The organism is Methylobacter sp. BBA5.1, from assembly GCF_000746145.1.
Lineage (GTDB): Bacteria > Pseudomonadota > Gammaproteobacteria > Methylococcales > Methylomonadaceae > Methylobacter > Methylobacter marinus.
The window spans coordinates 1-57,671 of record NZ_JQKS01000020.1 but is presented as its reverse complement, the minus strand read 5'-3'; the positions used below and the strand labels follow the sequence as shown (position 1 = coordinate 57,671).

Below are 57,671 nucleotides of genomic sequence, written 5' to 3'. Positions count from 1 at the left end.
CAAGCAAAAAACCGCCGAGAAAGTGCTCGAACTGTTGCGCTGATATTCTTGGAACCAAGACCCATTTTGGGCAAAAAGGCCGGTTTATCCGGCCTTTTTTTTCTGGCGCCGGCCAGGCGCGATGTAAAGTCAATTATGCCGCCCGTGGCGCTGCCTGCGGACGGAACCTCGTTCGCTCATCAATATCGAGCCAATTAACTGATTGATTCACAATGCAATAACAAAAAGGGATGGCTTTTTGTTCTCTTTTTGTTCTCTTTTTTGCTGTCAGTTCAGGCCGATTTTGCTAAGCTTGCAAAAAAATAACTTCTCAGGAACGGCTATGAATGCATTAACCCGGCGGCAGCGGGAAATCCTCGATTTTCTGCGTGACAATCAGGAGAAATTTCCATACCCGCCCACGCTGGATGAACTCTGCGCGGCGCTGGGCATGTCCTCGCGGGGTTCACTGCACAAGCACATCTCGGCCTTGATTGACGCGGAACTGGTGCAGCCGTTCGATGGCAACAAACAAGGCGGTATCCGTCTGACCGATCAGGCGCGGCGCGGCGAGGACACTGGTGAGCAAGGCCTGCCGTTTGTCGGCAGGATCGCCGCCGGCAAGCCGATCGAGGCTATCGAGAATATCCATTACATGGCCGTGCCCGAAGTCCTGAAAAGCGATAAGCCCTGCTATGTGTTGCAGGTCAAGGGCGAATCGATGATCGAGGCCGGCATTTTCGACGGCGACTGGGTGGTCATCGAGCAACGCAATTATGCGCAGAACGGCGAGATCGTCGTGGCGCTGGTCGACAAATCGGAAGCGACCCTGAAATACATCGAGCAGACGCCGGATAAGGTGCTGCTGATCCCGGCCAATGCCAGCATGGTCGCCATGGCCTACCTTCCGGAGCAGGTAGAGATCCAGGGTGTGCTGGTGGGGCAGATGCGCAGTTATCGTTCGCTATTAAATAAATAAAAAGGGGAATCATCATGCCAAGAAGAATTCACATGCAGGACCAGGTCGGAGCCAACAAAATCGAGGAGATTATGCGCCACGACTACGGGCAGTGCTCTCTGGAATTGTGGGTGGCGAAGTTTGCCGTGGTGGGCGCATTTATGCTGCTGGGGGTGTATTGGTAAGGGAAAGCGAGGCGTTTTCCCCGGTGAAGGCGTCGTGACTGTTTCCGCTTCCGGGTGGTTTGTCATGACGCCGCTCTGTCGAAGGAGGCTCCCAGCATACGGGCCGACGCGCGGATGTGATGCCTTGCCTGCACGCGCTCGCGGGCACGCCGGCCCAAGGCCAGTAATTGCGCTTCCGATGCTGCGAGGCACTCCTGGATCGCGTCGGCCAGAGCCACCGGATCGTGGGGCGGCACGAGCCAGCCGGTGATTCCGGTTTCGACCAGTTCGCGCACCGCGCCCACATCTGGAGCGATGGCGGGCCGGCCGATCGCGTATGACTCCATGATCGCTACAGGCAAGCCTTCATCGTGGCTCGACAGCACCAGCGCACGGCATGCCTGCAGGTGCTGCGCGACCTGTTGTTGAGTGCTCCAGCCGCGCAGCAGCACGGACGATTCAAGCCCGTGCCGGGTGATTTGGCGTTCGACTTCCGCGCGTAGCGCGCCATCACCCAGCAACGTCAACTCGAAGGTAACGCCGCGCGCAGCCAGCAGTACGGCCGCTTCGACCAGCAGCAGTGGATTCTTTTGCGCGTCGAGCCGGGCGACACACACGAGCCGGGGTGCCTGCGTCACCGGAAACGCAGGCCGCGTGAACCATGCCGGATCGAGACCACAGCGCACAGTGACCAGTTTGTGCCCGGATTCGGAATGACAAGCGCGCATTGCGCGGCGGCCGGTATCGGAGATGACGGCAATGAACGAGGCGTCTGCGATTTTGCCGGCGAGATTCAGCCGATCGGGCGTTTCGTATTCATGCGGTCCATGAAAAGTCACACTGTAGGTCAGGTTGCACAAGGTGCGGCACAAACGCGCGACATCGGCCGGGTTGGTGCCGAAGTGCACATGAAGGTGAGGGTAGCCAAGCTGCTGCAGCCGCCGTGAAAGTACGCAGGCCAGGGCGAAGTAGCCCAGGTGGGCAATGGCCGGGCGTTGGCTGGTTCGGGCGTCGGCCAGGCTGCGCCGGAGCGTGAGCAGCGTGCGCCGGGGATGCCTGATCAGCCAGTAGGCGCCCGCCGCCAGGAATGTATTCAGACCGGAATCCAGCAGCACGCAAGTGCGTTGCGCTTCGTCGCGGTCGAGAGGGTCGATCAGCGGTGCCTGGCTGCGCCGGTGCGTGAACCGATGGACCGTCCAACCCTCCGCTTCGAGAGCATGAATCTCACGACGGATGAAAGAGTGGCTGGGTGCCGGGTACTGATTGACCAGGTAGGCGACTTCGCGTCTTCTGTTTTCTGGCGGTTTTGACCCTTCCATCAGGCAGTCACATCACGCCTTCGAATTCGCGGGCGCGCGGTGAAAGCTCTCGGCTGTTGATGCGGTGCACAGCTGCCAGCAGGTGCATGACGGCTTTACGATGCGACGCGGTTTCGAGCTCACCGTAGTGATGTTCAACCTGCGCTGTGCGCGGGTTGGTGCTGACGATGCTGAAGTTCGCAGGTTGCTGTCCGGGTTTTTGTATGGCGTTGCGATGCAGCGTCGTGCCCATGATGACCTGGAGCCGGTTTAGCGATACTCTTTCGATGACATCGACGTGCCGCTCGAGAAATTCCGCGCTGGCGCGCACATCGGCGGCCGTCTCGCCCGGGTAGCCGAGAATCATCGTGCAGCGGCAGGAGATGCCGGCGGCCGAGGCATTATGCAGAAAGGCGCTGATTGCATCGAGCTGCGTTCCTTTTTTCATCAGATCGATGAGGCGCTGGCTTCCGGATTCGAGACCGGTGCTCAGCCTGACACAGCCGCTCGCGGCGGCGGCCCGCAGGTCGGATTCCGTGAGTCCGGTATCTGCCTCGCTGCCCATATGCACGGCGGCGATCCATTGCGCGCCCGGCACGACGTCCTGCATGCCGGCGATGAGCGAGCGCCACATGTTGACGTTACTGTTAAGTTTCAGGTCAGTGAACACGAATCGGGACGCCCGATATCGCTGATAATGGCTGGCAAGTTCGTTCAATACGTTTTCGGGACTGCGGCTGCGGTAGGTGCGTCCCGCAGTGCTGGAGACGTCGCTGCAGAAGGTGCATGCTCCCCAACCGCAGCCACGGCCGGTTATAACCGGAATGATGCGGTTCGGGTAAGCTGACCAGGGGAAGTCGCTGAAATCGGGGTAGGGCACCGCATCTAGCGCCTTTTCCGGCGCGGCAATTCTGCCTCTGATCTCGCCTTGCGGACCCATTGTCATCATGCCTTGATGCAAAGTCACATCGCCGCCGGCCAGCAGCGTTTTCAGTATGGCGGGCAGCCGCAGTTCGACCTCGCCGGCGGCAAGTGCGGACAATCCGGGGATAGCGCTCCAGTCCTTGATGACCTCGGGCTGCGCGAAATACGGACCGCCGATCACAACCGGAATCCCCTGATCATGACAGATGGCACAGATCCGTTCGCAGACGTTGCGGTACATCAGGTATGTCGAAATCATCACGGCTTGTGGACGGGCGCGCTCCAGTTCGGCCTGGAATTCTTTAATCAAGTGTTCCTCATGCGCGGTGACTTCGGACAGCCGGCTAGAGGCGAGCCGACTGCGCCATTGCCGGATTTTGGCGCTGCCGGACGTTGCGGCGCGGTGGTTCAATTTGGCAGCCAGCAAGCTGAATCTGTGGGGCCGTGCTTCTCGCGTGACACCATGAACGCCAATCATGAGCGGCGCGAACACACTGACGCGCACGTTCGAAGCGCGCAGGATCGAGGCAAGGTAGCCAATGGGCAAAGTCGGGTAACGGGAGAAATTGTTCAGATCGACGAGCAACACAGTAATTTGATCGTCTGCCAATCCTGCCTTGAGACGTGGGCTGATATTCGGCAGGATGGATGTTTTTTCATAATTTATACGCCGCATTTCAAAGTTGCTTTTCCAGAGGCTTTTCTTTGTTTTCTTTTTGACTTCTTCCATTGCGTGTTCCTTTAAATAACCATAATCAGCCCACCTAACCGCTTCCGGCCCTCGCAAGTATGAATCCGCATGCCGGCAATGTTTCATAGTCAGGCAAAGCCAGCATATCGAAACGTTACGAGTCATTCTCCGCAGCCGCGTAGCATGTGTTTTTTGATCTATTGTTAATAAGTATTGCTCCAGTGAGGGTACGTCGATTAGTAGCTTCGCGAAGACATGGATTCTGGGTTTTGCGGGTTAATGATAGTGTCGTTCCACGGCCTGAGCGTTACGGCAACGCTAATTATTTTTTATATATTGCCCTTTCCGGGTTTACGTACAGGACTGCTTCCAACACTGGAACTCTGTTGATCCCCAATCTGTGTATCTGAATCCGCTTAAACGGCAATTCGCTGCGCGGGCGGATCGGTCACCACCGAGGATTCACGTCCGCGGCCAATGACAGTATCGGGAATGCTACCATAGTTGCGGGCAGCTTACATCAGCGCCTTGCGCTTCGGGCCGGTTAAGGGTTTTGTTGTTTTATTAAGGCTGTGATGTTTAATACAGGCGGAATTCGCAAGAGAAGCAAATACCGTAAGTGGAGTTGAAGCCGTCTATCGCCAGATGCTATTAATCATTGCTGATCAATAGCATCTGTACGGTGTTTAGAGCGTTTATTCATTAGTCGGAAACATTACCTTCAGACATGCGTCGCCATGAAAAACAAGCCATTCACTGACCGATAGGGCATATCCTCGTTCCCACGCGGGAGAGACTGTGAAAGTATTCAATTTAAAGGGTTTAACCACGAAGGACACGAACGCCTCCAAGGATGGAGGCGGTAGAATTGCGTCTGGAACAGCAATCGAGAGCACGAAGTTTTAAGCCTTTGATTAACTTAATTTTTTCTTCGTGTCCTCGGCAACTGCTCCTGCGTTGCTCTACCTCCTGCATCCCTGCAGTCGTTCGTGATCTTCGTGGTGAATAAGGCTTTTTATGACGTTTTTCACTAATTCTTTCACAGCCTCGGGAGCATGGGAACCAGGGAAATAGTATCTGTACGGTGTTTAGCTGTGGCTGATTTCGCCTTATATCAAGGTTTTCATATATTCCACCAGTGCCCAGCGTTCTTCATCGGTGTAATCCCGATAAGTGCCGTCCTCTTTTTTGGTCTGGGTATAGCCAGGGCCGCTATGTCCGGTATTCCAGTTACCTGTTAACGTTGTATCGAATTCAAATCCTTTCTTGCCATCGGTTTTGTAACCGACCTGCACGGGGTCGAATTCATTCGTCCCGACAAAGAATTTTTTCACGCGTTGATCTTCAGGCAGCAGGAGCTGATACAGATTAGGCACTGAGCCATTATGCAAAAATGGCGCTGTCGCCCAGATGCCATTAAGCGGTCGGGCCTTATAAGTTGACACAAGCGATAACGGCGCATCCACCAGAGGAGGGGTGCGCATTCCGCTCAACCGGAATGCCAATTCCTGCAACTCTTTTTCCGGCAGGCCGGTTTCGGCCAGTTTGCGTTGTATCGCTCCTTTGACTGCCGCTTTCAGGATCAATACCCTGGAAACTTCTTCCTGGGCTTGTACTTCCTTAGGCTCCAGATAATCCCTAAGCGCTCCCGGATTGGCTTTGTAGGCAAGAATATTCTGTATCATCTGCGGGTCGGTACCGATTTCCTGCAATGTTTTGGCGGATACCGTGGTAACGAATTGCTTGCCGAATTGGTTTTTTGGCGTCATCGGGAAATTGCCGGCCGCATCGCGTATATGGTGGCACTGCACGCAATCCTGGGCATAAAGCTGCTTGCCCATCTCCGCTTTAACCGGATCAATTTTGCCTAGGTGCTCAGCGGGCCAGGCCGGTGCCTGCAGCTTTTCGACATAGCCTTCCAGGCGGTCGAGGTTCTGAATATTGACTGTCGAGGTAAATTGGCCGGTGGCCGGAGTACCCGTCAGTTTGAGGTGAGAATAGACGCCCATGACTTCGCCGACATTCCTGGCCAATGGATTGCCCGCGGAGCTATTGTATTGAACCCAGTCCAGTTGCGGAGTGGTCCATAGAAACGGGTAACTGACCGGCGCGTCGGAAGGGCGCTTATTGCCGGGAATGTCTAAATTGGTCGCGCAGATACGGTTTAAAATCGCGCCGAACGCATCCAGTCTGCCATGGCCATAAGGCACGCTGCCTTTGTTCAGTTTGACAAGGTCGTCTAAAACCTGGGTATAGGCTATCACACGCTCTTTAAGCGCATCCTGCTCGCCCTGATTCCAGTTGGGGTCAAGCACCCTGCGGGCGAAACGGGACATTTTATCGGGATTTGACGTGGTGGCCTTCAGGGATTCCACCAGCTGGGTCAGAAAACCTTCATGATCGGCGTGCGAGGAGCCGCCGTCGATACGAATGAGGTGGCCGTTATAATTAATCTGTGACGTGTGGCAGTTGGAGCAGGTCTGTCCGAGCCAGGTGTCGGTTACGGGATATTTGTCCTGGTTATAAGACGCGCCCAGGAATTCTTTTTTGATATTGAACGAAATGGCGGCCGGATTCTCGTTTTTGACAAAACCGATGGGCAAGCCGTCAGGATTGAGGTTTTTATCGGCCTTTTGAGGGATATACCCCAGTTTTTTCATGTTTTCATCCGAGCGAAACAGCCCGTCATTATCACTTTGCTCCAGAGCGAGAAACCAGTGATAGGGTAATAATTCAGAACCTTGAGATAAATAATAGAAAGCCTGCCGATCGTCATCGGTCCAGCCCTGGTCGAGAAAAACCACGTCCGCCTTATTATCAGGTCGATTTATACCGCCATTTTTAAAAGGATGGGTGCCATCGCAACCTGTGGTTGTGGCCAGCAAGGTTGGAATCAACAGGGTTATAAGTCGACTATTAAATGACATATAGAACTCCAGAATATTTTTATTATTTTTAATCAAAATCCGGATTATTTAGATTCCCCCCGTCTAGCCTTCCCCATCAGGAGAGGGAAGAATAGCGCCGGATTTTGAAGCGTGATGAGTATAGTTAAGACAGTTCCGAAAAAAATCGGAACTGAGTCAAGTATAGTCGACAGAACTAGATTCATTAAGTTGTTTTGTATTTCTTTTTTAGATAATTATTCGATCCCGGTTTTCTTGATTATGAATAATTAACAGGTATTTTATAAGGTATTTGCATTTACTTTTGCTGGTATGAGTATAGTGCGAATGAATTAGCACTTACGGAAGGCATGATTTATCGGCGGGCCGCCGAGAACGGTAAACGGGGATAAAAATCGCTCAACATCGCTCGGTAATTGTCTTTTTAGCACTATTGTTTAAAGTCAGTGGATTATATTTATCAGTGCCCGTTGAATAAATGATGTTACTACGGACAGATAGTCATGCCGCCCGGTGGTGGGAGCGATGCCCACATCGCGACTTGCCGGGCGGTTTAAATCGCGATGTAGGCATCGCTCCCACGGGACGGTATCCGCCCCTATCCTAATCTTCCGCATCGGGCTGATTTTCAGGCGCGGCATTCTGGAACGCGGACTGCTGCATGCAGTTTTCATAAATGCGGCTGATCAAAGGAAATTCGTGCATCTCGCAGTTAAAGCGCAAGGCGTTATAAACCTGCGGAATCAGAAACACATCAGCCATGCCGGGGCGGTCGCCCAGGCAATACAGGCCATTGCAGTCATGCTGTTCCAGCAACAGCTCCAGCGCGGACAAACCGTTCTGAACCCAATGGCAGTACCAGGCGTGCCGCGCGTCGTCATAATTCAGCGTGTCCTTGAGATATTGCAGTACGCGCAGGTTGTTAAGCGGATGAATGTCGCAGGCAATCAGTTGCGCCAGGGAACGCATATAGGCCCGGTCAACGGCCGATTCCGGCAGCAATGCGGGGCTGGGATACATCTCTTCCAGGTATTCGATAATCGCCGAGGATTGAGTCAGCACGGTACCGCCGTCGATCAGGGTCGGCACCAGGCCCTGGGGATTAAGCCTCAGGTAATCCTCCCGATGTTGTTCGCCGCCGCTTCTCAGCAGATGGATGGGGCGGATCTGATAATCGATTCGTTTGATGTTCAGCGCGATCCGCACCCGGAACGAGGCGGAGCTTCTGTAATAACTGTACAAGATTATGGACATGGCTTGACGACCTGCTCGATGGCACCGAAGATGGACTGTCCCTGTGACGTTAACATTTCTATCCTGACCCGGTCCCCATAATACATGAAGGGTGTCATGGCCGCACCGGATTCCACGATTTCAACGACGCGTTGCTCGACAATGCACGAACAGCCGGCCGCCCGATCATAATTGCTGACCGTGCCCGAGCCGATAATCGTGCCGGCACCCAGGCTGCGCGTTTTGGCGGCGTGCTGGATCAGACGCGCAAAATCAAATTGCATGTCGGTGCCGGCATCGGCCTGGCCAAATAATTGATCATTCCAATGCACGGTCAGCGGCCGGTGCAGTTTATTGTCCCGCCAGGCGTCAGCCAGTTCATCAAGCGTCACGGCGACAGGCGAGAAGGCGCTGGCAGGCTTGCCGTGCAGAAAGCCGAAACCCTTGGCCAGTTCACCGGGAATCAGGTGGCGCAAGGACACGTCATTGACCAGCATGACCAGTTGGATATGGGCGGCGGCGTCAGCCGCCGAAACGCCCAGGGGAACGTCATCGGTAATCACAGCGACTTCGGCTTCGAAATCGATGCCGTAGTCTTCACTGGCGGCAACGATGGCGTCACAGGCGCCGAGCAAGATATCGGAGCCGCCCTGATACATCAGCGGGTCCTCGAGCAAAGCGGGCGGTAATTCAGCGCCTCTGGCCTTGCGCACGCGCTCGACATGGCTCAGATAAGCGCTGCCGTCCAGCCATTGATAAGCCCTGGGCAGCGGCGCGGCCATCTGCTCCGGCCTGAACGGCTTCGATTCGCAGACACCGTTGTTCAGCGCCCGATAGATGTCCTCCAGCAGGGGGCGGACGTTCCGCCAGTCGTCCAGGGCCGCTTGCAGGGTCGGCGCAATGTCGGGCGCCGCGACACAATGCCTCAGTTGCCTGTCGACCACGACCAGTTCGCCGTCCCGGTGCCTTGTTTTAAGTGTGCCGAGTTTCATTTCCAGGAATCCACATAGTCCGGCCATTCGATAGCCGTGGCCTGTTCGCAGACGGCCAGGGCATCGCGGGTATCCACCATGACGGCCACCTCATCGGTCATGCCGCTGCGCTTGCTGTCGGCATTTTTCAGCGCCTTCGGATGCGGGCCGTGCGGAATGCCGCTCGGATGCAGCGTCATCATGCCCGGATAGATATGATCGCGGGAAAAAAACTGGCCGTAGTGGTAAAAAATCAGCTCGTCGTAATCGTCATTGCTGTGGAAAAACGGCACATTCAGAACATGGGGGTCGGATTCAAACGGCCGCGGCACAAACGTGCAGACGACGAAACGGCTGGCGACAAACGTGCTGTGCGCCGACGGCGGCACATGATAGCGATGGCTCATCAACGGCCTGATATCGCGCCAGTTCAGGCGCACCGGCATCAAGGTGCCGTGCCAGCCGACCGCATCCAGCGGATTGAACGGATAGGTGATGGTGCTCAATTGATCGCGGCGCTTGGCGATGACGCGCCATTCCGCCTCATCCTGCTGGGCAATAAAGTCCTCATCAATGGCCGGCATATCCAGCACCGCCGGATCGAAAATCGCCTGCTGGCTGACCAGGCCTTTGTCCGGCAACCGGTAGCTGTCATTGCTGGCCTCGATCAACAGCGCCTGGACCGGTTCCGTCACATTCATGCGCCACTGCGTGCCGCGCGGCAGCATCAGGTAATCGCCTTCATTGAAGCCTAAGTGGCCGTAATCGCAGAACAAATCGCCGGAGCCCTGATGGATAAAAATCAGCTCATCGCCGTCGGCATTGCGCACCAAGTGGTCCATGTGCTCTTGCAATGTCATAAAACGGATCTGCACATTGGCGTTGTTGAACAGCAAGCTCGCGTGCCAGGGGCAATTGCTGGTCGCGGACAGTTTTTTCGCATCGAAGGCGCGCGGCCTTAACGGTCCATCGACCGATTGCCAGCCTGTGGGCGGGTGACGATGATGCATCTGCGTCGCCGGCCCGTAAAAGCCTTCCCTGCCCAGTTCGCGCTCGAAAGTGCCGGCCGGCAGGTCGGCATGTGCCTGACGTGACGCTTGTCCTTCCACTTTGGGTATGCGTATCCAGCTCATCAGATGACTCCGCGTTTGATCTGATCGAATTCGATCGCTTCGAAGAGTGCCTGAAAATTGCCTTCGCCAAAGCCTTCGTTGCCTTTTCTCTGGATGATTTCAAAGAAAATCGGTCCGATCACGGTGTTGGTGAAAATCTGCAGCAACAGGCCGACGTCCCGCCCCGGTGCGCCATCGATCAGTATGTGGTCGCGGCGCAGCCGCTCCAGGTCTTCCGCATGACCGGGCACGCGCTGATTGACGGCATCATAGTAGGTATCGGGCACATCCATAAAGACGATGCCGTTGGCGCGTAATTGCTCCACGGTGGCATAGATGTCATGGGTATGCAGGGCGATATGTTGAATGCCTTCGCCATGATAGGCGTCGAGGTATTCCTGAATCTGGGATTTGGGGTCGGTCGGTTCATTGATCGGGATGCGTATTTTGCCGCAAGGACTGACCATGGCCCGCGATTTTAAGCCGGTGGCTTTGCCGTGAATGTCAAAATAACGGATTTCGCGGAAATTGAACAGGCGCCGGTAAAACTCGGCCCACTTGTCCATGCCGCCATGGTAAACATTATGGGTCAGATGGTCGATGTCGGTCAGTCCGAGACCTGCGGGCTTTAAATTCACATTATCGATCGGCACGAAATCGACATCATAAATGGAATGGTCGCCGTAACGGTCGATCAGGTAGATCAGGCTGCGGCCAATGCCCCGAATAGCCGGAATATTGAGTTCCATGGGGCCGATATCGTTACGCTGGGGTTCAGCGCCGAGGCTAAGCACTCTATCGAAGCATTCGGCGGCATTTTTAACGCGGATACCAAACGCACAAATGGAGGGGCCGTGCACCTTGGCAAAGGCCTGGGCAAAACTGCTGGGTTCATGATTGATAATAAAATTGATATTACCCTGGCGGTATAGCACGACATCCTTGGAACGATGCCGGGCGACTGCCGTAAAGCCCATGCGGATAAACAGGTTTTCCAACTCCCGGGTATCCGGCGCCGTGTATTCGACAAATTCAAAGCCATCTGTGCCGACTGGATTTGATGGATTATTCATCGTATTGCCTTCTTCTTAAGCTATAACCCATAAGATCAACTTGGAAGGCATTAGTTTCAAAACGCTCGCGGCGGGTCTTTCGGCAAAGCCTCCGGTCTCGCCTGGCCGGAGGTCAGGACGAAGGGTTGGATCTTGGCTTGATGGCGGTGTCCAGGTCGGTGCCTGCTCATGAGTTGGGCACTATCTGGCCGAATTTCAGTCTTAATTGAAAGTTATTTTGAATTTAGAGGCGCATCATGAGAGACGATCTCTATAAATCATTGAAAAACCTTGCACAACAACATCATATCGAAGGATTAAGTCTACCTTCCCTGACGGCTCTTAACGCACATCAAGACGGATATACCATCGATAAGGCCCGGCAGTTTCTGCAGTTTCAGCATCGCATCGACAGGGAACTGCTCGAGCATCGAGTGATAACCTGTAATCCTTATGCGCTATGGTTTGAACAAGGCAACCAGAACCTGAACCAGATTAAAGCTTTTATCATTCAGTTCTCAGTATTTTCCAACCAGTTCCTGATCGCCCAGCTTAATAAAATGATCCATGCCGACACCCTGGAAACCATGCGGGCATCAAAAGAAATCCTGGCTAATGAATTGGGCGTCAGCTTCAAGCCTCCGGGAAAAAAAATCGATGCCCATGGCCTGGGTTCCACCGAAGGCAGCGTGGAGGGCAGCATATTTCATTTCTCCGCCGGCCATTTTGAATGGCTGTATACCATCGCTAAAAAATTGGGCCTGGATTTTGCCGACATAGGCCAACCCAAACATGGGACCGAATCCACGCTGTTTTTTTGTGATGAATTGATCCGATTGTACGGTGGCGAAAATTACCAGATTTCCCAGGCGGCCAGTTATGCGGTGGAAAACTGGGCAGCGGCCGGATTCTGGGGGCAGTTGATCGAAGGCTTCAGGCGCTTCAATGAGCGTACCGGCCTTAAGCTGCCATTGGGATTTTTTATCTGGCACGATAAGCTGGAGGCGCAGCACGCTTCGCATACGCAGGAAGAGCTTGAAGAGCTTTATTTCACCCGGCAACTGGATGAAGATCAGTTCATTCATTATGGATGTGAAATGCTTGATGGCGTTGCGGCCTTTTGGGATGGTCTGGATGAGCAGCGCCGTGAACTGGCGGCTGTTCACTGAAGTGGACACAATTCGAGGTATAGCAGCTCCGCCAGCGCGACGGTTATTTTGAATCCATAGGGTTGAATTGGCTTGTGTCCCGGAGGGGGCGGGCGCTGCCTGTTAGTATCGGCACCACTCTGGCGTTTGTCTTGGGTCGAATATCCTGAAAGGCACAAGTACCCATAGGGCATAAATGATTCGGCCCTGCTGATTTATCCACTGACGTCCGGCAAGTCGCGATGTAGGCATCGCTCCCACGGGGATGGCCTTGATATTTTTCGCCGAACCTTTAGGCGCCTGAGCCAATTGTCTGCACATTAGCGATTAAGACGGCTCACCCAAGCAATGGCAAAAACTGCCTAAACTGTTCGAGAGCTTCGGGATTGGCCAGCGTCTGCTGATTTCTGACCGGTCGGCTGTGAATGATATCGCGCACCGCAAGCTCGACAATTTTGCCGTTTTTGGTACGCGGGATATCGGTCACTTGCAGGATGAGTGCCGGCACATGGCGAGGCGAGGCATTCTGCCTGATGTGTTGCTTGATGGCGGCTATTAACTGATCGCTTAATTGTAGGCCAGGGCGTAACACCACAAACAAAATAAGCCGGCAATCACCGTCGTGATCCTGCCCGACGACCAGGCTTTCCAACACTTCATCGATTTGCTCTACCTGACGGTATATCTCCGCCGTTCCTATTCTGACACCTCCCGGGTTCAAAACGGCATCGGATCGGCCGTACATGATCATGCCGCCCTGACCGGTTAGGGCCACATAATCGCCATGATTCCAGGCGCCGGGAAATTTCTCGAAATAAGCGGCATGATATTGGCGCTGCCGCGGATCATTCCAGAATCCAACCGGCATGGAGGGAAACGGCGCCGTACAAACTAATTCGCCTTTTTCGCCTGTTACTGACCGCGCTTTATCATCGTAGACTTCGACTTTCATGCCCAGTCCCCGGCACTGAATCTCGCCACGCCTGACCGGCAGAATCGGGCAACCCAGGACAAAACAGGAAATGATGTCGGTACCGCCTGAAATAGAGGATAAACAGACATCGGATTTTATCGACTCATAAACGAAATCAAAGCTATCCGGCGCCAACGGCGATCCGGTGGACAAAATCGTACTGAGCGAGGCCAGGCTATGCGTATCCTTAGGCGTAATAGCGGCTTTTTTCAGCGCATGGATATACTTCGCGGAAACGCCGAAGACATTAATCCGGTAGGCATCGATCAAATCAAACAGGGAATCAGCCGAAGGATAAAGGGGCGAGCCGTCATAAATCACCAGTGTCGCACCCGATGCCAGGCCGGAAACCAGCCAGTTCCACATCATCCAGCCGCAGGTGGTGTAATAAAATAAACAGTCGCCGGCATGAATATCGGTATGCAGCCTGTGCTCTTTCAGGTGCTGGATTAGCGTACCGCCTACGCCATGGACAATGCATTTGGGAGGGCCTGTCGTGCCCGATGAATAAAGAATAAACAGCGGCGCATCAAATGGCATCTGCGCAAATGCAATGGGTCGGTTATCAGGGAAATCGGCGATATAATCCTGCCAAAGCGTCACCTGATTTTCATTTGTCCCGTCAAAGCTGTTGATTACGGGAATCAGCACGAGTCTTTCAATGGATGGCATGGCTTGTAGCAGCGGCGCTATCTGGCTGGTGCGATCAAAAGTTTTGCCGTTGAAAAAATAACCGTCGCCGACCAATAATACCTTGGGGGTAATCTGGCTGAAGCGATCCACAATGCCGGCCACACCAAAATCAGGCGAACAGCTGCTCCATATCGCTCCCAGGCTGGTTGTCGCCAGCATCGCGATAATGCTTTCAGGCCGATTCGGCAAAATGCCGGCAACCCGATCGCCCGGTATAACGCCATCGTTGCGCAGCGCTTGCGCAAGTTGCGAAACATGGCGGTACAACTCGCCATAAGATATGTGTTGGCTTTCGCAGTTTTCGCCGCGGAAAATAATGGCGCACTGGTTTTTATGGCCTTTAAGCAACAGATTTTCCGCGTAATTAAGCCGCGCCTCTGGAAACCACTTGGTGCCGGGCATTTTGTCGGCATCCGCTACAATTTGTGTCCCTTTGCAAGTAGCGATAATGCCGGCAAACTGCCACATCAGATCCCAAAATGCCGCCGGTTCAGTTATGGACCAGCGGTATAGCTCTTCATAATCTGTGACATTGATACCGCGGCATTCGCGTACTTTCTCCATAAAACGGCTAATATTGGCCTTTTCTTGTCGTTTGACTGATGGTCGCCAAATAACCGGATTCAAATTGCCCTCCTTATTACTCAATGTTCACGAGCGACAAAACCGTACTTACGCATTTCCTGTATGACAAACTGGTTAAACTGCTTTTTTTCTATGTTATCGGTTACTTTATCCATGCTCCATAAGGAGGCGGCTTCGACGCCGTACTCGGCTAAAAGCCTGACATACTCTTGAGCGATACTTCGAATTTTATAATTTTGAAAATCCACAACCACAACAGATTCCGCAGGTACAACATTACCTTTGTTCATTTGACACCTCCAATATCTCCTGCCGATATTAATCCATGAAAGATTAATAGGTTCCAGAAGCGATAGGGCAGAGCATTTCTCCTGCCTTATAAAGAAAAATGTACAGCATTTCGATATCACATTGCGCCATTTGTACCCGTAAGGATTTCGTCATTACATTTAGGCCTTAACCGTTTGAACCCTCCGGCTTAACTTCATGGCAGTGACCGATAGGGACAAATGGGATCGATGTTTAGCCTCCAGCCATCCAATGAAGGCGACTGGAGGCGCTGCAGGTCATAACGGTCGCCTAGCACTCAGTCAATTTAAATGGCGGTTAAATTGCAGGTGCGAATTCATTTATGCCCTATGGGTACTTTTGCCCTTCATGGTATTCGCACTATTCGCGTGCCATGAATACTCTGCAAATTTTACTCGTCAGAACAAGACTGACTAAGGAACACGCATTAAATAACTTCCTCAAGTGTGCGAATACCCTCAGGGGGCACAAGTGAATTCGCACCTACAATTCTCCAATTTATTCCATGCTCATTGCTAAGTACTGGTTTTCACTGTTTTCCGAGAATGCAATGACGGGTTACGCCATCCATTTCCCCCATAACCAAAGCAAGCTTCCAGTGAAACGCACTCCCTGTGGAAACAACATCTTTCGCTTTCTTATAGAGCAGTTAATTAAGCGATAATTCCCAAATCTATAGTGGCAATACTTGGTTGAATCGCATTAATGTAAGGCAATGATGAGTAAGGTATTTATCTAAATTTTTTAATAGGAGAGTGAAGTGCGCTTCATTTTGGAACTTTTGATTCGCTTGAGCAGGTTGATCGTTTAGCTCTATAAGTTGCTGTGGTTAGGCATCAATTGAATGTTATTGCCGCTTATTTTAGGCCCTAGAAAGTGGTATTAAAAATACAAGTTATTGAAAATCAGATTATGAGATAACAATTAATAGCCCGATAAATTTATCGGAATAACTTGATTTATAAAGAGTCAATCGACTCAATGTGAAATAAAAATTGAAAAACTGGAATTAAATTCGTGGCTTAGATTTATTAGGAGGATCATGACACTTAGGTTACTATCTTGTAGCGATATCTGAAATGCCTTAGAATCATTGATACTTAACGGTTCAATTTAATCACACAATAATCTTCAATAAAGTTTAGAAATATTTTTCAAAGTGAACAGAGCTCAAAAGTTCGGCATAATTCGCCCTCACACTAATAAATTAATTACCTTGATCAGGTTGCTGGATGTTATCGTTATCGGATTGACGTTGTGGGCGATTCTTGAGCTCCATGCTATTGAATGGGATCGTAAGTATACCTGGTGGCTTCTGATTTCAGTTGTCTCCTTCGGAATTTTTGCAGAGTTCAATGAGCTATACCGGCACAGTCGAGGCCTATCCATTCAGGCTGAAATAAAACGTATTCTTATTTCATGGTTTTGGGTATTAATTGTAATAATTTGTGCCGATCAAGCTTATCCCTTGGTAGATCCTGTTTTTAGGCAGTATTTTTGGATGTGGATAGGAATGGTGCCTGTAGAGATAGTATCCTGGCACATTATTATCAGTACCGTTGCAGCTATTATAAGAAAAAATGGCAGAAATACCCGTCGCGTTGCGATTGTCGGGGCAACGCGATTAGGGGGCGAATTAAAAAGGATATTTATCGAAGATGAATCAATGGGGCTGCATTTTGTCGGCTTTTACGATGACCGGCAGAAAATAGAGGACGGCAGGGGCGTCCTGGCTGAAAATAAATTGGAAGGAAACTTGCAGCAACTGATCAAAAATGCCAAGGAGGGCGCCATTGATATTGTTTATATTACACTTCCCTTGCGGGCCGAGCATCGAATTAAGGATTTGATTGAACAGTTATCGGATTCAACTGTTTCTGTTTATTATGTGCCTGATTTATTTGTATTTGATCTGCTAAGATCCAGCCTGCATCATATAAAAGGTATTCCTGTCATCAGTATTCTTGATACCCCGTTCTATGGGGTTGACGGCATTATAAAAAGAGTTTTCGATATACTGTTAAGTCTGATTATTTTAATAATCATTGCAATACCATTTGTAATCATCAGTATAAGTGTTAGAATGAGCTCGCCTGGCGCCGTGATCTTTAAACAAAGACGATACGGTATCGGGGGCGAAAAAATAGTCGTCTGGAAATTCAGAACGATGACCGTCAGTGAAGATGGCGATAAGGTTAAACAAGCAAAAAAGAATGACCCCAGGGTAACGAAATTGGGTGCTTTTTTAAGACGTACATCATTGGATGAATTGCCTCAATTTATTAACGTATTACAAGGAAGAATGTCAATCGTTGGCCCCAGGCCTCATGCGGTAGCGCATAACGAATGGTATCGTGGACAAATAAAAGGCTACATGCTCAGGCATAAGGTAAAGCCGGGTATAACCGGATATGCGCAAATCAATGGATATCGAGGCGAAACGGATACCTTGGATAAAATGGAAGGAAGAATAGAATATGATCTGGCCTATATAAGAAACTGGTCTCTATGGCTAGATATGAAGATCATATTTTTGACCATATTTAAAGGTTTTTTGGGAGCGAAGGCCTACTAGCGAATTTGAATATTGTACTTTAGTACAATATTCAAATAGAAAAAAACAATTATAATCGCAACTGTGCTGGATTTTTGAAGTTCAGGAAGAATGAAATAACTGTAGTTTTACCATGTTTTATGAGGGGCGGATCGTAGGGGTAAAGGGTTTGCTGATTTTTGTGCAAACTTATCAAAAATTCCTTCAGCCTAAGTATTTTGGCTATTTGCTTTTCCAAAATAATGTGAAAGTTCTAAATATTAATATGGCATAAAGTAGTGTTTCCGGCGTGTTGAAACTAACGGCTGAATGCCATTAATAAATATTAGGAGTGGTGGGTTGTATGGTGCGTGACCAATCGGGTGGTTGGCATGTTTCACGGATGATTAAGGCCAAACCTGTTGTGAAGCAGGGGCGGAAAACCACGAGTCTTGATAAATGGTTTTGTCAAGATAGTCGGGTTGCAAATTATGATAGTTTATAATTTGTTGCAGGTATTTTTTATGAAAAAAGTTTTTTTAAGTTTTGTATTTTTATCCGTGCTTTCTTTTGGCGCAAACGCGGCTACTTTAACGCTAACAAAAGAGGATCCTGATGCGACTGATTTGGCCAATATGGCGGTTAATTTTGGTGGCACCGGTCAATTGGTTTCCGGCTCTGGTCAAATTAATGGTAGCCCAATCGACCATATCTGGGGTATTGAATCTAATCCAGAGGCTTCATATGTCTCATCTTTCTCAATTACAACGCCACAAGCCACTGCAATTATAGATGGGGTTAACCTTTATGCGGACAGTTCTTTAACTACATTACTTGTAGCTGCTACTCAGGTTGGTCCTGAGTGGAAATTCAGTTATTTGTTGGCAGCAAATACTCAGTATTTCATAAATGTACTAGCTCATGGAACTGGTAGCTATACGCTTAATGTTCAAACACCAATTCCAGCTGCCGTTTGGTTATTCGGCTCAGCTTTGATGGGATTGGTCGGCTTTTCACGTCGTAAAGGCAATTCAGCACAATCTGTTGCATAAGGAAATTAATTTTTCCGTTATACTAAAGGGGCGTTCTGCCCCTTTTTTAATTTTTATAAAACAGAAATAAAAAATTATGTCGTTTCTTATCAGAATTGTTTTGCTGTCAACGATTTTTTTTATTCAAACTGCCCGCGCTGACTCTTATCAATATACGGTTAACCCTGGTGATATTCTCGATATTTCGGTTTGGAATGAGGAAGCCCTGCAACAGGAATTGCGTGTATTACCCGATGGCAGCATCAGTTTCCCTCTAGCTGGAAATTTCCAGGTTGCCGGTAAATCGATAGATCAGATAGAGGCTATTCTGAAAGAAAGACTCGCAGAGTATATTGCCGATCCGGTGGTTAATATTTCGGTCAAATCGGTTGAAGGCAATGCTATTTATGTGATCGGCCAAGTGAAAAAACCCGGCCAGTTCGTTATGTATCAACCGATGGATGTTATGCAGATGTTGAGTCTTGCCGGCGGTTTGACAGCATTCGCAAAAGCCAATGATATTGTCATTCTGCGTCGTAACGGCGACAAATCCGAGTCCATCGAGTTTGAGTACAGCGATGCGGAAGACGGCGATAAACTGGAAAATAACCACTTGCTGCAGAGTGGAGATGTCATTGTAGTGCCTTAATCGCGCTTTATAAACTAAGCAATAAGCGTAGATTGAGCACATGAAAACAATCTTCAGTAAGCAAGAGTCTTATGCAAGCCGCGCGAGGATAGCATTCATTATTGGTGCATTCGCTTTTTGTTCAGGTATCGATGCCGCTGAATGGGGGGTAAATGCCACTATAAATCAGGCGTTATCCTATAACGACAATGTCAGAATGTCTCAAAATCCGCAAGGCTCGGTTATTTACGACTTAACGCCTACCATTAATTTTACGCGTAAAACCGAAGTGTGGGATATAGTGGGCATGGCCAGTTATGGCCTCCAGCATTATACTGAGATAGAACAGTTCAATAACAACCCGCAGCATTACGGATTGAGCACCGCTTATAGGACCGAGCGTAGTAATCTGGGATTAAGTGCAAATTACTCTATTGCACCTAGCCAGAATTTCGCGGAACAGGACACGGGTAATTTTTCATCCAATGCGGATCGTAAAAACCTGTCAGTCACGCCAAGCTATTCTTATAGATTTACGGAGTTGGATAGTCTGATCGGTTCAGCCTCCTATTCAAAATCAACCTATTCCAACGGCGGTTCTAATAATGGAGCCGACTTTAATAATTTTAATGATAACGAAAATAAGTCGGTCAATATAGGTTGGCAGCGGCAGTGGAGTGAATTGTTTATGCAGTCCATTTCCGTATTTTATACAAATTATGAATCGACAGGGCAGGTAAACTCGAACAGCGACAGTTACGGGATAAATCTCTCATCGTCCTATCAATTTTCTGAAAAATGGCAATTCAGCGGTACTATTGGCGGGCGAATCACTGACACAAGCACAGAGACAGTGATAATCCCCGGTCTGTTGACAGCAACCGAGCAAAATACCACAGAAGGGTTTTTAGCGGACGTCGGTATTAACTATAAAGGAGAAAGGCTGTCATCAAATTTCGGCGTAAGCCGGTCGCTAGTGCCTTCCGGTCAGGGACAGTTAACTGAACAGACACGGGTCAGTCTGGACTTGTCGTATCAGATAACCGAACGGCTTTCGAGCGGGGTGGCGGCCAGCTATCAGGAAACGGATTCAGCTAGTGGCGATGAAGACAGCTTAGGAATAAGCCGCACTAATACGCGGATTTCACCTCATGTGGACTGGAAATTAACGCAGGATTGGTTGATGTCGGCATCCTATGCCTACAGAAAGCAGGATAGAGGTGATACCGCTGCAATAGTCGGCTCAAGGGGTGCCATAGGAGACGGAGATTCAAATATATTTATGTTATCCATTAATTACAATTGGCCCGGTTTAAGTATTTCAAGATAGAGACTGCAATGGAAGAAAATGTTAAAACCCTGAAAGATTACCTGCAAATGGCGCGCAGGCGGAAATATATCATTGTCATTCCTGCGCTTTTATTGTTAATGGCCAGTGTTGTGGTGGCATTGATTTTACCGCCGGTTTATCAATCGCAAGCCACCATTTTGATTGAACAGCAGCAAATTCCAACCGATCTGGTCAAGTCAACCGTCACCAGCTATGCGGACGAGCGTATCAGTCTGATTCAGCAACGGGTTATGACAACCGACAATTTAACGAAAATCATTAACAAATTTGGCCTGTACCCTAAGGAAAGGGGAAAGCTAACGGAAGCGGAGCTGGCTGAACAATTCCGGATGAGCGCCCACCTTGAGCTTGTTAATGCCGATGTGATCAGTAATGGGAGGAACAGCAAGGCAACCCTTGCATTCAAATTGTCATTTGATGATAAAGATCCGCAGCAGGCACAAAAAGTCACCAATGAACTGGTAACCTTGTTTTTGAACGAAAATGTCCGTAACCGGACGGAACGGGCCGAGGAAACAACCCTGTTTCTGGAAGAAGAGGCGCAGAAATTCAAGCTCGATATTCAGAAAATTGAAAATGAATTAGCTGAATATAAAGAAAAATACAGGGACAGCCTGCCGGAATTATTGTCTGTCAATTTATCAATGATCAGCCGTATCGAAAGTGAAATCCAGCAATTGGGCCTGCGGGAAAAAATGCTTGATGAACGGAAAATCAGTTTAAGGTCGCAAATGGCCATTGCCAGTCAAGGTCTACTAGTTTCATCGGCTTCCGATGGGCATGCGCCGACATCGCTCGCAGAACTAAAACAAGAACAGGCACGTTTATTGAGCAAATACTCACCAGCACACCCCGACATTATACGAATTAAACGGCAAGTTGAAATACTTGAAGCGGAACAAAACATTGAGCAGTCTGGGGAAAGTCCCGCATTGCAGGAAGCGAAACAGGAACTGGCAAAATTACAGCTGCACTATTCTGATAATCATCCCGATGTTAAGGCTGCCCAACGCAAAGTAGCCGAACTGACGGATTCGAAAAAACCGTCCTCAGCCAAAAAGCTGGCGAATCAAATTACTAATAATCCAGCAATGTTGCAAATTAAAAGCGAAATGGATGTAGCTGATATTGAGCTGGCCAGCATTAGAAGGCACCAGGCCGAATTGCAGCAAAAATTAAAATCGTTGGAAATGAGCGTGTCTCAAACGCATCAAGTTGAACGTGGTTACTATGAATTGATGAGGGATTTGGATAATAACAAAGCTAAATACAATGAACTCAAGGCCAAGCAACTTGAAGCCAAACTGGCACAGACATTGGAGGAAGAGCAAAAGGCTGAAAAATTCAGTTTGCTGGAACCACCGCGTCTGCCAAGTAAACCAATCAAACCTAACCGGTTTAAAATACTGTTCATGGGTTTCATGGTTTCCGTGGGTGCCGGTTTGGGAGCCGGTTATTTGAGGGAAATGATGGACGGCAGCATCAGAGGGCATCGTTCACTGGCGCATATTACCGGGATGGAGCCTCTGGTTGTAGTGCCATATATTGAAAATCAGGAAGACCGGGATCGGACCAGAAAAAATATTATCAGCTTCAGCATTATAGCGGGAATATTGTTTTTGGGAATGATAGTATCCGTGCATATGCTTTACATGCCGCTTGATATTTTATGGTTCAAAGCTTGGAACAGGTTGGGGCTTATATAAAACACAAGTACTCAGTCAATTTATTTATGATGGGTAAATTGTAGGTGCGAATTCATTCGCACTATGAGTACTCTACAAATTTTACGCGTAAGAACAAGGTTATTTCTAAGCGCGTAGGCTGGGTTGAAGCTTTGCGGAAACCCAGCATAAGGGGGCATTCGAAATGCTGGGTTTATCAAGCCAGCCTACGCACTGACCAGGACCAGTAAATTGTAGGTGCGAATTTATTCGCACTATTATGAATGCTCTGCAAATTTTACTTGTGCTCTTTAGGGTATTCGACCCGCAAGAGCCTAAATTAATACGATAAAGCAACATCATGAGTTAATTAAAGATCGATTTAACAACCAATCGCTACCGCAATAAACGGAACAAAAAACGTGGCGCGCATAACATCAGTTAATAAACGAAATTAGAGCTTTTCATGAAATAACTTTATTCAGAAGAACTATTAAGGGAAAAGCAATATTATTGGTTTAAACTTCTTATGCAGATTTTATTATTTATATCGCGACAGAAAAGGCCGTACACATGTAAATATATCTATACTCTCAGCAATAGGTATACAATCGGGAATAGATGGACAACAGTGAACATGGGGCAATGAAATTGGAACAGATAGAGCAAACCTTAAATAAAAACAATAAATTGGAACAACCTGAGTCTGCCGGTCCAAAAAAAAACAAGCATCCCGAGGACCAACCGATAGTCTATGCGCAGACCAAAGTGCAGGCGGTCAATCAGGATGTGATGAAAGAGCGCAGAGTGGTCGCGATGCTGAAGCATGATCCGAGAGCCGAAGTATTCCGGATGTTGCGCACCAAAGTCCTCAAGCAGTTGCGGGAAAACAATTGGAACAGTTTTGCCATCACCGCTCCGACACAAGGCGCTGGAAAATCGATGATTGCCGCCAATCTGGCTATCGCAATGTCCATGGAGGTCAATCAGACAGTCCTGCTTGTTGATCTGGATTTAAGGTATCCAAAATTACACTGGTATTTCGATCTGGAGGTCGAACTGGGGTTGAAGGATTACCTTATGTCCGATATTCCCTTGTCCGATATTCTGATAAATCCCGGAGGCTATTGGCTAACGGGCACTGAGACCGTAAAAAACGATATAGCCTTATCTGATATCCTGATAAATCCCGGATTTCAGCGTTTAGTGTTATTGCCTGGTAGAAGCCAGACGATAGACGCTTCGGAAATGCTGTCCAGCCCCAGAATGAAGAGTTTGATTGAAGATATAAAAAGCCGCTATGAATCAAGAATCATAATATTTGATTTGCCGCCCATTCTGTCCACGGATGATGTTCTGGCCAGTATGGACTATTTCGATGCGGCCTTGCTGGTGGTTGAAGAGGGCGGCAATAAGCCGGAAGAAGTAACCAGGGCTTTGCAGATGCTGTCAGGTACTCAATTGTTGGGCACCGTACTAAACAAATCGGAAACCCTGCCCGATCATCAAGGATATTATTAACCGAGATTGTGGGTGCGAATTCATTCGCACTGTGTGAACCTATGCTTTACAGTTCGCCCTGAGCCTGTCGAAGGATGAGTGAACAAGTTATTTAGTAATGGGCATGGAATAAATCAGGGAATTGTAGGTGCGAATTCACTTGTGCCCTTCAGGGTATTCGCACTGTGCGGATAAATCCGCACCTACATCTGAAATTCGTCCGCGCACTTGAGGAAGTTATTTTATGCGCGTTCCTTAGGATTCGGCCGTAACAATTTTCCTGGTTAATTAGGGATGTACCGGCGACAGAAGGAGCATCGATCGCAATTTACGCGCTTCACTACATTCAGCACATGAGGAAGGCGAATATAGAAGTGGGAGCGATGCCCTCATCGCGACTAAACGACTAACCGGGCCATTTTAAATCGCGACGTAATATTCAAAAGGCATAATGAGATCGTTCCCACAGGAACGCTCTTAACTTGAAGGGATATCGACATAACCGAATCCTTAGCAATTCAGGTTCGACAAGATTCTCCCTGGCTTGCCGAAGAAAGGGATTTACCGCGAGCAGCTATGCCAGAGACTCATGCGGCACCGGTGCGGCAAAACCCGTTAAATTTTAATAGGGCATGACCCGATAGGGCAAACGGGATAAAAGCAGTCCGAGTCTAACGTCCCTTCTTAAGGGCAAATTAAAGTAGACCGGCCAAAATTTCTGGAAAGTAATGGTTATTACCTATGTTTTTTCACGATAATATAACTTCTAGAAGGATGGAAGTTTTAAACTCATTACGCTGATTATCAATAGACATATTTTTGATGGGCAATAATGTGGTTGGCAATAAGTTTGACTATAATAAATTATATTGTGCGAGAAAACTTGGCTCCGATTATTGCGGTTGGAAAAATCTCTAACGGAATTATTTTTACCTGCTAACTTTCTATTAGGGACTTGATGTGCGTAAATAGAAAATAATCGCCTTGTATTTTAAAATTGTTTAAATAAAAAATTTGATTGAGCTGCTTTGGGATGTGATGATGAAAAAAAATATATTTAATGTAAAGAAAATTCTTTTATTGCTTTGCCTGTTTTCAAGCTCATCCTATGCGCAGGATTATTATGTTTGTAACAATGGAAGTGATAGCAACTCCGGTTCGTCCCCCTATGAACCCTGGGCAACATTTGATTATGCCATGTCAAAATTTGGTAAATTAAACGCTGGCGAATCCATCTTATTTTGTAGAGGCGGAACTTTTACTTCATCTTATCCTAGACTATTTAACCAAAACTGTACACAGGATGCACCTTGTACCATAGCCGATTATATACCACCAAATATAGCGCCTACAGATGCTAAGCGTCCTGTTATTACAAATAGTATCGATCGTGGCGCTTTGAATTTTCAGGATGGAGGCTCTGCCGACCATGATGAAGGTTATGTGGTAAAAAACCTGTCACTCAAGGGAAACGGTACTGGAAATGGTATTTTTCTGTTCAATGACGTGGACTTTGTAACCATTGATGGGGTCATTATTGATGGGTTTGATATTGGTGTGCATTCAGCCGGCGCCAATGCGCCCAATCCCGGCGCCAATCAGGTCAATGAAAATATAATATTAAAAAACTCAATTATTACTAATAATAAAGGCCAGGGTTGGCTAGGCGGTTGCAATAATTGCATCATTGATAATAATAAGTTCATTAATAATGGATTTGCCAGAAAGATACTCAATCATAATATCTACATTGGCGGTAATGATAATTATGGAATTACGGTCTCCAATAATACGCTATATAAAGCAGCTATAGTGGATGGCAAATGCTATGGGGTTTCCTTGGTAGTTCATGGGGTTGTACAAGATCTAACTATTAGAAACAATACGGTTTATGAGGATATTGGTTCTGCCCATGAAACGTGTTGGGGTATCAGTGTTGATCCCGGTTATGCTAAAGAAGAATCCTTCAGCAATGTGCTGATTACGGACAATAAGGTGACTAATGTCGGTAATGTGGGCATCGGTTGCGCTTCCTGCACGGATTTGCGAATTTTAAATAACACCATAACGCATTCCCAGGATTTCGGGTCTACGGCAATCAGAGTACCCGTTAGGACAGAAGACAGCGTTAAATCCGATCGTATAGAAATTACAGGCAATTATATTGATCTGCTGGATACCAATAACAGAGGTAAACAGGGTATAGTTGTACCCGATACAGGAGATATCAATATAGGAATAAATGAAGTTTACATATCAAGGTAATATAAATAAATTATTATCGATTTAAGGATGGCTTAGTAAATAGTATGAGCTATTTCTGCGGCTATTCAGCCAATAATCGCTAGTTAAGAAACATATTGTTGTTCCGGCATGGATTGCCGGTGTAACGATTTAACTGAATGGCATCAGATTAGCTTTTATGTACAATTGTTTTGCTTCAATAATCGTTTAAACAGTATTTAGGATCAGGTAGTGGATTTAGACATCATTTCAGGAATCAACCAATTTCTTACCGAACAACCGTCGCTTTCATACATCCCTCTTGGCACCTGTATAATTATTGGTCTGGCCGCCAGTTATTATCAGGTTAGCAAAAGGACCAGACTGCAACCGGTAATTGATAATGGCAACATAAATACCCCGGACAAACCTAAATTGGTAATCGAAGCCGGACTTACCGAACGCCAGTATTGGCATGATCTTTGGCGCTACCGGGAATTATTCTATTTCCTGGCCTGGCGCGATATTCTGGTACGTTATAAGCAAACCATTATTGGTGTCGCCTGGGCCGTGCTGCGGCCGCTGTTAACGATGATTGTATTCAGCGTGATCTTCGGCAAACTGGCGAAATTACCTTCCGATGGCGTGCCTTATCCCATAATGGTATTTGCCGCGATGCTGCCTTGGCAATTTTTTGCCAATGCCTTATCCGAATGCAGTAACAGCCTGATCAGTAATGCCAATCTGGTGTCCAAAGTCTACTTCCCGCGTCTAATAGTGCCTACTAGTGCGGTTGTCGTCAGCTTTATCGATTTCTTGATTTCCTCCAGCATACTGGTTGCACTGATGATCTGGTACCAGTTTGTACCTACCTGGGGCATGCTCATGCTGCCGTTTTTAATCCTGCTGGCATTTGCTGCAGCGCTGGGCGGTGGACTTTGGTTTACCGCACTCAATATTAAGTATCGCGATTTCCGTTTTATTGTCCCATTCGTAGTGCAATTTGGTTTATATGTATCGCCAGTAGGCTTTAGCAGCAATATCGTGCCGGAACAGTGGCGTCTGTTATATTCGCTCAATCCCATGGTTGGTGTGATCGATGGCTTCCGCTGGGCTATTTTGGGTCAGGACACCGCGATATACTGGCCAGGGTTTCTGTTGTCTGTCGGGATCGTGGCTTGCCTGTTAATCAGCGGTATTTGGTATTTTCGTAAAACGGAACGCACTTTCGCGGATATTATTTAGTTATGTCAGACGCAGTTATTAAGGTTGAAAACCTCAGCAAAAAATACGTCATTGCTCATCAAACCAACGGAAGCGGAGGGCGCGGCACGTTGCGCGATGCGATTACCGACGGTTTTAAATCGGTAAGTAAACGATTTACCAAGAAATCCGACATAGATCCTGGTCATGAAGACTTTTGGGCGTTGAATGATATATCGTTTGAAATTAAACAAGGTGACCGCGTCGGTATTATTGGCCGTAATGGTGCGGGTAAATCGACACTGCTAAAAATTCTGAGTCGCATCACTGAACCGACCCATGGCAGGATTACCATCGAAGGTCGCGTGGCCAGTTTGCTGGAAGTAGGCACCGGGTTTCATGCCGAACTGACCGGCAGAGAGAATATCTTTCTCAATGGTGCAATTCTGGGCATGAGTAGGCAAGAGATCAAGCGAAAATTTGATGAAATCGTCGACTTTTCAGAGGTAGAAAAATTTCTCGATACACCAGTAAAGCGTTATTCATCAGGCATGTATGTGCGTTTGGCGTTTGCGGTTGCCGCGCATTTGGAACCTGAAATTTTGATTGTTGATGAAGTGCTGGCAGTAGGGGATATAGAATTTCAGGATAAATGTCTTGGTAAAATGCAGGAAATATCACAAAAACACCAGCGTACAGTTATTTTTGTTAGTCATAATATGGCAGCTATTAACGCCTTATGTTCGCGATCTATTTTATTAAGAAATGGTCAATTAGTTGCTGATGGGAAAACTGGGGAAATTATCCCTTTATATGCTCAGCCTATAGGAAAAAATAACTCTGACTTAATGCAAAGGGCTGACAGAAAAGGCAATAAAATGGTTATTGCCACAAATGTTAGTTTTTGTAACGCTAGTAACCTGGCTATTAATAATATACATTGTGGAGATGATATTACTATACGTATTGATTATAAAAACAATACTGGAGATTATATAAGTAATATTCATATTGGCATAGGTTTTTATGATTTGTATGGTCGCCTTATGACCATGCTCCAAACAGAGCCACTTAATAGTTCTTTAAATGCTGAAAAAAATGGTGGTGCTTTCTTATGTCATATTCCAAAATTTCGACTTGTCCCTGGGAAATATTGGTTAAACTATGATATTTATCATTACCGTTATGAAGATATGTGTGATTCATTGCAACAGGCCTTAGAATTTGAGGTATATGAAGGTGATTTCTTTGGCACTGGTAAATTAACATGGTATGGCATGGGAGGGGTTTTATTTGAACATGGCTGGAAAAGTGAAAATTAATGATAGATATATAGAAAATAAAGTTACCAAAGGTGAGTCTATAAAACTATTAATTTTTCATAGTTCCGGTGGATTTATTGGAGGATCTGAAATCTATCTTAGAAACTTAGTACATACAGCGGTAAATGATGGTATAGATGTAAGTGTTTGTTTCGGTTTTAATAGTGTTGTACCTGAGAGATATGATCAAGATTTAATAAGTTATGGCGCTAAAATAGTAAATATTAACTTTGATCCTATTTTTCAGTTTGGTATTGCAAATTTTAAAAGTATATGGCAGTGGCTAGGTAAAATTAATCCAAATATAGTATTATTTAATAGATTTGCCAATTGGGATTCGTATCGTAACGCAATTATAGTTTCATTAATAAGAGGTTATCGAGTAATTACCGTAGAACATAATGATCCACCGGCATGGCCTAAATATCCACCACGTAAGCACCCTCCAAGGAATTTGCATATTCGAGACATATTAAAAAAAATTAGATTTAAACTTGTTGCTAATCAGCTAGATGCAATTATTTGTATGAATCAAATTGCTTATCATAGGTATATTAATGAGTATGGTTGCCAGAGCGACATTGTACGTTTAATTTATAACGGTGTAGATATTAAAAAATTTGAATTTAATGTTAATTCACGTAATAAATGGCGAGAGAAGCTAGGTTTAGTTAGTAAAAATATTATGGTTATTGCAGTTGGTAGGCATAGCCGAGAGAAAGGCATGGATATTTTGCTAGAATCTGTAGCAATGTTGCCTGATGCCCAGCAAAAAAAAGTTACATTAGTACTTGTAGGAAATGGATCAGAGCATGTCGCTCTAAAACAACAAGCAATAAGATTAAAAATTCTGGCACAAATAAAATTTCTAGGTGAGAGATCTGATATACCTCAATTGTTATGGGCTTCAGATTTATTTGTTTGTCCATCAAGACAGGAAAGTTTTGGTATATCAATTGCCGAAGCTATGGCAGCTAGTCGTTGTGTTATCGCTACTAGAGTTGGAGGAATTTCTGAACTCATGAAAGATAGCGGTATTCTCATTCCTCCAGAATCGCCAGAGGCTTTGAGTAAAGCAATACTTAATATGATTAATAATGAAAATCTAAGAGATGAGTTTGGCAGATTAGCTTTTCAGCGAGTTAGTACTTACTTTGGTTTAGAGCGATCTATGCAACAAACTTTGGATTTAATTAAATATTGCACCAGATGTAATCGATAATTTGAAATCAAAGAGGCTATTAAAAAAATATAAATTTTCTGAATTCACTCATTATATACATAAAATATGGTATTAACTTTGTTGAAAAATTAATTTTCTAATAGTTATAAAAGTTATGTCAGAAATTTAGCAAGTTCTTAATTAGTTTTTGTATTTCATGAATTTTTACTAAGACTTACTGCAAATTTTTTATTAAAAACTTGATTTCTAAAGATTTTATGAACAAAGATCCGGTTGTTTCTATTATCATGCCAATGCGCAATGCAGAAGTCTATGTTGCAGAAGCGGTCGATTCAATTTTATGTCAGTCCTTTCAGGATGTAGAGCTGATAATTATCGACGACCAATCAACTGATCAATCACGCGAGATTGTTGAGAATATTTTGCATAATGACCACAGGATCAAGTTGATAAATGGCAACGCCCAGGGTATCTCCGCAGCCAAAAATAAGGGTGTGAAGCTTGCCAGCGGCAGGTTTGTGATGTTTTGTGATGCGGATGATTTATTGGCAAAAGATTGTATTGAAAGACAATTGAGCTGGCTTGCATTACATCCGGATGTTGGAGCGGTCTGCGCGCAGTTTGCCTTAATGGACTCCTACGGTGGCAATATTGTCAATTTGGATTCAGGAAAGTGTTCTTGTGATATTACGGAAGAGCTTCTCTCAGGGCAAACACGTACTTCTTTATGTACTTTTATTATCAAGCGTGAACTTGTGGATGTAATAGGCGGTTTTCGGGAGTTTTTTGTTTCCGCTGAAGATATTGATTTTCAATTTCGACTTGCAGAAGTATGTAAAATCTTTTATATGTCGGAAAACGTTTATTTTTACCGGCTCAATGATTCATCGATTGTACATACGCAACCATCAAAAAAAAGGATTTTCTTTGAGGAAACGGCTCGTCTTTTTAGACAGCAACGCGCCTTAAAAGGAATTGATGATTTGCAATCTGGGCACCCACCTTTGGTGCCGGAAGATCAAGGGGATGCAATTAATTCTAAAGATCAATTGCAAGGCGCGCTAATAGGTTCTGCCTGGCGCTTGCACAAGCAAGGCGAAAAACTAAAGGCTATTAAAAGCGGGTTTCGAGCGTGTTTGATTAATCCGGCAAATCTAATGGCATGGAAAAGCTATATCATGCTTTTTATCAAATAATTTATTTCAGAAATTCCGCTTTTAATCGCAAAAATATAAGGGATGACATATTAAATGCCTAATTGGTTTGCTTATGCCGTTTTAGCTTTATGGCCATTGGTTGCAGTGCGGTTATATCGATCTAAATCGGTAACGGAAGCGACTTTATGGACCATACTCGGCGGGCATATGTTTTTGCCGGTAGGGACCCAAGTGGATTTACCAATGATACCGCCTCTTGGCAAGGAATCAATTCCAGCACTTGTAGCGTTTTTTGGCTGCCGCTTTATAGCCGGGAGAAGAATTTCTTTTATAGGTCAGCGCGGTTGGGTGCTCTGGTTGTTGCTGCTATTTATATTGGGGCCTTTTGTTACCGCGGAATTGAATAGTGATGCTGTTTTCGTCGGCGGGCATCGGTTGCCTCCGATGGAGCATTATGACGCGCTTTCCGCAGTAATCAATCAGTTGATTGTTATTATGCCATTTTTTCTTGGGCGGCAGCTGTTTCGAACCGAAGAAGATCATGCTCTTCTGTTTAGAGCTCTTATTGTGGCAGGATTGTTTTATTCATTGTTGATGTTGTTGGAAGTGCGCATGAGCCCCCAATTACATGGTTGGCTGTATGGCTATTTTCCGCATGGTGCCCATAGTTTTGGTCAGGAAAAGCGGTTTGGCGGCTTTAGGCCGGTTGTATTTATGGGGCATGGCCTTTTAGTGGCTTTTTTTGCAGCCGTTACAGTTATAGCTGCAACGGTATTTTGGCAGTTAAAAATTAAAGTACGTGAGTTTTCATCGGCAAAAGTTACTTATTATTTATTGTTGGTGCTGTTGTTGTGCAAAAGCGTTGCCTCCATCCTATATGGTTATGTAGCCTTTTTGTTGATTAAAGTAACTTCGTTTAAGACTCAGCTACGAATAGCCAAAATATTGGTGTTGATAGCACTGCTCTATCCAAATATGAGTATTATGAATATTTTTCCTCATCAAACCTTGATGAACTGGACGGAATCCATGAGCGCCGAGCGTGCGGAATCATTGGGTTTCCGCTTTGAAAATGAAGATATGTTGCTGAACCATGCTCGGCAACGCTTGTTTTTTGGATGGGGCGGTTGGGGGCGTAATCGTGTTCATAATGAAGAAACCGGCAGGGATATGACTGTGACGGATGGAAAATGGATTATCACTTTGGGAACATTTGGATGGTTGGGTTTTATTGCTGAATTCGGACTTCTGGCATTGCCGGTTTTTCGTGCCGCATCTGTTTTTAAGTGGGTTAAAACGCAACAGGAAAAGATTCTTCTATCGGCACACGCGCTTCTTGTTGGGTTTGTTATGATCGATCAATTACCCAATGCTTCGCTGGCGCCCTGGTTATGGTTATTGGCTGGCGCACTGCTTGGTCGTACTGATGCGATTCTTAATACAACTAAGAGAACGGATTCCGTCCAATTTGCCTGATTCCTCAAAAAATTATCAAAGAAGCTAGGAAATTGGCATATTTTCTAAAAGTTCATAAATTGTTCTACTAAAAAGTACTGATATTTTAATAAAGGTCCAGAATGAATATAACAATAATAATGGCAAATGCATCAATGTCTGGTGGCGTCAGAGTATGTGCCATTTATGCAAAAAAATTGATTGAGCGAGGGCACCATGTCAATGTCATTGCTCCGCCGAAAAAACTATTAACCTTCAAACAACAATTAAAAGGGCTGATTAAAGGTGCTGGCTGGATAAAGGTTGCCGAACAATTACAAAATCATTTTGATTTATTGGGTGTTAAAGTCACTTACTTGGAATCAAATCGGCCAGTTACGGGTGACGATGTACCTGATGCGGATGTGGTTATCGCAACCTGGTGGGAGACGGCTGAATGGATTGCTCAATTTCCGGCAAGCAAAGGAGCAAAAGTATATTTTATTCAGGGGCATGAGATTTTTCCATGGTTACCTATTGAAAGAGTTAGGAAAACCTATAGTTTGCCGTTGCATAAAATAACTATTTCAAATTGGCTGTTATACTTGATGCAAAATACTTATCAGGATTCAATAGTTTCACTAGTTCCCAATAGTGTTGATACTGATCTATTTTTTGCACCGTTAAGGTCAAAACAAATAAAGCCTACATTGGGTTTTTTATATTCGAATGCCGAGCTAAAAGGTATTGATATCGCGCTAAGGGTAATTGAACAAGTAAAAAAACAATTACCTGAATTGCGTGTAGTTTGTTTTGGAAGCAGTCAGCCTTTAAAAAATTTATTCCCTGAGTATTTTGAGTTTGAATATCAGCCACAGCAATCACGTCTGCGAGAGATATACGAACAATGCGATGTATGGCTTTGCTGTAGTCGATCAGAAGGGTTTCATTTGCCCCCTTTGGAGGCAATGGCATGCCGTTGTCCTGTGGTATCTACCAAAGTGGGGGGGCCGGAAGATATTATTAGGCAAGGGGAAAACGGTTTTCTATGCGAAATTGATGATGTAAATAATTTGACTGACGCTGTGATGCGAGTATTAGGCTCAACAGAGCAGGAGTGGCTTGCATTATCAGATGAAGCCTATGCTACGGCTACCCGATATAGTTGGGATGACGCTACAGAGTTGTTTGAACAGGGATTAACCCTTGCGGTTAACAGGCAGCAAAATAATCAATTGTAATAAACGATTTTTTGAAATTATAGCAAGGAAGCCACAAGGACTTATTAATGGTTAATAAAATTAATTATAACGTAGCTATAGTTATCGTAAATTACCGGACAGGCGAGTTAGTCGTTAATTGTCTTGAGTCGTTGAAAGCTATTTTTAATCAATCCGTTAAAGTCGTTATCGTCGATAATTCTTCCGGGGATAATTCGGTCGATTTAATTAGTAATTGGATTTCAAATAATGAAAATGCCTATTTGATCTGTTCGGAAAACAATTTGGGTTTTTCTGGTGGTAATAATCTGGCAATGGAATCTGTGAAAAAAATGGGTTTCAGTGCTGATTTTATCTGGTTATTAAATCCTGATACCTTCGTACGTGAAAATGCATTACAACATTTGCTGACATTCATGCAGCAAAATCTCCAGGTAGGCATTGCAGGATCAAGACTCGAAGATAGTGATGGTAAGCCTCAATGCTCGGCATTTCGGTTTCATTCCGTTTTAAGTGAATTGGATAATGGATTAAGGTTAGGCATTATTACCCGGCTGTTACAAAACTGGCAGGTACCATTACCGATTTCAGATGTGCCTGTTAGTGTTGATTGGGTAGCCGGGGCCAGTATGCTGATTCGGAAACAGGTTTTCGATGACGTTGGGCTATTTGATGACAAATATTTTCTGTATTTCGAAGAAACGGATTTTTGTTTGCAAGCGAAAAAGTCGGGCTGGCCTTGTTGGTATGTACCGGCAAGCCGGGTTGTGCATTTCGTTGGCAGTTCAACCGGCGTGACCGATGGCAGCAAAAAAAGACGCCCTCGTTATTGGTTTGAATCTAGACAACGGTACTTTTTAAAAAATCATGGTTGGCATTATCTGATATTGGCTAATCTGGCTTGGGGACTGGCTTTTTTGTTATTCCGGATTCGTCAAAAAATACAAAACAAACAAGATAATGAGTCAGAGTTTTTGTTAAGGGATTTTGTTAATTTCAATTTTTTTAATAAATGAGTGCCTTGATGAAAAAACGTGGTGCAACCAACGAAAATCCCAAAGATATTGGCTTCCTTGCTCTGATCAAAGAAGACTTTCTGACACATGATAGAGATTTTTTTGAGCAAGGACTATGGGCCATTGTTGTACATCGGTTTGGCAATTGGCGCATGGATATAAAATATAAGTTAATACGCGCGCCTTTTTCGATTTTGTATAAAGTTCTATACAAAGTCGTGGAATGGACCTGCGGTATTACCTTGCCTTATACCGTTAGATTGGGGCGCAGAGTTAGAATCTGGCATCACAGTGGAATGATCTTGCATGCCGAGTCCATTGGTAATGATGTGCATATTCGCCACAATACGACGATGGGCGTCGTTAGGACACATCAAAATTATGAACTTCCGATCATTGAAGACCGGGTGGATATTGGTGCCGGAGTCTGTCTGCTTGGCCGCATCAGGATAGGTCATGATAGTGTCATAGGCGCGAATGCCGTAGTTCTTGATAATATCCCACCTCAATCCGTTGCAGTAGGTAGCCCGGCTCGGGTCGTAAAGGTGTTAAATGGACAAGGCTAATCTGGGTATCGTCATTATCGGCAGGAACGAGGGAGAAAGGCTGTTACGGTGTATTAAGTCGGCTACTCGCGAAACCGGTATCGTCGTTTATGTGGACTCTGGCTCGACTGATAACAGTATTGAATTAGCCAGACAGTTAGGTGCTGAAGTTGTTGATCTGGATTTGTCTGTTCCTTTTACGGCCGCCAGGGCAAGAAACGCCGGATTTGAGTTTTTAAACACTCAATATCCGTCTCTGAATTATGTTCAATTTATTGATGGTGATTGTGAACTTGTTGAAGGTTGGGTTCAACGGGGATTAGATTTTTTAAACACAAGTCCTCAATTCGCGATTGTCTGCGGGCGTCGTAGAGAACGTTATCCGAAAGCCTCAATTTATAATCAATTGTGTGATCTTGAATGGGATACGCCGGTAGGCGAAACCAGGTTCTGCGGTGGCGATGCCTTGATGCGCGTTGATGCACTGAAAGCGGTAAGCGGATTTAACGGTAGCTTGATTGCCGGAGAAGAGCCGGAATTATGCATCAGGTTGCGGCAGGCCGGCTGGAAGATTTATCGTCTGGATGCGGAAATGACACTGCATGATGCGGCAATGACACGATTTAATCAATGGTGGAGGCGTACACAGAGGGGGGGCTATGCCTTTGCGGAAGGGGTTTTTATGCATGGTGGATCACAGGAATGTCATCGGGTCAAAGAATCGCGTAGCGTCTGGTTGTGGGGCTGTTTGATTCCGGTTGTAGCGGGCAGTGTAGCCTTTTTTAAAGGGATGATGGGATGGGGGGTTCTATTAGTCTATCCGTTGCAGGTTGGGCGCTTGGCTTTGCGAAGTCGGTGCATGCCGCCGAATAACTGGTTGCAGGCGTTTTTTTTGGTGTTAGGTAAATTTCCAGAATTTCTGGGCCAGCTACAGTTTTTATGGAATCGGTTGATTGGTAGTAAAGGTCAATTGATTGAGTATAAATGAAGAGATGGTGGTTAGGAGTCAGCTGAAAATTCTTATCCTGAACTGACCGTTAGTTCTAATCAATTAGACCTTGTTTATTTTGTCTCGGAAAATTGATTGTCAGCTTTGGCAGAAATTCTTGGGATGCCAATGGTAAATTGGGACCAAATGTCTTTTATTCGTCAGCTTCGCAATGACGCTCAGTCGAGTATTGGAATACGCTCATAGGAAATGATTATTACAGCGCTGACTAGTATTCAGTCAGCCTTGTTCTGACGAGTAAAAATTTGCAGAAGATTCATAGCGTGTGAATAGTGCGAATACCCTCAAGGGCACAAGTGAATTCGCACCTACAATTTAACCGTCATAATTAAATTGACTGAGTACTAGTGAATAAGAAACAGAACGGGATTCATTTTGATGCTCAAAGAAAAGGTTTCTCTTTAGGAGGAATATGATAAATAAACGATATATACTTTATACAAGAATACCAATACAAAAGGACGCTTCTGGAAGGTTATTTTGTGACCCACTATGGGCAAAGGATATAAAGCTTCATCTAAATTATATAAGCAATTTTAGTTTATGTTGCCCCGTTGTTAACGTGTCATCCAACTATAAGCTTAAAGGTCAAGAAGAAATAACTGATTATAATATAAGACAAATATATCCTTTAACGAAGGATGAAGGGCTATTATCCATTATTAGAAATTTCTTTCCAAATTTTATCAAAGTGGCTGAAGCTTGTTCTGATGGCGAAATTGTACACTCTGGAGGGGCAGGATGGGCATTTCCACTTTCTTTTTATCTATTAATTTTGAGGCCTTTTTTAACTTTTCATTGGATGATTGTAATTGAGTCATCTTTCTGGATGCTACGTAAAGACGAAAAAATAACTGTTAGAAGATTTGTTGAGCACCATTTGTATACGATACTCCTAAAACTTTGTGTAAAATATTCAGATGCAAGAATATTTACTCAAACATTCTATAAAAATTACTTTCTAAATGATGGCGAGCGTACATTAATTGCACCGGCCACATGGGTTGATGAAGATCATATAATAGCTTCTGAAACCCTATTTCAAAAAATAGCTTTACGTAAAAATAAACCACTTGAAATATTATTTCCGGCTCGGTTGGAAGTTAATAAAGGTGTCTATATTGTATTTGATGCTATTAAGATATTATCGGGTTTAGTGAATAAACCCATTAATATTACATTTATGGGAAAGGGTGTTCTTGCTAAAGAGTGTGAAGAGTTTTCTAAAGGAAATTATGGCTCTATCAGTGTCAAGTTTCATGAGCCAGTTGAATATGGGAAACCATTTTTTGATCAACTGTTCAAATATGACGTGGTATTAGTTCCAAACCTTGCAGAAGAGCAGCCTAGGATTATATTTGACGCTTTTAGTCAAGGAATTGCAGTTATTGCATCTGATACTACAGGTATTATAGATATCACGGAAAATAATAAGAATATTATTTTATTTGAAAGAGGTGACTCTCAGAGTCTTGCAGATAGTTTATTCTATATTATAGAAAATCCAGATAAAATGGATCAATTAGGTCTTGAAGCTTTGGATAGTGTAAAGAATAAAACTCATAAACAAATGCATGTGGATAGAGAATTTTTTTTAAAAAATACTTTAAAGTAATTGTTATTCAATGGATATAATACAATAAGAATACTAGTTGTTATAGTCAATTATAAAACGTCTGAATTGCTCTGCATATACACTATATACTTTAATATTACAGCTAGATTATAATATTGATAATATAAGTATCATATTAATGCATAATGATATTTAATAAACAACAATAATTCAGTCTAGAAATATCTGATAGTTTTCAATTGGGATCTTATATTCGGATACTTGTAATGTGTAGCAGTAAGAATAACCAGATCAGTATAATGAATGATATTTTTAAGAATTTTCCCACTTGAAAAGCTATTTATGGTGGCTGGCCAAATAATTAATAAAAAATTTAAATAATGGATAGTGGATATGAATATAAATTTGAAAATTGCAATAATTGGCTTGGGCTATGTAGGACTGCCTTTAGCGGTTGAATTCGGTAAAAAAATTCCCACATTGGGATTTGATATTAATCAAGCCCGTGTGAGCGAATTATTGGCGGGGATAGATTCTACGTTAGAAACATCCAGGGAAGAGTTGGCGCAAGCAACTATGCTCACATGCACATCGGACGATGCTTTATTGGCTTCATACAATGTTTATATTGTAACCGTCCCCACACCTATTGATGGAAGCAAAAATCCGGATCTTTCGCCGGTCAAATCCGCTACAAGTCTGATAGCCCGATATCTCAAGGAAGGCGATATTGTTATTTATGAGTCCACGGTTTATCCGGGAGCCACGGAAGAAGTATGCGTGCCGATTCTTGAGAAGATTTCCGGGTTGATTTTTAATCAGCATTTCTTTTGCGGCTACAGCCCTGAAAGAATTAATCCCGGCGATAAAGAACGACGGCTGACTAATATCCTTAAAATTACCTCAGGTTCCACGCCCGAAATCGCAACCGTTGTTGATGATTTATATAATTCAATTATTACCGCCGGAACGCATAAGGCGAGCAGTATTAAAGTGGCCGAGGCGGCAAAGGTCATTGAAAATACCCAGCGTGATATCAATATTGCCTTAGTGAACGAACTGGCTCTTATATTCAATCGTGTCGGTATTGATACTCAAGAGGTCTTAGAGGCTGCGGGCACCAAATGGAATTTTTTGCCTTTTCGCCCTGGTTTGGTCGGCGGGCATTGCATCGGTGTCGATCCTTATTACTTAACGCATAAGGCTGAGGCATTGGGCTATCATCCGCAATTAATTTCCGCCGCCCGGCGCATTAATAATGATATGGGGCTGTTTGTCGTCGGTGAAGTCGTAAAACTCATGGCAATGAAAGGTATTAGTATTGTTAATTCAAAAATATTAATGCTGGGCTTGACATTCAAGGAAAACTGCCCTGATTTAAGAAATACCCGAGTTGTGGAAATGGTCAAGGAACTGAATATTTACCATGCAAATGTCGATATTTATGATCCCTGGGTGAATAAGGAGGAAGCTAAGCATGAGTACGGTATCGATGTGATAGATAAGCCGGAAGCTGAAACCTATGATGCCATTATTATTGCTGTTTCACATGATCAGTTTAAAAAGATGGGAGCGCATGGAATAAGGGCTTTAGGTAAGGGAAATCATGTTATTTATGATATTAAGTATCTATTGCCGTCTGATCAGGTGGATGGCAGGTTATAGTTAATAAGGATTCGGTTAAAAAACTTTCCAATTTGCCGATGCAATCAGCGATTATTTAGGGCGAATTTACTTGTGCCCTTTGGGTATTTGTCCTGGGCGACTTAAGTCGCCCCCACAACTGTTGCTCGTCAAGATTCAAGGAAATTATTTCTCGCCTTATCCTGAGTGAAATTGATAAATACGGATTCGAAACTTGTAACAATTCATTTAAGTTATTTATGGTTAATTTGAGCTATAGAATGCGATAAGGAAATCATGCGTTTGTGGTCGATTTAGGTGAGTTTTAATGTCTGATACAAAAAAAAATATTAAAGGAATTGTTGCTTCAAATTCGAAATGGTTTATTCATGAAGTCTTTGACTGTATCGCCTCTGGAAGCATTGCAGTTACGCTTAGAGGCGAATCTGACGAGCATAGAATAAAATCATTAGGTATTGATGAAGTTATTGTTCCAAGGGTTGAATCTGGATGGATGACAATAGATTTTTCTCCTAGTGATCGCGAGGATGTTGCACAAATTTTATTTACTTCTGGTACCGAAGGTGAGCCTAAAGGCATTGAAATAACACATCGCGGGTTATCTGATGTTGTAACTCGGCTTAATTCGATTATGGAAGTTGATGCTTCAATACGGGAATATGTGGGTGTTCCCGTGTATCACTCTTTTGGATTCGGTCGGTGCCGTGCTGTCGCAACAGCCGGCGGTAGTTTTTATATTCCTGCTGGCGGATTTAATCCTGTTGAAATCAGTACAATGCTGCGCAATGGAGAGATTAACGCGGTTTCAGCTGTTCCAAGTCTTTGGCGGATATTGCTGCAAAATAAGGATATTTTTGGTAGTGAAGCCGGGGATCTGAAGTGGATTGAAATTGGTAGTCAATATATGCCTCAGGAGGAAAAAGAGGCACTTAAGTCTCTATTCTATAATGCGTGTATTGTTCAACATTATGGTCTTACCGAGGCCTCTCGAAGTACCTTCTTGGAAATTCACAAAGAAAGTGGTTCAGCCCTGGAATCAGTGGGGAAGCCTGTTGGGCACACTGAGGTAAAATTATCACACGATAATCGTATTATGATTAGAGGACCTCATGTTGCCAAAATGGGTGTCGTTAACGGAATAAAAACCAGTTTAACTGATAGTGACGGTTGGCTAACCACGAATGATCTTGGTTCTTTTGAAAATGGATTCCTGTTTTTTAAAGGGAGAGCCGACGATGTTATAAATTGTGGCGGCATTAAACTTCAGCCTGAAGCAATGGAGTCAGAAATACTTAATGCCTTGGGCATCAGGACGGGGATTGCTGTATGTAGAATTCCAGATCCGTTGCGAGGAGATGGAATTTTAATTGCCGCAACACCAGAAGTTAACGCAAATCAGGAATTAATCTACTCAACGTCTATAGCCGCGCTAGGCTTGCACGGTATCCATACTGTTGAATCAGTCAAACTGATTCAAGTGGATAGTTTTCCTCGCACCGATACAGGCAAAATACAAAGAAGAGCGCTTGCCGATATCTATTTATCTGGAAATGGTTACAAGATCTTTCAAAACAATAAGCCTAAGTCGACGCAGCAATATGTTGCGCCTGAAACACAGCAACAAAAGGAGTTGGTAAAAATTTGGGAGGAACTTCTCGGTACTTCTCCGATTGGTATTGACGATAGTTTTTTTGATCTTGGCGGCGACTCACTCTCAGCCATTAATATCATGATTAAAATGCAAAAACATGGTATTGATGAAGCGAGTTGTAGAGGTATATTTAAAGGATTAACAATCCGAGAGATTACCGACGGTATTAATAGCAGCCGCAAGCCTATGGAAAAACCGGTAAGCATAAGAACAAAGACTAACTTAATGGTTAATAATCTGCGGTTTTTCTTGGTTTTATTTGTGGTTTTGAGCCATTGGTCCGGGTTTGTATTTGATCGTTTGCCGGATAATTTTCGATATATTGAAAGCTTATTATTTCCTGTATTCGCGTTTGGGACACCAGGGTTTGCTATCATTTTTGGCATTTCCGTTGGCTTTGTAATTTACCCTCATTTTCAAGAGTCACCTAAATCTCTAAATAATACGATTAAAACGGGTTTAATTTTAATAGGCTCGGGTATATTGATGCTGGCGCTTATGAATATCTGTCTCATTATGGGGCGTGGTGAAATATTAAACTGGACCAAAATATTTAATGCTTTTTGGAGCGTTCTTGTCTTTTACTTTCTATGCTTACCAACACTTCACATCTGGTTGAGGGCAATTTCATGGAAAAACAATGAAATTTTTAATTGTCTTGTTTTGGCTGGTTTGAGTTTTTTAATAAGTATATATATCGGTAGTCAATTTAGCGGCTACCCACTGTATGGGTTTTATGAGTTTATTAAGCTTATTTTTACAGCTAAATATAACTATTTTTCTATGCTTTCAGGGGTTTTTTTAGGTCTTGCTGCGGGTATCTATATCTATAGAAATTTTGAAAGTAAAAAATTAGCTAAAGATATGTTAATCATGGGAGCGATAATCAGCGTTTTAGGTATTTTATTATCAATAATTTTAGGACATCAGGATCAGTGGTGGCTTAGGGGTAAACCGGTTTTTATCTGGATGTGGGTGTTCTATTATGGAATCATCATGATAATGATATCCGGATTGAGGATATTAACCCTTAGTTATGAAAATAGAAGTGAATTCATAAAAAAATATATAAACATTGCTGCAGTGATTGGCCAATTAGCGCTGCCTATATATGTTATGCATGAGATTGCAATGCCTATGAAACAATTATTGGATTTAGCAGGGTTAAATATTATATTTTCTCTTATGTTATCTCTAGGATTGTTTTTTATCGTCATTTATTTGTCTGGCCGCAAACTTTATTCCATATATTATGCAAGTTGAGCCATGTTTTCTCATTTTCGATTAGAGATATAGAGAAATGAATTTTTATGGCTTCTTTGAAATAAGTTAAATAAAAAGGGAACAGAAAATTGAAACAGGCATACGTCATTATTTCGCCATGTCGCAATGAAGCCGACTTTATGAAAAAAACACTGGACAGTGTGATTGCGCAATCGATCCAACCAAAGTTATGGGTGATAGTCGATGATGGCTCTACAGATGAAACGCCGGCTATTTTGGCTGATTATGCGAGCCGTTATCCATTCATCAAAATTGTAACACGCACAAATCGCGGGCATCGTAGCGTGGGGCCGGGCGTGATCGAGGCTTTTTATGCGGGCTTGGATGCAGTCGATTTAAGCGAGTTTGATTTTATTTGCAAGCTGGATTTGGATCTGATAATGCCCCCCCGGTATTTTGAGATTTTAATTCAGCGCATGAATGAAAATCCCAGGTTGGGCAACTGCAGTGGTAAACCCTATTTCGTAGATAAAGCCACCGGTAATCTGATTAGTGAGGGGTGCGGCGATGAAAATGCAATCGGGGCTTCAAAGTTTTACCGGCGGCAATGCTTCGAGCAGATTGGCGGCTTTGTCCGGCAAGTCATGTGGGATGGGATTGATGGGCATCGTTGCCGGCAGCTTGGCTGGATAGCCGTCAGTTGGGATGAGCCCGATTTAAGGTTTACTCATTTACGCCCTATGGGATCAAGCCAGCAAAATATTTTTACAGGGCGAATGCGGCATGGGTTTGGCCAGTATTTCATGGGTACCGGAATGATCTATATGCTGGCCTCTGCCTTATATCGCATGGCGCATCCACCTTATGTGATAGGCGGGCTGGCCATGTTCTGGGGTTATCTAAACAGTTTGTTAAAAGGTGTGCCAAAATTTGATGATGAAGAGTTGGTCAAATTTATAAGGCAATATCAATGGGCTTGTTTGTTTAAGGGCAAGTCAAGGGCAACTGCCGAGTTGAACGAGCAACAAGCAGCCGTCTGGAAAGGCTGATTTAACCATTATGAAAAAAATCAAGCTAGCCTATCTTGCCCCTGAGATTCCGGCGTTATCGGCCACTTTTGTTTACAATGAAATTTTTCAATTGGAACAGCAAGGGTATTCTGTCGTACCGTTTTCAGTCCATCAGCCCGGTGTTTTCATGCTCGATAAAAAACTGGCTGATTTGAAAGCGAGCGTTTTCAATTTGTATGCACAGAAGAAACACGTCGTACTAAAAGAGAATGCTCTGTTTTTGTTGAAGCATCCGCTTCGATATCTGATTACGCTAAAGATGCTGGTGTCGGATATGTTCAAAGTGGGTATTTTGTCCCGAACGTCAAGGGGGCTGGCTTTTCGTTTTTTTTATTCGGTTGTGCTTGCCAGGCAGCTTCTAGAACATGGCGTTCACCATATTCATGTGCATTTTGCTCATGTGCCTGCCGATATTGCCATGTATGCGGCTTCCTTGTCGGATATTTCTTTCAGTGTGACGGCCCATGCCAATGACCTGTTCGAAAGGGCGTGGTTATTGGCTGAAAAAGTCAAAAGAGCCAAGTTTTTTGCAACCATTTCTGAATTCAATCGGGAGTTTCTTCGCCAGCAAGGGTGTGATACTAATCAGATCGTGGTTGTCCGCTGCGGAGTGGATGCCGAACAGTTTCTCGGCAGGAAAAAAGCGGACTCGCCCGGCATACCCAAAATCGGATTTATTGGCAGATTGGTGGAAAAGAAAGGCGCTGACGATCTGTTGCTTGCCGCCAGTGAATTAAAAAAGCAGGGCGTCAGATTTCAATTGGTCATTGCCGGATCAGGCCCCTTGCAGGGCCAATTGACGGAATTAACCAGGGAGTTAGGCCTGTCTGATGACTGCGTCTCTTTTATCGGAGCGATCGCCCACTCTGATATCCCCGATTTTCTTAGCGAGCTGGATGTTTTTGTCTTGCCCTGTAAGAAAGGCACCGCTGGGGATATGGATGGCATTCCGGTAGTGTTGATGGAAGCCATGTTGACTGGGGTTTCTGTCATCTCCACCCACTTATCGGGCATCCCGGAACTGGTTATAGACCGTGAAACGGGTTTATTGGTTGAACCGGGGAATAAGATACAGCTTGCAAATGCAATCCGTACTTTAATTGAGGATAAAACCTTATCAAAACAATTAAACCTTAATGCGATTTCGAAAGTTAAAAAGGAATTCAATTTAAAGGACAATGCCGGCCAGCTTTCCAGACTCTTTGAAAAATACGTGGTTTCAGCTTAAGCTTTTGATTTTCCATTAACTAATTATAAAAATCATTCAATGGAAGCCTTCTATAGTCAATCCTGGTGTCTTTGCGGTTTACCTTTCGATGTGGTGGACACGTCTTCTGCAATTTCAGCTCTTAAGCGGGCAATAAAGGAAGAAAGGCCGTTTTTCATATCGACCCCCAATCTTAATTTTCTGATTGCGGCGCAAACGGATAAAGCTTTTCGGGAATCGGTTATTAACAGCGACTTATCGGTGGCCGATGGCATGCCGTTGATCTGGATGGCCAGATTATTAAAAATTCCTTTGCCGGAACGCGTGGCGGGTTCCAATTTGATGGAAGCCTTATTTGCGGAAAAAAACGGGTCACCCATACGGGTGTATTTTTTTGGCGGCGAGCCGGGCGCCGGCGAGCGGGCTTGCCAGGTCATCAACCAGGCCAATGCGGGAATACGTGCCGTGGGGCATTTTTGTCCCGGCTTTGGCACTATTGAAGCAATGAGTATCGATGACATCATTGATGAAATCAATCGGCATGAGATTGATTTTTTGATTGTTGCCTTAGGCGCCCGGAAAGGGCAGGCCTGGATTGAGAAAAACAGGCATCGGTTAAAAGCGCCGGTAATCAGCCATTTGGGCGCGGTGATTAACTTCTTTGCCGGAACGGTGAAGCGTGCGCCGGTCTGGATGCAGCGTATCGGGCTGGAGTGGTTATGGCGTATTCTGGAAGAGCCCTCATTGTGGAAACGCTATTTTTTCGATGGCCTACGGTTTGTAAAATTGTTATTGGTTAATGTAATTCCTTATGCCGTTTGGATAAGGTTTAATCAGAAAAAATTAAATGAAACCAGGCCGGTCGTGATTAATACTGAAGAAGATGATCATAATATTAAAATTTATTTGATCGGCGCGTGTATAGATAAGACAATTGCTGAGCTAAGGCCGGTTTTTAAAGAGTGTGTGGCAAAAAAGAAAAACATTCTGATTGATTTACAGGCTGTGCCGGTAATTGATGGGGCATTTTTAGGACTTTGCTTGTTACTTTATAAGCATTTGAACGAGCAGGGCTGTCAATTAAGCTTTCAAAATATCAATCAGCAAAATAAGAGAATTTTTAGATGGAACCTGGTCCATTTTCTAATTCCATAACTTTTAGCGCTGTTCTAGCAAGGGAATAATAATGAATAAGAATCCAGTCCTCTGGAAATTCGATTATCGATATCTGGCGTTAATCAGCTTTGGTTTGTTGCTGTTGTTATTTGCGTTTGCCGGCGGGTTGCAGGAATTGGTTGTCCGGTGGGACAAGCAGGAAGAATATAGCCATGGCTATATTCTTCCGTTTATCACGCTGTACTTTATCTGGCAGCGGAAGAACCTTATTCAACGGTCTGGCTTTTCACCTTCCTGGATGGGGTTCGGCATTGTTTTTTTGGCGCTGATTGTATTTCTGGTGGGCGAGATCAGCGCTCTTTATATATTGATTCATTACGCCTTTATTGCGGTATTGATGGGCATTGCCTTGGCGATTATGGGATGGCCCGCGGTCAAGCCGGTTATCGTGCCGATTCTGCTGCTGATTTTTACTATTCCGTTGCCCTATTTTCTTGAAGCCAGCCTTTCCGCCAATTTGCAGCTGTTATCGTCCAAAATGGGCGTGTACTTTATTCGCTGGTGCCAAATTCCTGTTTATCTGGAAGGCAATATTATTGATCTGGGCAGTTACAAATTGCAGGTGGTGGAAGCGTGCAGCGGCTTGCGTTATCTTTTCCCGCTGATGAGCCTGGGGTTTATTTGCGCCTATCTGTACGATACGACATTCTGGAAACGTGCGCTGGTCGTTTTATCGACGATTCCGATCACCTTATTCATGAATAGTTTCCGTATAGCCATGATTGGCGTGCTGGTGGATAACTGGGGTAATGCCATGGCGGAAGGCTTTCTGCATGATTTTGAAGGCTGGGTCGTTTTCATGGCTTGTCTGGGGATTTTAATAGTTGAAATGCTTGTGTTGGCCAGGATTGGCGAAGACAGGCGGCCTTTTGCCGAAATCTTCGGTTTGACTGCCGATCAGCCTGCCAGCGCTGCGGCCGAGGTAAAAATCAGACCGCTATCGCGTCCTTTTTCCGCCATCGTTGCCGTTCTGGCGGTGGCTACCGTGACGGTATTTTCTATCGATAAACGCGATGAAGTCTTCCCCGAGCGCAAAAGTTTCCCGTTGTTTCCGATGCAGTTGTCGTCCTGGCAAGGCCGGCATACCAGCATGGAAGACACGGTGATCAACAAGCTGGGCCTGTCGGACTATATTCTGGCCGACTTCAAGCAGGATCAGGGCGCGCCGGTGAATTTATACGCGGCTTATTACGCTTCCCAGAGAAAAGGTATTTCTCCGCATTCGCCGCGCGTTTGTATTCCGGGCGGCGGCTGGCAGATTGCTGATATTGAGCGGAAAGATCTGGGCCATCTGGCGGTGAACCGGATTGTGATCAAGAAAGGCGAAATGACACAACTGGTTTATTACTGGTTTCAACAAAGAGGGCGGTCATTGGCGAATGAGTATCTAATGAAATGGTACTTGTTTAAAGATGCGCTATTGTTAAATAGAACCGACGGAGCGCTGGTACGCCTGACTACGATGGTTAATCCCGGTGAAAATCTCGATCTTGCCGATCAGCGCCTGCAGGTTTTTGCCAAAGAAGTTTTGCCGGTTCTGCCGCAATATATTCCTGAGTAAATTTTTTTAAATAAAGGATAAGTGATGCAAATAGTTAGAACTCTGTTATTGACAGGAGTGGCCTTGAGTTTTCAGGCTTGTGGCGATGCTACCGAAAAAGCGCAGCATTATTTGGACAGTGGCAAGGAGTTTTATAGTAAGGGAAATTACGATAAGGCCAAAGTTGAGTTTAAAAATGCATTGCAAATTAATAATAAACTCTCGGATGCCTATTTTCATCTGGCGTTAATGGATGAAAAAAAACAGAATTGGAAAGGCATGTTCGATAATTTGTCGCAAGTAGTCAAATTGTCGCCCGATCATGCCGAAGGCCACAGAAAGCTTGGACAGTTACTATTGTTGTCCGGTCAAACCGATAAGGCAGCGGCCGAAGCGGAAACCCTGCTGAAATTAGCCCCCGACAATGCCGATGCTTTTGTATTGAAAGCCACTGTTTTATTAAGGCAAGGCGACCGGAAGGCGGCTTTGGAAGCGGCTGACAAGGCACTGGCTCTGGCGCCGGGCAATACCGATGCCATCAGCTTAAAAGCGGTCACTTACATGGAAAGCGAGGATTTTGCCAAGGCGCTGGCCATCGTCGAGGATGCGCTTAAAACCAAGGCCGATGACTTGGCGCTTAATCTGCTGAAACTGCAGATTGACACGAAACTCAATAAACCGGAAGCGGTGGTGGCGGATTATCAGACTCTGATCAAGAGCTATCCCGATAATCTGGATTTCCAGTATGCATTGGCGAAGTACTATGACGAAACGGGAAACGAGGCCGATGCCAGATCGATTTTACAAAGAGTGATTGATGAACATTCTGACGATGTGAAACCAAAGCTGGTTATGGTGGATTTTTTAAACAAAAAATCGCCCGATGAAGCGGTAACATTATTGCAGGGTTATATCGCGCAACAACCCGATAATGCCGGGTATTATTTGCCGTTTGCGAAATTGTTAATCAGTCAGAATAAATGGTCGGAAGCAAAAGAATCGCTTAACTGGCTGATCGATAACAGGCCGGAAGACAAGGAAAGCCAGGCGGCCAAGGTTTTGCTGGCAAAAATAGCCGTTAATGACAAGGACAACGATGCGGCGCTGAAGCTGGTAGATGAGGTGCTTGCGGTTAATGCGGGCGATTATGAGGCATTATTGCTGCGGGCCAGGATCAAGTTGCTTAACGGCTCGAACGATCAGGCTGTTTCCGATCTGCGCGGCGTGTTGCGCGATTATCCGAAATCCGATGAAGCGCTGGTTTTATTGGCTAACGCTTATGCGAAACAAGATGCGCATGCGCTCGCCAATGAAAATTTTCGTAAGGCGCTGGAAATAAATCCCGCAAATTTTGCCGCGGTTATGCCTGTGGTCGCTCAAATGATCAAAAGCAAGGACATCATGAGAGCTGATGAGATTTTGCAGAAAGCATTGGCGGTACAGCCTGATCATGCAGGGGCTTTACAAGCCCTGGCGCAAGTCAGGCTGTTAAAGAAGGACTGGCTGGGCACCCAGAAAGTCGCCGACTTGATTTCCACAAAGCCCCAAGGCGAGGGCTTCTCAAAATATCTGGGCGGCAAGGTCTCGGAAGGGCAGGGCCTGTATGAAGACGCAATTGCCAAATACAAAGAGGCCCTGGCTGTTTCTCCGGGATTGTCCGATGCCTTGATGGGATTGATGCGCAGTCATGAGGCGCTCAAACAGCGTAAAGAAATGTTTGCGTATCTGGATAAGTTCATCAAAGCCAATCCCGACAATACCTACCCGCTGATCTTGAAGAGCCAGTTGCTCGTGCTTGATAAACGCCGGGATGAGGCGCTTGGTGTGCTGTCGGGAGCGATTGATAAATGGCCTAAAGTGGCCGAGTTTTATCAGGTTATGGCGGGCATTCACACCGCCAATCAGGAGCGTGACAAAGCTATCGCAATATGCAAAAAAGGCTTGGAAAACGACCCGGACAATATCAGCCTGAGAGTGCTGCTTGCTAATATTTATGAGCAGAATAAAGACTATGATAAGGCCCTGGAAACTTATGAGACGTTAATTTCCAAGAATCCGAATGTTGAAGTTGCGGTAAATAATCTGGTCTCATTGCTGCTCGATCATTATAAAACCAAGGAAAATATTGAACGCGCCGTAAAACTGGCCGCACGTTTTGAAAAATCCGAACAGCCTTATTTTCACGATACCTACGGATGGGCGCTTTTAAACAGCGAGCGCAACGACGAAGCCTTGAAGGTGTTTAAGGATGTGGTTGCAAAAATGCCTGAAGTTGCTGTTTTTAAATATCATTTAGGCCTTGCTTATCATAAGAAAAATAACAGCGCCGCCGCTATCGCCGAACTGGAGCAGGCGCTGGCGATAGGCGAGAAACAAGGGAATTTTATTGAGAAAGAAGCCGTGGAGAACCTGCTGAAGGAGATCAAAGCCGAACAGCCGGCGTAGCTGAAAATTGCTATTGCAGCTTATTAGCTGATGTTGCTGTAGGTGCGAATTTATTCGCACCACACACCGTGATGCATGAATCCGCAACATCAATTATAAAATCGTAGGTCGGGTTTACCCTAAAGGGCATAAAAGCGTAGCGTAACCCGACGCTGATGTTGTGCAATAGTTAATTATTCGCACTGCCTGTATATCGCGGGTGTCACGGGTCGAATGAATTCGACCCTACAGCTGCGTAATTCAGTTAATTATTGGCACCACACACCGTGATGCATGAATACGTAATATCGATTATAAAATCGTAGGTCGGGTTAGCGTAGCGTAACCCGACTGCTGTTAATCAGTCAGCCTTGTTATGACGAGTAAAATTTGCAGAGTATTCATAGCGTGCGAATAGTACGAATAGTGCGAATGAATTCGCACCTACAGTTCAACCGTCATGATTAAATGACTATGTGCTAGCTTCGCGTAAAAGATGGTTTATTCTGCAAAAATGCAGGTCGGGTTACGCTGCGCTAACTCGTATGCGCTACGATCCAGCCGTAACATGCTTTTAATGGATCTATGGAACCTGCAGGTCTGATCATCGATCAGAGAGTAATCAGTTAGACTGTTTATGAACGATTCCCATTGAGTTTGCCGGAAGAATAATAAAAAGGGTGCGAAAGATGGGCGCTCACATTCGTCTTCCCATACAAACTCAAGTTAATTTAGAGGTTTATGTCCAAATTCAGCAACTGGAAAGCCTGGTCAGGGAAAATCAACAACCCGCTTTCGAATGCTTCCGATTATATCGACAAGATCACCAAGCCGCAGATCGATCAAGCACAGGAAGACAGAATACAAGCCATCAGGGAACGCTTGCCGGTGCCGGTATTCTGGTTATTAGGCAAGACGCAGAGCGGCAAAAGTTCAATCATCAAGGCATTGACCGGCTCCTCCGCCGCCGAGGTCGGCAATGGTTTCAAACCGTGTACACGCACGGCCATGCTGTTCGACTTTCCCGACGCCGAAACGGCATTTCTGCGTTTTCTCGATACCCGAGGCCTGTCCGAGCAAGGCTATGATGCCAGCGAGGATATGAAATGGTGCGAGCAGAAGTCGCATCTCGTGATCGTCGTGATCAAGGCCATGGATCACCAGCAGGAAGCGGTTATTTCCGCGCTAAAGCAGGTCCGCAAAGCCCATCCGAAATGGCCCATCATTATTGCCCAGACCGCGCTGCATGAAGGTTATCCCAACCGGACCATGGGCCACATCCAGCCTTATCCGTATGCTGGCGGCCGCATCGCCGAATCGGTGCCTGCCGACTTGCGCTGTTCATTGTTAAAGCAGCGCGAAGACTTTGCCGGCATGAATGCTACCTTTGTTCCGCTTGATTTTACCTTGCCGGAGGACGGATATGCGCCGGCGGATTACGGATTGGATGCCCTGTGGGATGCTATCGAGCAGGCTTTGCCGCTAGGTCTTCGGGGCATGCTGGAAAACCATATCGGCGATATCAATGACGTGTACTGGCAGGCTGCGCACCCGCATGTCATCGGCTATTCGATTTCAGCCGGACTGGCAGCCGCGATCCCGGTGCCGGCGGCGAGCCTGGGCACTGTGGTTGCGATTCAGGGTAAATTGTTTCACAGCATTGCCCATGTCTATGGCCTGCCGCTGACCCGGCAAAGCATCAGGGAAATCATCAGCGCTGTCGGCATGGGCGTTTTGGCGGGCATGGGCGGTCGCGAACTGCTCAAGCTGATTCCTGCGTACGGGCAGACGGTCGCGCTTGGCGTCTCCGGCGTTTACACGGCGGCTGTCACCTATGCGTTAGGTAAAACGCTGTGTTTTTATTTCAACAGAACCCAACAAGGGAAAGCGTTACAGGCCGATATGCTGCGCGGCGTGTTTAAGGAAGAATTCGCGCGCGGCAGCGAATTGTTGCGCGATTCGATAAAAAAACAGGTTTAACGATGCGTCTTCCTGCAAACTGGCCATGGACTATTGTACTTCTGCTGGTGATCTTGCCCTGGCTCACCTTGGCGGGGTTGGGCGGTTTCTGGCTGTGGCAGAACCAGTATCTGATCGAGGGGTTCTTGACTCTGGCTTCATTTTACGGCGCCGCCACCTTGCTAAACCTCTGGCTGAAGCATCGGCAGATAGAGCCGTTTCAGTTACCGGCCGTGCAGGCGGATGAGCGTTGGTCGCCGGCGGCGGAAGCGATCTGGGTTGAGCTGGACAAGCTGGCGGAAGAACTCAACCCGGCCGATTACCCGCTGACCGACAGCGCGCGTTTGCTGCAGCTGGCGCAGCAGGTTATCCGCAGGGTGGCCAGGCATTTTCGTCCGAAAGCGGGCCAGGCCGAACTCGATATCCCGCTACGCAATATCCTGTTCATCAGCGAGCAGGTCAGTCGCGATATGCGCCAGTTATTGGATGAAAGAATCCCGTTCAGCCATTTGCTGACCATTGATGAAGGCCTGAAGCTCTGGAAATGGAAACAAAAGCTGGAAAGAGGGCATTTCATCTATCGCATAGGCAGAATGGTGTTCAGTCCTGCCACCGCCATACCGGCTGAACTCTCGGTGTTTTTTCAGGGCAAGGTCAAGCAATATCCCAAGGGACTCCTGGAGCAGTGGCTGCTGCGGACGCTGGTCAAGAAAATCGGTTATTACGCTATTGCCCTGTATAGCGGTCAACTGGCGCCGCCGAAGTTATTCGAATCCGGACAACCGGAACCGGCGCCCGAACTGAAGCAGCCCTTGCGTATTCTGGTGGCCGGACAATTAAAAGCGGGAAAATCCAGCCTGATCAATGCGCTGCTGGGTGAAATGCGCGCCGCGACGCATGTCCTGCCGCTTACCGACGACTTGACGATCTATAAACTGGCGCAGGATGACAGCGGCGAAGTGCTGATTTTCGACAGCCCCGGCTATGGCGAGGACAGCCAGTGGTTCGAGAAAGAGCCCGAGCGCGCCCTGGGCGGCTTTGACCTGGTCTTGCTGGTCTGCTCGGCGACACAGGCGGGACGCGAGGCTGATGCTTTGTTTTTGACCGATTTGCGCAACTGGTTTGACCAGCGGCTGCACCGAAGCCTGCCGCCGGTTCTGGTTATTGTCACCCATATCGACCAATTGCGCCCTTTGCGGGAATGGCAGCCTCCTTATGACATACAGGAGCCGCAAAGCGAAAAAGCGCGCAACATTCGGGAGGTCGTGGAAACGGTCGCCGATACCCTGCACATTCCCGCGGCCGATTGCATTCCGGTCAGCCTGCAAACGGGCGCCGACTATAATATTGACGCCATCTGGACGGCATTGGCGGGCAAATGGCCTGAAAGCAAACGTGCCCGGTATCTGCGCTGTCTGCCCGAGGGACGGGGCAAAGAGAAACTGCGCATGATATGGGCGCAAATGGTAAACCTGATCAGGGTATAATCAGCAGGTTTCAGGATTGGGTTAAAAATAACTTTTCGATTTGCAGGTGGGGCCAAGCTTTATGCGGGAGCGATTTCCCCGTTCATGGCGGTTGTCAACCAATTCAGGTTATTTTACGCACTTCCTTGAGCAGCAGGCACACGGTTGCCGAAATTGAATTGCCGGCATGGTAAGCCGCGCGGGCGGGATGTTGCGCAACAGCAGAATGAGGCCGCTGAACGGGCTTCATAAGTTTTTTACGCGGTATAAATAATAATGATGGAAAAACACGAAACGCTGGTCATTTATCACGCCGATTGCCTGGATGGGCTAGGCGCCGCCTGGAGCGCCTTTTGCAAGCTGGGCGAGCGAGCGCGCTATATCTCCGCCCGTCATGGCGATGAGTTTCCGGCGTTCGAACCGGGAGCGACAATTTACATCCTGGACTTTTCCTATCCGCCGGAACACTTGCTCGCCGCCTCGAAGCAAGCCGGCCAAATCATTCTGATCGATCACCATATTACCGCCATGGAGCAATGCGAGGCTTTTTTTCAACGCCTGGCGCCTTCCGAACCGGCGCCCGATCAGGCACCGTCTCCAGCCGTCAAAATAGGGACAGAGCCGATGCCGGACAATCTGTTTCTCCATTTCGATATGAACCGAAGCGGTTGCGTATTGGCCTGGCAATATTTTTTTCCCGAGCGCCAGCCTCCTAAAATTCTGCTGTACATTGAAGACCGCGATCTCTGGCGGTTCAAGCTGGACGGCACACGCGAAATAACCAGCGCGCTTTATGAAAAAATGCCGATAACGCTGCCGGAAATGAGCGCGATCGATCCGGATGAGTTGCGGGAGATAGGCCGGATATACCTCGATATCCATCATAAAATAGTCAACAGGCTGGCGAAAACCGCGCACCGGGTCACGTTGAAGGGAAAAAAAGGCCTGGCCGTCAATGCGCCATCCTCTTTCTCAAGCGAACTTGGGCACGTATTGGCCGAGAAATCGGGGACATTCGGCCTGACCTACCAGTATGATGGCAGAAAGCAGAAATGGCAGTTTTCGCTTCGCTCTATCGGCGATTACGATGTCGGCCATTTGGCCCAGGCTTTCGGTGGAGGCGGACATAAAAATGCCGCCGGGTTTGTATTGGACGATAATCCGTTTATCACGCGCAAATCATTCTAACCGGACCAAATCCGGGTATCGGCAGCGGATATTTTTTGAAAACAAGAGCGGGCAGCTTTAACAGGCTGCCTCCGATATAATCGATGGAGATTAAAATGAGTATCAAGAACATCGTACTGTTGCTGGTTATTTCCAGCATGCTGCAAGGCTGTGTCCTGACCAAGGTGGTTTCGGTTCCAATGCGATTGGGCGGGGCCGTGGTTTCGATAGTACCGGGCGTTGGCAACACCGCGCATGATGCGATTGATGGAGTGGCCGAAAGTGTCGACGATATTCCGATATAGTCGATTACCGGAAAATAGCGGATAGGCTGGGTTGGAGCTTTAGCGGAAACCGGGCATGGGCGGTTTCGAATTGCCGGGTTTATCAATCCAGCCTACCGTGCTTATAGTCTGGTAGGGTACGCACTGCGTACCTTTTGGATTTAATTCATCTTAATATTTTAAAAAATGGTACGCGATGCATACCCTACCTGGCTGGCAATTCCTACGGATTGATGCCTTGATGCCGTAAAATGAACAGACGCGTAGGGGCGAACCTGTGTGTTCGCCCTTGCCCAACGGTTCGCCTTTGGCTAGCGGTTCTCCGATAGCCTGTTGTGCACCCGAAACAGGGCGGACACGTAGGTCGTCCGCCCCTACAATGCATCCATATGATACAGACGCCCCCCTGAGCCGGGTTATGGCTATTGCCTGCCCGGCCGGGCCGTTGAGTTCAGTCTTCCTCGGATTTTATGATTTTGCCGGTAGCTGCATCGATTTCGACTTCCATTTCGCGCCCGTCCCCTGTTTTGATGTCGATCTCGTAAACCGCGGTGCCGTCGGATTCAATCTCATACTCAACCTTTTCAACAATGCCGGGATAAGTTGCCAAGGCGGTTTTACGGGCTTCAGCTTCGTCGATTTTTTTCAGGGCGGCGAAAGCCGGATGATCGGCATTCGGCAACTCCTGTTCCTTCTCAACTATTTTGCCAGTTTTATCGCACTTAAACTCCCACTTGCTCCCGTCGGTTGCCTGCAGGTCGATCTCATACATCTCGACGCCTTCTTCCTTTTCCAACTCGATTTCAACGATTTCGCCTTTTGCCTGTTCGCTGGCGGCCTTTCGGCAGGCATCAATGGCCGGGTCTTCTTCGGCGATTGCCGCCGCGCTCATGAACGTCATCAGAATGCCCAGATAGAATGGATGGTGTTTGCTGTTCATTGTCTGCACCTCGCTGGAAAATAAGCCTGAATTAGAATTATCCGCCGTGTTGCGCGGGCCAACTGACGCATTCGTAAGTCCGAATTAGCTTGAGTCAGGCAAGGTATTCGTCCGGGGACGCCCGCCATTCCAATGCCTTTCCAGTTAGCGTTCAGGCTCCGGCGCCCGGGCGCGGCAAAGGCGTCAAAAGCAGCCCGCGCAATATCAGCGATACGTTGGATCTTTCTGGGATATGGTTAAAAATGGTTTCCCGCGTAGACGAATTGGTCAGGATCATACCGGTTTCAGGAAACTGATTTTTGACCATATCCTTAACCATAGGAAAAAAAATTCCTCAATACGTTCAATTCCTGTCGCTTATCGGGGTTACTGTCTTGATCTCTTTTCCAGCACTTGCGGAAGATTGCGCGCGACCGCCTTGACGAAATGGTGGATATCCTCGGCAGAGAGATGCCGGGTCAAGGTGAATCGGATGCCTGATTTACGTAGCGAGACGGCGGGGTAAACAGCGTGATTGGTATAAAAACCTTCGTCCTGCAGGCGTTTGACCATGTGCGCTGCAATGTGAGGGTGTCCGAACTTGATGTAAAAAATAGGCGATTGCGAGGAAATCGCCAAAGGCAGGTTATATTCCTTGAACAGAAGATTGCACAGCGTAATGCGATCCTTGATTTCCTTCTGCAGGCGTTCGATCTCGGGCGACAGGTGAATGCGGGCCGAAGCGAGCGCGGCGCCCAGCATGGGGGGCTGGATAGGGCCCGAGAAAATCATCGGGCCGCCGCAGTTTTTAACCTGGCGATGCATTTGAGCTGTTGGGAATACCAGCGCGCCGCCCGCGGCCGAGAAAGCCTTGCACAGCGACGTGGCAACCACCATGCGTTCCCGAACAGGCATCTGGTCGAGGACGTAACCCCGGCCATGCTTGCCGGTCCAGCTCATGCCGTGCGCGTCGTCAAAATACAGATGCAATTGCTCGTAGCGCTGCAGCAGCTTGCCTAACGCGTCGACGGGGGCCAGATCGCCAAACATGCTGTAGACACCGTCGGTCAGGTACCAGATATGGTGATATTCGGAACTCAGCTCATTGATGCGTTCTTCCAGGATCTCCAGATTGCCATGGGGCAGGACCTCGACCGGAACGCCTTGCGCCTGTACGAGCTTGGCGGCCGTTTGCACACTGTTGTGCACCATCTGGTCGAGAAGAATCACATCTCCTTTTTGAATGAGGACGGGCAGGGCCGCGATATGGCCCAGTGTTGTCGTAGGCGTGACCAGCACATGGCCGCCAAACAGTTCCTCCAGCATGGATTCCAGGTCGCCATATGGCGTGGCGGAAAGATAGGTTCTGGAAATCGCGAATTGCGTACCGAATCGCGTCACGGCATCAATAGTGCCTTGCCTGAGCCGCTTGTCCAGCTCCAGTCCCAAGTAACTGCAGAGCGCGAAATTGATTAGATGCCTGTCGTTCAGGCAGATAGTCCGGCCATTGTAAAACGCGTCCTCAGTCGTGTGCTGTGCCAGGCCATGATTGACCCCGGCGCTTATTATTTCATCAAAAGCGGTGACCCAGCTTGATTTAATATTCATTAACTAATCCTGACTGAATTGGCGTTATTTTTACTGATCCTGCGGTCCGATGTGTATCGGTAAATGTGTTTTTTGTGACTAAGGTCAAGTATTTGCTGGGCCATGAAGATATTCTGCCGGTCCGTAGCATCAGATCTTTCTGAAAACGGTGAAATCATTAAAAGTACGCCACAGTCACCTTCGGCCGGACTATTAAATATTAGGAGTGTGATAGCCAGTCGGGAAGGGACTGCGACAGGGGAGAGGTTAAGTCATGAAACTTAACTCAAGCTTAACAATAAGATATTGGTCAGAAATAACTCTGTTTAGAAGCAATGCGAATTATCATATAAAAAATAATCTATTGCTATTACATAAGGGTTACTCAATGAAATAACCCGGATATTTCATCAGCCCCATGAAGCCGCCCCTCAGAGGTACTCGACGACCAGAAACGACTGATGTTTTTTGGAGGAGAAGTTCAACGGGCTGTTTTCAGGGTTGATTGCCGATTTTCAGGCACAGCTCCCCCTTACCCCGTTGTTTATAGCGTGCCGGGCACAGCACTTACCGAGTGCTAATCAGGGCACAGGCGCTGGCAGACAGATCGAAACAAGGATTGGAAGGGATAATGACTGCTCAGCAGCAGCCGAATACGGCGGGTATTGCGGATGACCACGGCGCCGATTTTAAACAGTTTCAGGCGAATGGTGGCACAGGTGGCCTGCGCCAGTTCAGTATGGTTCAGGGCGATCCGGCGAA

Annotated in this window: 44 protein-coding genes and 1 riboswitch (1 of these 45 running past the window's edge); of the genes, 32 read left to right on the top strand and 12 right to left on the bottom strand. The window is 46.2% G+C overall.

Annotated elements, in window-relative coordinates; genetic code table 11:
* From EK22_RS13335 to EK22_RS24715, 3 genes are all read left to right on the top strand, one after another.
* On the top strand, positions 1-43 hold the 3' end of the coding sequence (locus tag EK22_RS13335) for a hypothetical protein (protein WP_020160175.1). Its footprint begins 383 nt before the window's first position; 43 of the gene's 426 nt are visible here — the last part of the coding sequence; its start codon lies off the left edge, out of view; it ends in the stop codon at positions 41-43.
* Between the two features lie 279 nt (positions 44-322).
* Positions 323-958 carry a transcriptional repressor LexA gene (gene lexA / locus EK22_RS13330; RefSeq protein ID WP_036251758.1) on the top strand — a complete coding sequence of 212 codons (636 nt, stop codon included), beginning with the start codon at positions 323-325 and terminating at the stop codon, positions 956-958.
* 14 nt (positions 959-972) lie between these two features.
* A complete protein-coding gene (locus tag EK22_RS24715; protein ID WP_156830523.1) occupies positions 973-1,122 on the top strand; it encodes a hypothetical protein in 150 nt (49 codons plus the stop codon).
* A gap of 62 nt (positions 1,123-1,184) precedes the next feature.
* On the opposite strand, the gene EK22_RS13325 is transcribed toward EK22_RS24715, so the two are convergent.
* The 7 genes from EK22_RS13325 to hppD all read right to left on the bottom strand — a co-directional run bounded on the left by EK22_RS13325 (position 1,185) and on the right by hppD (position 11,309).
* Positions 1,185-2,420 carry a glycosyltransferase family 4 protein gene (locus tag EK22_RS13325; protein ID WP_020160179.1) on the bottom strand — a complete coding sequence of 412 codons (1,236 nt, stop codon included), beginning with the start codon at positions 2,418-2,420 and terminating at the stop codon, positions 1,185-1,187.
* A gap of 7 nt (positions 2,421-2,427) precedes the next feature.
* Entirely contained in the window at positions 2,428-3,999 is a 1,572-nt protein-coding gene (locus EK22_RS13320) for a B12-binding domain-containing radical SAM protein (RefSeq protein ID WP_161786439.1), read from the bottom strand.
* 1,124 nt (positions 4,000-5,123) lie between these two features.
* The gene (locus tag EK22_RS13315; RefSeq protein ID WP_152565105.1) at positions 5,124-6,941 is read right to left on the bottom strand and encodes a di-heme-cytochrome C peroxidase; all 1,818 of its coding nucleotides are present in this window, start codon (positions 6,939-6,941) and stop codon (positions 5,124-5,126) included.
* Positions 6,942-7,523: 582 nt separating this feature from the next.
* Entirely contained in the window at positions 7,524-8,174 is a 651-nt protein-coding gene (maiA, locus tag EK22_RS13310) for a maleylacetoacetate isomerase (protein WP_020160182.1), read from the bottom strand.
* Complete coding sequence (locus EK22_RS13305) at positions 8,165-9,145, bottom strand: fumarylacetoacetate hydrolase family protein (RefSeq protein ID WP_036251754.1); 981 nt, start codon at positions 9,143-9,145, stop codon at positions 8,165-8,167. The genes maiA and EK22_RS13305 overlap by 10 nt, the downstream gene beginning before the upstream one ends.
* Positions 9,142-10,257, bottom strand: a complete 1,116-nt coding sequence (locus EK22_RS13300) for a homogentisate 1,2-dioxygenase (protein WP_036251751.1) — start codon at positions 10,255-10,257, stop codon at positions 9,142-9,144. The genes EK22_RS13305 and EK22_RS13300 overlap by 4 nt, the downstream gene beginning before the upstream one ends.
* On the bottom strand, positions 10,257-11,309 hold the full coding sequence (hppD, locus tag EK22_RS13295; protein WP_020160185.1) for a 4-hydroxyphenylpyruvate dioxygenase: 1,053 nt from the start codon (positions 11,307-11,309) through the stop codon (positions 10,257-10,259). Before hppD ends, EK22_RS13300 begins: the two co-directional genes overlap by 1 nt.
* 236 nt (positions 11,310-11,545) lie before the next feature.
* On the opposite strand from hppD, the gene EK22_RS13290 reads away from it, so the two are divergent.
* Positions 11,546-12,457, top strand: coding sequence for an adenine nucleotide alpha hydrolase family protein (locus EK22_RS13290; RefSeq protein ID WP_036251749.1), 912 nt, complete (start codon positions 11,546-11,548; stop codon positions 12,455-12,457).
* A 316-nt stretch (positions 12,458-12,773) separates the two neighbouring features.
* On the opposite strand, the gene EK22_RS13285 is transcribed toward EK22_RS13290, so the two are convergent.
* A complete protein-coding gene (locus EK22_RS13285) occupies positions 12,774-14,729 on the bottom strand; it encodes an acetoacetate--CoA ligase (protein ID WP_036251869.1) in 1,956 nt (651 codons plus the stop codon).
* Positions 14,730-14,746: 17 nt separating this feature from the next.
* On the bottom strand, positions 14,747-14,977 hold the full coding sequence (locus EK22_RS13280; protein WP_020160188.1) for a hypothetical protein: 231 nt from the start codon (positions 14,975-14,977) through the stop codon (positions 14,747-14,749).
* A gap of 1,178 nt (positions 14,978-16,155) precedes the next feature.
* Here EK22_RS13280 and EK22_RS13275 point away from each other — a divergent pair.
* The 28 genes from EK22_RS13275 (at position 16,156) to EK22_RS13140 (ending at position 54,424) form a co-directional block, all read left to right on the top strand.
* The gene (locus tag EK22_RS13275; protein ID WP_027147393.1) at positions 16,156-17,571 is read left to right on the top strand and encodes an undecaprenyl-phosphate glucose phosphotransferase; all 1,416 of its coding nucleotides are present in this window, start codon (positions 16,156-16,158) and stop codon (positions 17,569-17,571) included.
* Positions 17,572-17,931: 360 nt separating this feature from the next.
* Positions 17,932-18,019, top strand: a riboswitch (cyclic di-GMP riboswitch).
* A gap of 34 nt (positions 18,020-18,053) precedes the next feature.
* On the top strand, positions 18,054-18,581 hold the full coding sequence (locus EK22_RS13270; protein WP_081917895.1) for a hypothetical protein: 528 nt from the start codon (positions 18,054-18,056) through the stop codon (positions 18,579-18,581).
* A gap of 76 nt (positions 18,582-18,657) precedes the next feature.
* Positions 18,658-19,209, top strand: a complete 552-nt coding sequence (locus EK22_RS13265; RefSeq protein WP_020160190.1) for a polysaccharide biosynthesis/export family protein — start codon at positions 18,658-18,660, stop codon at positions 19,207-19,209.
* 40 nt (positions 19,210-19,249) lie between these two features.
* Positions 19,250-20,518, top strand: a complete 1,269-nt coding sequence (locus EK22_RS13260) for a porin family protein (protein WP_036251743.1) — start codon at positions 19,250-19,252, stop codon at positions 20,516-20,518.
* Between the two features lie 8 nt (positions 20,519-20,526).
* A complete protein-coding gene (locus EK22_RS13255; protein WP_036251741.1) occupies positions 20,527-22,245 on the top strand; it encodes a Wzz/FepE/Etk N-terminal domain-containing protein in 1,719 nt (572 codons plus the stop codon).
* 579 nt (positions 22,246-22,824) lie between these two features.
* Positions 22,825-23,724, top strand: coding sequence for a CpsD/CapB family tyrosine-protein kinase (locus tag EK22_RS13250; protein WP_036251739.1), 900 nt, complete (start codon positions 22,825-22,827; stop codon positions 23,722-23,724).
* 993 nt (positions 23,725-24,717) lie between these two features.
* Positions 24,718-25,968 carry a right-handed parallel beta-helix repeat-containing protein gene (locus tag EK22_RS13245; RefSeq protein WP_235209371.1) on the top strand — a complete coding sequence of 417 codons (1,251 nt, stop codon included), beginning with the start codon at positions 24,718-24,720 and terminating at the stop codon, positions 25,966-25,968.
* A 210-nt stretch (positions 25,969-26,178) separates the two neighbouring features.
* Positions 26,179-27,171 carry an ABC transporter permease gene (locus EK22_RS13240; protein WP_235209369.1) on the top strand — a complete coding sequence of 331 codons (993 nt, stop codon included), beginning with the start codon at positions 26,179-26,181 and terminating at the stop codon, positions 27,169-27,171.
* A 2-nt stretch (positions 27,172-27,173) separates the two neighbouring features.
* Positions 27,174-28,451, top strand: coding sequence for an ABC transporter ATP-binding protein (locus tag EK22_RS13235; protein ID WP_036251737.1), 1,278 nt, complete (start codon positions 27,174-27,176; stop codon positions 28,449-28,451).
* Positions 28,429-29,673, top strand: coding sequence for a glycosyltransferase family 4 protein (locus EK22_RS13230; protein ID WP_161786437.1), 1,245 nt, complete (start codon positions 28,429-28,431; stop codon positions 29,671-29,673). The genes EK22_RS13235 and EK22_RS13230 overlap by 23 nt, the downstream gene beginning before the upstream one ends.
* 218 nt (positions 29,674-29,891) lie before the next feature.
* Entirely contained in the window at positions 29,892-30,830 is a 939-nt protein-coding gene (locus EK22_RS13225) for a glycosyltransferase family 2 protein (protein WP_081917894.1), read from the top strand.
* A 54-nt stretch (positions 30,831-30,884) separates the two neighbouring features.
* The gene (locus EK22_RS13220; protein ID WP_152565103.1) at positions 30,885-32,267 is read left to right on the top strand and encodes a hypothetical protein; all 1,383 of its coding nucleotides are present in this window, start codon (positions 30,885-30,887) and stop codon (positions 32,265-32,267) included.
* A gap of 101 nt (positions 32,268-32,368) precedes the next feature.
* Positions 32,369-33,466 carry a glycosyltransferase family 4 protein gene (locus EK22_RS13215; RefSeq protein WP_036251729.1) on the top strand — a complete coding sequence of 366 codons (1,098 nt, stop codon included), beginning with the start codon at positions 32,369-32,371 and terminating at the stop codon, positions 33,464-33,466.
* A 47-nt stretch (positions 33,467-33,513) separates the two neighbouring features.
* Positions 33,514-34,461 carry a glycosyltransferase family 2 protein gene (locus EK22_RS13210; RefSeq protein WP_036251726.1) on the top strand — a complete coding sequence of 316 codons (948 nt, stop codon included), beginning with the start codon at positions 33,514-33,516 and terminating at the stop codon, positions 34,459-34,461.
* A gap of 8 nt (positions 34,462-34,469) precedes the next feature.
* The gene (locus tag EK22_RS13205; protein WP_051961904.1) at positions 34,470-35,027 is read left to right on the top strand and encodes a serine O-acetyltransferase; all 558 of its coding nucleotides are present in this window, start codon (positions 34,470-34,472) and stop codon (positions 35,025-35,027) included.
* Positions 35,014-35,994, top strand: a complete 981-nt coding sequence (locus EK22_RS13200) for a glycosyltransferase family 2 protein (protein WP_036251724.1) — start codon at positions 35,014-35,016, stop codon at positions 35,992-35,994. The genes EK22_RS13205 and EK22_RS13200 overlap by 14 nt, the downstream gene beginning before the upstream one ends.
* Before the next feature lie 433 nt (positions 35,995-36,427).
* Positions 36,428-37,630 carry a glycosyltransferase family 4 protein gene (locus tag EK22_RS13195; RefSeq protein WP_036251722.1) on the top strand — a complete coding sequence of 401 codons (1,203 nt, stop codon included), beginning with the start codon at positions 36,428-36,430 and terminating at the stop codon, positions 37,628-37,630.
* Between the two features lie 354 nt (positions 37,631-37,984).
* Complete coding sequence (gene tviB, locus EK22_RS13190) at positions 37,985-39,256, top strand: Vi polysaccharide biosynthesis UDP-N-acetylglucosamine C-6 dehydrogenase TviB (protein WP_036251719.1); 1,272 nt, start codon at positions 37,985-37,987, stop codon at positions 39,254-39,256.
* Between the two features lie 286 nt (positions 39,257-39,542).
* Positions 39,543-42,149, top strand: coding sequence for an AMP-binding protein (locus EK22_RS23220; RefSeq protein ID WP_051961894.1), 2,607 nt, complete (start codon positions 39,543-39,545; stop codon positions 42,147-42,149).
* A gap of 89 nt (positions 42,150-42,238) precedes the next feature.
* Positions 42,239-43,159 carry a glycosyltransferase family 2 protein gene (locus EK22_RS13180; RefSeq protein WP_036251716.1) on the top strand — a complete coding sequence of 307 codons (921 nt, stop codon included), beginning with the start codon at positions 42,239-42,241 and terminating at the stop codon, positions 43,157-43,159.
* Positions 43,160-43,307: 148 nt separating this feature from the next.
* Entirely contained in the window at positions 43,308-44,408 is a 1,101-nt protein-coding gene (locus EK22_RS13175; protein ID WP_235209364.1) for a glycosyltransferase family 4 protein, read from the top strand.
* Positions 44,409-44,447: 39 nt separating this feature from the next.
* Positions 44,448-45,542, top strand: a complete 1,095-nt coding sequence (locus tag EK22_RS13170) for a WecB/TagA/CpsF family glycosyltransferase (RefSeq protein ID WP_081917892.1) — start codon at positions 44,448-44,450, stop codon at positions 45,540-45,542.
* Positions 45,543-45,573: 31 nt separating this feature from the next.
* Positions 45,574-47,124, top strand: coding sequence for a VPLPA-CTERM-specific exosortase XrtD (gene xrtD, locus EK22_RS13165; RefSeq protein ID WP_036251714.1), 1,551 nt, complete (start codon positions 45,574-45,576; stop codon positions 47,122-47,124).
* A 24-nt stretch (positions 47,125-47,148) separates the two neighbouring features.
* Positions 47,149-49,548, top strand: a complete 2,400-nt coding sequence (locus tag EK22_RS13160; RefSeq protein WP_081917891.1) for a tetratricopeptide repeat protein — start codon at positions 47,149-47,151, stop codon at positions 49,546-49,548.
* 720 nt (positions 49,549-50,268) lie between these two features.
* Positions 50,269-51,507: a GTPase gene (locus EK22_RS13155; protein WP_036251709.1), complete on the top strand. Its 1,239-nt coding sequence runs from the start codon at positions 50,269-50,271 to the stop codon at positions 51,505-51,507.
* A 2-nt stretch (positions 51,508-51,509) separates the two neighbouring features.
* A complete protein-coding gene (locus EK22_RS13150; RefSeq protein WP_036251706.1) occupies positions 51,510-52,973 on the top strand; it encodes a GTPase family protein in 1,464 nt (487 codons plus the stop codon).
* Between the two features lie 255 nt (positions 52,974-53,228).
* Positions 53,229-54,140, top strand: coding sequence for a DHHA1 domain-containing protein (locus EK22_RS13145; RefSeq protein ID WP_036251703.1), 912 nt, complete (start codon positions 53,229-53,231; stop codon positions 54,138-54,140).
* A 95-nt stretch (positions 54,141-54,235) separates the two neighbouring features.
* Positions 54,236-54,424: a DUF6726 family protein gene (locus EK22_RS13140; RefSeq protein WP_036251848.1), complete on the top strand. Its 189-nt coding sequence runs from the start codon at positions 54,236-54,238 to the stop codon at positions 54,422-54,424.
* A gap of 430 nt (positions 54,425-54,854) precedes the next feature.
* On the opposite strand, the gene EK22_RS13135 is transcribed toward EK22_RS13140, so the two are convergent.
* The 3 genes from EK22_RS13135 to EK22_RS13125 all read right to left on the bottom strand — a co-directional run.
* Positions 54,855-55,343 carry a PepSY domain-containing protein gene (locus EK22_RS13135; RefSeq protein ID WP_036251700.1) on the bottom strand — a complete coding sequence of 163 codons (489 nt, stop codon included), beginning with the start codon at positions 55,341-55,343 and terminating at the stop codon, positions 54,855-54,857.
* Between the two features lie 366 nt (positions 55,344-55,709).
* Positions 55,710-56,930: an aminotransferase class I/II-fold pyridoxal phosphate-dependent enzyme gene (locus EK22_RS13130; protein WP_036251697.1), complete on the bottom strand. Its 1,221-nt coding sequence runs from the start codon at positions 56,928-56,930 to the stop codon at positions 55,710-55,712.
* Positions 56,931-57,486: 556 nt separating this feature from the next.
* On the bottom strand, positions 57,487-57,671 hold a 185-nt coding region (locus tag EK22_RS13125; RefSeq protein WP_036251695.1), incomplete at its 5' end, for a transposase.

Coding starts and splice junctions, on each gene's coding strand:
- EK22_RS13230 (WP_161786437.1), top strand. CDS start 28,429: ATGGCTGGAAAAGTGAAAATTAATGATAGATATATAGAAAATAAAGTT.
- hppD (WP_020160185.1), bottom strand. CDS start 11,309: ATGAATAATCCATCAAATCCAGTCGGCACAGATGGCTTTGAATTTGTC.
- EK22_RS13205 (WP_051961904.1), top strand. CDS start 34,470: ATGAAAAAACGTGGTGCAACCAACGAAAATCCCAAAGATATTGGCTTC.
- EK22_RS13160 (WP_081917891.1), top strand. CDS start 47,149: ATGCAAATAGTTAGAACTCTGTTATTGACAGGAGTGGCCTTGAGTTTT.
- EK22_RS13320 (WP_161786439.1), bottom strand. CDS start 3,999: ATGCGGCGTATAAATTATGAAAAAACATCCATCCTGCCGAATATCAGC.
- EK22_RS13255 (WP_036251741.1), top strand. CDS start 20,527: ATGGAAGAAAATGTTAAAACCCTGAAAGATTACCTGCAAATGGCGCGC.
- xrtD (WP_036251714.1), top strand. CDS start 45,574: ATGAATAAGAATCCAGTCCTCTGGAAATTCGATTATCGATATCTGGCG.
- EK22_RS13235 (WP_036251737.1), top strand. CDS start 27,174: ATGTCAGACGCAGTTATTAAGGTTGAAAACCTCAGCAAAAAATACGTC.
- EK22_RS13210 (WP_036251726.1), top strand. CDS start 33,514: ATGGTTAATAAAATTAATTATAACGTAGCTATAGTTATCGTAAATTAC.
- maiA (WP_020160182.1), bottom strand. CDS start 8,174: ATGTCCATAATCTTGTACAGTTATTACAGAAGCTCCGCCTCGTTCCGG.
- EK22_RS13270 (WP_081917895.1), top strand. CDS start 18,054: ATGAAAAAAGTTTTTTTAAGTTTTGTATTTTTATCCGTGCTTTCTTTT.
- EK22_RS23220 (WP_051961894.1), top strand. CDS start 39,543: ATGTCTGATACAAAAAAAAATATTAAAGGAATTGTTGCTTCAAATTCG.
- EK22_RS13155 (WP_036251709.1), top strand. CDS start 50,269: ATGTCCAAATTCAGCAACTGGAAAGCCTGGTCAGGGAAAATCAACAAC.
- EK22_RS13220 (WP_152565103.1), top strand. CDS start 30,885: ATGCCTAATTGGTTTGCTTATGCCGTTTTAGCTTTATGGCCATTGGTT.
- EK22_RS13305 (WP_036251754.1), bottom strand. CDS start 9,145: ATGAAACTCGGCACACTTAAAACAAGGCACCGGGACGGCGAACTGGTC.
- EK22_RS13150 (WP_036251706.1), top strand. CDS start 51,510: ATGCGTCTTCCTGCAAACTGGCCATGGACTATTGTACTTCTGCTGGTG.
- EK22_RS13195 (WP_036251722.1), top strand. CDS start 36,428: ATGATAAATAAACGATATATACTTTATACAAGAATACCAATACAAAAG.
- EK22_RS13315 (WP_152565105.1), bottom strand. CDS start 6,941: ATGTCATTTAATAGTCGACTTATAACCCTGTTGATTCCAACCTTGCTG.
- EK22_RS24715 (WP_156830523.1), top strand. CDS start 973: ATGCCAAGAAGAATTCACATGCAGGACCAGGTCGGAGCCAACAAAATC.
- EK22_RS13135 (WP_036251700.1), bottom strand. CDS start 55,343: ATGAACAGCAAACACCATCCATTCTATCTGGGCATTCTGATGACGTTC.
- EK22_RS13215 (WP_036251729.1), top strand. CDS start 32,369: ATGAATATAACAATAATAATGGCAAATGCATCAATGTCTGGTGGCGTC.
- EK22_RS13250 (WP_036251739.1), top strand. CDS start 22,825: ATGGACAACAGTGAACATGGGGCAATGAAATTGGAACAGATAGAGCAA.
- EK22_RS13200 (WP_036251724.1), top strand. CDS start 35,014: ATGGACAAGGCTAATCTGGGTATCGTCATTATCGGCAGGAACGAGGGA.
- EK22_RS13290 (WP_036251749.1), top strand. CDS start 11,546: ATGAGAGACGATCTCTATAAATCATTGAAAAACCTTGCACAACAACAT.
- EK22_RS13280 (WP_020160188.1), bottom strand. CDS start 14,977: ATGAACAAAGGTAATGTTGTACCTGCGGAATCTGTTGTGGTTGTGGAT.
- EK22_RS13325 (WP_020160179.1), bottom strand. CDS start 2,420: ATGGAAGGGTCAAAACCGCCAGAAAACAGAAGACGCGAAGTCGCCTAC.
- EK22_RS13225 (WP_081917894.1), top strand. CDS start 29,892: ATGAACAAAGATCCGGTTGTTTCTATTATCATGCCAATGCGCAATGCA.
- tviB (WP_036251719.1), top strand. CDS start 37,985: ATGAATATAAATTTGAAAATTGCAATAATTGGCTTGGGCTATGTAGGA.
- EK22_RS13170 (WP_081917892.1), top strand. CDS start 44,448: ATGGAAGCCTTCTATAGTCAATCCTGGTGTCTTTGCGGTTTACCTTTC.
- EK22_RS13175 (WP_235209364.1), top strand. CDS start 43,308: ATGCTCGATAAAAAACTGGCTGATTTGAAAGCGAGCGTTTTCAATTTG.
- EK22_RS13140 (WP_036251848.1), top strand. CDS start 54,236: ATGAGTATCAAGAACATCGTACTGTTGCTGGTTATTTCCAGCATGCTG.
- EK22_RS13145 (WP_036251703.1), top strand. CDS start 53,229: ATGATGGAAAAACACGAAACGCTGGTCATTTATCACGCCGATTGCCTG.
- EK22_RS13130 (WP_036251697.1), bottom strand. CDS start 56,930: ATGAATATTAAATCAAGCTGGGTCACCGCTTTTGATGAAATAATAAGC.
- EK22_RS13260 (WP_036251743.1), top strand. CDS start 19,250: ATGAAAACAATCTTCAGTAAGCAAGAGTCTTATGCAAGCCGCGCGAGG.
- EK22_RS13265 (WP_020160190.1), top strand. CDS start 18,658: ATGTCGTTTCTTATCAGAATTGTTTTGCTGTCAACGATTTTTTTTATT.
- lexA (WP_036251758.1), top strand. CDS start 323: ATGAATGCATTAACCCGGCGGCAGCGGGAAATCCTCGATTTTCTGCGT.
- EK22_RS13300 (WP_036251751.1), bottom strand. CDS start 10,257: ATGAGCTGGATACGCATACCCAAAGTGGAAGGACAAGCGTCACGTCAG.